Origin of the sequence: Ottowia sp. VDI28 (assembly GCF_049532675.1) — a bacterium.
Taxonomy (GTDB): Bacteria; Pseudomonadota; Gammaproteobacteria; order Burkholderiales; family Burkholderiaceae_C; genus Ottowia.
On record NZ_CP149820.1, the window covers coordinates 1,250,922 to 1,308,592 of the forward strand.

The 57,671-nt window shown below is 63.5% G+C and carries 46 protein-coding genes and 8 pseudogenes (2 of these 54 cut by a window edge); 26 read left to right on the forward strand and 28 right to left on the reverse strand.

The features are described 5' to 3' along the window. The 6 genes in view from WJU18_RS05820 to WJU18_RS05845 are tightly spaced (at most 53 nt apart) and all read right to left on the reverse strand, a layout consistent with a single transcriptional unit that may run on beyond the window. Positions 1–445, reverse strand: the 5' portion of a protein-coding gene (locus tag WJU18_RS05820) for an enoyl-CoA hydratase/isomerase family protein (RefSeq protein WP_423459176.1). It extends 332 nt beyond the left edge of the window; the window shows 445 of its 777 coding nt (coding positions 1–445); it begins with the start codon at positions 443–445; its stop codon lies beyond the left edge, outside the window. A 53-nt stretch (positions 446–498) separates the two neighbouring features. Further along, complete coding sequence (locus WJU18_RS05825; RefSeq protein ID WP_423459177.1) at positions 499–1,653, reverse strand: CaiB/BaiF CoA transferase family protein; 1,155 nt, start codon at positions 1,651–1,653, stop codon at positions 499–501. Positions 1,654–1,663: 10 nt separating this feature from the next. Further along, on the reverse strand, positions 1,664–2,635 hold the full coding sequence (locus WJU18_RS05830; protein WP_423459178.1) for a Bug family tripartite tricarboxylate transporter substrate binding protein: 972 nt from the start codon (positions 2,633–2,635) through the stop codon (positions 1,664–1,666). Positions 2,636–2,659: 24 nt separating this feature from the next. Beyond that, entirely contained in the window at positions 2,660–3,445 is a 786-nt protein-coding gene (locus WJU18_RS05835; RefSeq protein ID WP_423459179.1) for an SDR family NAD(P)-dependent oxidoreductase, read from the reverse strand. A 13-nt stretch (positions 3,446–3,458) separates the two neighbouring features. Then, a complete protein-coding gene (locus WJU18_RS05840) occupies positions 3,459–4,595 on the reverse strand; it encodes a thiolase family protein (protein WP_423459180.1) in 1,137 nt (378 codons plus the stop codon). Beyond that, positions 4,592–4,969 carry a Zn-ribbon domain-containing OB-fold protein gene (locus tag WJU18_RS05845; protein WP_423459181.1) on the reverse strand — a complete coding sequence of 126 codons (378 nt, stop codon included), beginning with the start codon at positions 4,967–4,969 and terminating at the stop codon, positions 4,592–4,594. Before WJU18_RS05845 ends, WJU18_RS05840 begins: the two co-directional genes overlap by 4 nt. A gap of 93 nt (positions 4,970–5,062) precedes the next feature. Between WJU18_RS05845 and WJU18_RS05850 the strand changes: the two genes are divergently transcribed. Further along, the gene (locus tag WJU18_RS05850) at positions 5,063–5,974 is read left to right on the forward strand and encodes a LysR substrate-binding domain-containing protein (RefSeq protein WP_423459182.1); all 912 of its coding nucleotides are present in this window, start codon (positions 5,063–5,065) and stop codon (positions 5,972–5,974) included. A 6-nt stretch (positions 5,975–5,980) separates the two neighbouring features. Here the strand turns inward: WJU18_RS05850 and WJU18_RS05855 are convergent, their stop codons facing one another. The 9 genes and pseudogenes from WJU18_RS05855 to WJU18_RS05895 all read right to left on the reverse strand — a co-directional run bounded on the left by WJU18_RS05855 (position 5,981) and on the right by WJU18_RS05895 (position 16,844). Further along, positions 5,981–7,219 (reverse strand): iron-containing alcohol dehydrogenase, encoded by a 1,239-nt coding sequence (locus tag WJU18_RS05855; RefSeq protein ID WP_423459183.1) that lies wholly within the window; start codon positions 7,217–7,219, stop codon positions 5,981–5,983. Between the two features lie 121 nt (positions 7,220–7,340). Then, positions 7,341–8,519: an acyl-CoA dehydrogenase family protein gene (locus tag WJU18_RS05860; RefSeq protein WP_423459184.1), complete on the reverse strand. Its 1,179-nt coding sequence runs from the start codon at positions 8,517–8,519 to the stop codon at positions 7,341–7,343. A 43-nt stretch (positions 8,520–8,562) separates the two neighbouring features. Beyond that, positions 8,563–9,381, reverse strand: a complete 819-nt coding sequence (asd, locus tag WJU18_RS05865; RefSeq protein WP_423459185.1) for an archaetidylserine decarboxylase — start codon at positions 9,379–9,381, stop codon at positions 8,563–8,565. Positions 9,382–9,709: 328 nt separating this feature from the next. Further along, on the reverse strand, positions 9,710–10,879 hold the full coding sequence (locus tag WJU18_RS05870) for an ABC transporter substrate-binding protein (protein WP_423459186.1): 1,170 nt from the start codon (positions 10,877–10,879) through the stop codon (positions 9,710–9,712). Between the two features lie 184 nt (positions 10,880–11,063). After that, positions 11,064–12,923 carry an AMP-dependent synthetase/ligase gene (locus WJU18_RS05875; RefSeq protein WP_423459187.1) on the reverse strand — a complete coding sequence of 620 codons (1,860 nt, stop codon included), beginning with the start codon at positions 12,921–12,923 and terminating at the stop codon, positions 11,064–11,066. A 10-nt stretch (positions 12,924–12,933) separates the two neighbouring features. Next, positions 12,934–13,706: pseudogene (locus WJU18_RS05880) on the reverse strand (ABC transporter ATP-binding protein). Then, positions 13,703–14,517 (reverse strand): annotated as a pseudogene (locus tag WJU18_RS05885) (ABC transporter ATP-binding protein). Before WJU18_RS05885 ends, WJU18_RS05880 begins: the two co-directional pseudogenes overlap by 4 nt. 214 nt (positions 14,518–14,731) lie before the next feature. Beyond that, entirely contained in the window at positions 14,732–15,808 is a 1,077-nt protein-coding gene (locus WJU18_RS05890; RefSeq protein ID WP_423459188.1) for a branched-chain amino acid ABC transporter permease, read from the reverse strand. A gap of 160 nt (positions 15,809–15,968) precedes the next feature. Next, on the reverse strand, positions 15,969–16,844 hold the full coding sequence (locus tag WJU18_RS05895) for a branched-chain amino acid ABC transporter permease (protein ID WP_423459189.1): 876 nt from the start codon (positions 16,842–16,844) through the stop codon (positions 15,969–15,971). 129 nt (positions 16,845–16,973) lie between these two features. Here WJU18_RS05895 and WJU18_RS05900 point away from each other — a divergent pair, with 129 nt between their 5' ends. Next, entirely contained in the window at positions 16,974–18,179 is a 1,206-nt protein-coding gene (locus WJU18_RS05900) for an acetyl-CoA C-acetyltransferase (RefSeq protein ID WP_423459190.1), read from the forward strand. 140 nt (positions 18,180–18,319) lie between these two features. Continuing rightward, positions 18,320–20,475: pseudogene (locus WJU18_RS05905) on the forward strand (3-hydroxyacyl-CoA dehydrogenase NAD-binding domain-containing protein). Positions 20,476–20,577: 102 nt separating this feature from the next. On the opposite strand, the gene WJU18_RS05910 reads toward WJU18_RS05905, so the two are convergent. The 3 genes from WJU18_RS05910 to WJU18_RS05920 are packed head-to-tail and all read right to left on the reverse strand — an operon-like array spanning position 20,578 to position 23,180. Continuing rightward, positions 20,578–21,561: a Bug family tripartite tricarboxylate transporter substrate binding protein gene (locus WJU18_RS05910; protein WP_423459191.1), complete on the reverse strand. Its 984-nt coding sequence runs from the start codon at positions 21,559–21,561 to the stop codon at positions 20,578–20,580. A 45-nt stretch (positions 21,562–21,606) separates the two neighbouring features. Continuing rightward, the gene (locus WJU18_RS05915) at positions 21,607–22,317 is read right to left on the reverse strand and encodes a class II aldolase/adducin family protein (protein WP_423459192.1); all 711 of its coding nucleotides are present in this window, start codon (positions 22,315–22,317) and stop codon (positions 21,607–21,609) included. Next, positions 22,317–23,180 carry a VOC family protein gene (locus tag WJU18_RS05920; RefSeq protein WP_423459193.1) on the reverse strand — a complete coding sequence of 288 codons (864 nt, stop codon included), beginning with the start codon at positions 23,178–23,180 and terminating at the stop codon, positions 22,317–22,319. Before WJU18_RS05920 ends, WJU18_RS05915 begins: the two co-directional genes overlap by 1 nt. Positions 23,181–23,293: 113 nt before the next feature. On the opposite strand from WJU18_RS05920, the gene WJU18_RS05925 reads away from it, so the two are divergent. The 6 genes from WJU18_RS05925 (at position 23,294) to WJU18_RS05950 (ending at position 30,469) form a co-directional block, all read left to right on the forward strand. Next, positions 23,294–24,220, forward strand: coding sequence for a LysR family transcriptional regulator (locus WJU18_RS05925; RefSeq protein ID WP_423459194.1), 927 nt, complete (start codon positions 23,294–23,296; stop codon positions 24,218–24,220). Between the two features lie 112 nt (positions 24,221–24,332). Then, positions 24,333–25,376 carry an SPFH domain-containing protein gene (locus WJU18_RS05930; RefSeq protein ID WP_423459195.1) on the forward strand — a complete coding sequence of 348 codons (1,044 nt, stop codon included), beginning with the start codon at positions 24,333–24,335 and terminating at the stop codon, positions 25,374–25,376. An 83-nt stretch (positions 25,377–25,459) separates the two neighbouring features. Next, entirely contained in the window at positions 25,460–26,986 is a 1,527-nt protein-coding gene (locus WJU18_RS05935) for a DUF4178 domain-containing protein (protein ID WP_423459196.1), read from the forward strand. Between the two features lie 28 nt (positions 26,987–27,014). After that, on the forward strand, positions 27,015–27,236 hold the full coding sequence (locus tag WJU18_RS05940) for a DUF350 domain-containing protein (RefSeq protein WP_423459197.1): 222 nt from the start codon (positions 27,015–27,017) through the stop codon (positions 27,234–27,236). A 15-nt stretch (positions 27,237–27,251) separates the two neighbouring features. Further along, positions 27,252–28,784, forward strand: coding sequence for a polyamine aminopropyltransferase (locus WJU18_RS05945; protein ID WP_423459198.1), 1,533 nt, complete (start codon positions 27,252–27,254; stop codon positions 28,782–28,784). Further along, the gene (locus WJU18_RS05950; RefSeq protein WP_423459199.1) at positions 28,781–30,469 is read left to right on the forward strand and encodes an NAD(P)-binding protein; all 1,689 of its coding nucleotides are present in this window, start codon (positions 28,781–28,783) and stop codon (positions 30,467–30,469) included. The genes WJU18_RS05945 and WJU18_RS05950 overlap by 4 nt, the downstream gene beginning before the upstream one ends. Before the next feature lie 1,255 nt (positions 30,470–31,724). On the opposite strand, the gene WJU18_RS05955 is transcribed toward WJU18_RS05950, so the two are convergent. The 6 genes and pseudogenes from WJU18_RS05955 to WJU18_RS05980 all read right to left on the reverse strand — a co-directional run bounded on the left by WJU18_RS05955 (position 31,725) and on the right by WJU18_RS05980 (position 36,298). Further along, positions 31,725–32,636, reverse strand: a complete 912-nt coding sequence (locus WJU18_RS05955) for a TRAP transporter substrate-binding protein (RefSeq protein ID WP_423460947.1) — start codon at positions 32,634–32,636, stop codon at positions 31,725–31,727. A gap of 168 nt (positions 32,637–32,804) precedes the next feature. After that, positions 32,805–34,098, reverse strand: a pseudogene (locus tag WJU18_RS05960) (TRAP transporter large permease). After that, positions 34,098–34,670, reverse strand: a complete 573-nt coding sequence (locus WJU18_RS05965) for a TRAP transporter small permease (RefSeq protein ID WP_423459200.1) — start codon at positions 34,668–34,670, stop codon at positions 34,098–34,100. The pseudogene WJU18_RS05960 and the gene WJU18_RS05965 overlap by 1 nt, the downstream one beginning before the upstream one ends. 54 nt (positions 34,671–34,724) lie before the next feature. Next, on the reverse strand, positions 34,725–35,078 hold the full coding sequence (locus WJU18_RS05970; RefSeq protein WP_423459201.1) for an NIPSNAP family protein: 354 nt from the start codon (positions 35,076–35,078) through the stop codon (positions 34,725–34,727). Between the two features lie 10 nt (positions 35,079–35,088). Continuing rightward, on the reverse strand, positions 35,089–35,880 hold the full coding sequence (locus WJU18_RS05975) for a hypothetical protein (protein WP_423459202.1): 792 nt from the start codon (positions 35,878–35,880) through the stop codon (positions 35,089–35,091). Positions 35,881–35,899: 19 nt separating this feature from the next. Next, positions 35,900–36,298 carry a cupin domain-containing protein gene (locus WJU18_RS05980; RefSeq protein ID WP_423459203.1) on the reverse strand — a complete coding sequence of 133 codons (399 nt, stop codon included), beginning with the start codon at positions 36,296–36,298 and terminating at the stop codon, positions 35,900–35,902. Between the two features lie 341 nt (positions 36,299–36,639). On the opposite strand from WJU18_RS05980, the pseudogene WJU18_RS05985 reads away from it, so the two are divergent. After that, positions 36,640–37,771 (forward strand): annotated as a pseudogene (locus tag WJU18_RS05985) (CaiB/BaiF CoA transferase family protein). Further along, positions 37,771–38,700 (forward strand): hydroxymethylglutaryl-CoA lyase, encoded by a 930-nt coding sequence (locus tag WJU18_RS05990; RefSeq protein ID WP_423459204.1) that lies wholly within the window; start codon positions 37,771–37,773, stop codon positions 38,698–38,700. The pseudogene WJU18_RS05985 and the gene WJU18_RS05990 overlap by 1 nt, the downstream one beginning before the upstream one ends. Positions 38,701–38,707: 7 nt before the next feature. Here the strand turns inward: WJU18_RS05990 and WJU18_RS05995 are convergent. Beyond that, a pseudogene (locus tag WJU18_RS05995) lies at positions 38,708–40,197 on the reverse strand (AMP nucleosidase). Positions 40,198–40,243: 46 nt separating this feature from the next. Between WJU18_RS05995 and WJU18_RS06000 the strand changes: the two are divergent. From WJU18_RS06000 to WJU18_RS06055, 12 genes are all read left to right on the forward strand, one after another. After that, positions 40,244–41,527: an MgtC/SapB family protein gene (locus tag WJU18_RS06000; protein WP_423459205.1), complete on the forward strand. Its 1,284-nt coding sequence runs from the start codon at positions 40,244–40,246 to the stop codon at positions 41,525–41,527. A gap of 103 nt (positions 41,528–41,630) precedes the next feature. After that, positions 41,631–42,002, forward strand: coding sequence for a YbaN family protein (locus tag WJU18_RS06005; protein ID WP_423459206.1), 372 nt, complete (start codon positions 41,631–41,633; stop codon positions 42,000–42,002). A gap of 21 nt (positions 42,003–42,023) precedes the next feature. Beyond that, a complete protein-coding gene (locus WJU18_RS06010; protein WP_423459207.1) occupies positions 42,024–42,800 on the forward strand; it encodes a crotonase/enoyl-CoA hydratase family protein in 777 nt (258 codons plus the stop codon). A 69-nt stretch (positions 42,801–42,869) separates the two neighbouring features. Beyond that, positions 42,870–43,337 (forward strand): CreA family protein, encoded by a 468-nt coding sequence (locus tag WJU18_RS06015; RefSeq protein WP_423459208.1) that lies wholly within the window; start codon positions 42,870–42,872, stop codon positions 43,335–43,337. 6 nt (positions 43,338–43,343) lie between these two features. Further along, positions 43,344–44,228 carry a LysR family transcriptional regulator gene (locus WJU18_RS06020; protein WP_423459209.1) on the forward strand — a complete coding sequence of 295 codons (885 nt, stop codon included), beginning with the start codon at positions 43,344–43,346 and terminating at the stop codon, positions 44,226–44,228. 95 nt (positions 44,229–44,323) lie between these two features. Continuing rightward, positions 44,324–45,889, forward strand: a complete 1,566-nt coding sequence (locus WJU18_RS06025) for a sulfatase family protein (RefSeq protein WP_423459210.1) — start codon at positions 44,324–44,326, stop codon at positions 45,887–45,889. A gap of 13 nt (positions 45,890–45,902) precedes the next feature. Continuing rightward, entirely contained in the window at positions 45,903–46,868 is a 966-nt protein-coding gene (locus WJU18_RS06030) for a Bug family tripartite tricarboxylate transporter substrate binding protein (RefSeq protein ID WP_423459211.1), read from the forward strand. Between the two features lie 123 nt (positions 46,869–46,991). Further along, positions 46,992–47,318 (forward strand): single-stranded DNA-binding protein, encoded by a 327-nt coding sequence (locus WJU18_RS06035; protein ID WP_423459212.1) that lies wholly within the window; start codon positions 46,992–46,994, stop codon positions 47,316–47,318. A gap of 11 nt (positions 47,319–47,329) precedes the next feature. Continuing rightward, positions 47,330–48,478: a nucleotidyltransferase family protein gene (locus WJU18_RS06040; protein WP_423459213.1), complete on the forward strand. Its 1,149-nt coding sequence runs from the start codon at positions 47,330–47,332 to the stop codon at positions 48,476–48,478. Further along, entirely contained in the window at positions 48,478–49,206 is a 729-nt protein-coding gene (locus tag WJU18_RS06045) for a glycosyltransferase family 2 protein (RefSeq protein WP_423459214.1), read from the forward strand. Before WJU18_RS06040 ends, WJU18_RS06045 begins: the two co-directional genes overlap by 1 nt. Before the next feature lie 285 nt (positions 49,207–49,491). After that, a complete protein-coding gene (locus WJU18_RS06050; RefSeq protein WP_423459215.1) occupies positions 49,492–51,279 on the forward strand; it encodes a glycosyltransferase family 2 protein in 1,788 nt (595 codons plus the stop codon). 21 nt (positions 51,280–51,300) lie between these two features. Continuing rightward, a complete protein-coding gene (locus tag WJU18_RS06055; protein WP_423459216.1) occupies positions 51,301–51,750 on the forward strand; it encodes a hypothetical protein in 450 nt (149 codons plus the stop codon). Positions 51,751–51,780: 30 nt separating this feature from the next. On the opposite strand, the gene ggt is transcribed toward WJU18_RS06055, so the two are convergent. After that, positions 51,781–53,571, reverse strand: a complete 1,791-nt coding sequence (gene ggt / locus WJU18_RS06060) for a gamma-glutamyltransferase (protein ID WP_423459217.1) — start codon at positions 53,569–53,571, stop codon at positions 51,781–51,783. A gap of 146 nt (positions 53,572–53,717) precedes the next feature. Next, positions 53,718–54,557, reverse strand: coding sequence for a PPK2 family polyphosphate kinase (locus WJU18_RS06065; RefSeq protein WP_423459218.1), 840 nt, complete (start codon positions 54,555–54,557; stop codon positions 53,718–53,720). Positions 54,558–54,642: 85 nt separating this feature from the next. Here WJU18_RS06065 and WJU18_RS06070 point away from each other — a divergent pair. Further along, positions 54,643–55,383, forward strand: a pseudogene (locus WJU18_RS06070) (MBL fold metallo-hydrolase); the annotation flags it as partial. A gap of 72 nt (positions 55,384–55,455) precedes the next feature. After that, positions 55,456–55,812, forward strand: a pseudogene (locus tag WJU18_RS06075) (rhodanese-like domain-containing protein); the annotation flags it as partial. 7 nt (positions 55,813–55,819) lie between these two features. On the opposite strand, the gene WJU18_RS06080 reads toward WJU18_RS06075, so the two are convergent. Further along, a complete protein-coding gene (locus WJU18_RS06080) occupies positions 55,820–56,737 on the reverse strand; it encodes a LysR family transcriptional regulator (RefSeq protein WP_423459219.1) in 918 nt (305 codons plus the stop codon). Positions 56,738–56,877: 140 nt separating this feature from the next. Here WJU18_RS06080 and WJU18_RS06085 point away from each other — a divergent pair, with 140 nt between their 5' ends. Further along, positions 56,878–57,671: the 5' portion of a Bug family tripartite tricarboxylate transporter substrate binding protein gene (locus tag WJU18_RS06085; protein ID WP_423459220.1), read on the forward strand. The gene runs 208 nt beyond the window's last position; the window shows 794 of its 1,002 coding nt (coding positions 1–794); the start codon lies at positions 56,878–56,880; its stop codon lies beyond the right edge, outside the window.

Sequence of the window (57,671 nt, forward strand, 5' to 3'; positions counted from 1 at the left end):
GCACGATACGCTGAGTGCCGCCTCCTGCGGGGATGCTGCCAATACCCACTTCAGGCAACCCGAACGTCGCCGTATCCGCGGCAATGCGGATATCGCAGAGCATGGCCAGTTCGAGGCCGCCGCCCAAGGCAAAGCCGTTGAGCGCCGCGATCATCGGTTTGGGCGTCTGCAGCGTTGACATCGGGGGGATTCCCGTCATGGGGCCGAAGTGAAGCTCGGCGAAACTCTCTGCCGGCGGCATGGTTTTCTTCAGATCGGCCCCAGCACAGAAAGCACGTTCTCCCGCCCCCGTGAGAATTCCGACACGCACATCTTCGCGCGTGGAGATAGCGCGCCAGGCCTCATGAAGCTGGGCCGCTGATTCCGGATCAAGGGCGTTCATCGCTTCGGGGCGGTTCAACGTGACGGTGGCGATGAAATCGCTGACTTCAATGGTGACGGGCATGATGTTGGGGTTCTTTCATGGGCAACAAGCGCAGACAGTTCCAGGTGCGCATTTCATGGCTCAAGGGAAATGCCGGCTTCCTGTATTACTTCCTGCGTGTGCTGGCCCGCGAGTGGGGCGGGCCGCCGCGCGGCGGGGATTTCTCCCACTGCACGCAGGGGCGTCCGGGCAATGGTAATCCTGCCCGCGATCGGGTGTTCTACGGTTTCGGTGATCAGGGCATCTGTGAATACCGGCGAGGCAACCAGTTCGGCGTAGTCGTTGATCGGTGCGCAGATGATGTCGGCAGCCTCGAAGCGTTGCAACCACTCATCCCGGGGACGTAGCGCCATGCGTTCCTCGAGCCGTTTCACCAGTGCGTCGCGATGGGCGATGCGGCCCGAGAGATCCGCGAAGCGCGGGTCGGAGAGCAGTTCCGGAGACTCCAGCACGTCGCACAATGCGCCCCAGCGCGAAGGGTGATAAGCGGCCAGCATGATCCAGCCATCCGCGCAGCGCACCGCTTCATTGGGCGCGGCATAGGGAGCAGCGCTGCCGATGCGCGTAGGCACCACGCCATCGGCAAAGTAGCCTGCAAGGTTCATTTGCTGCATGGCAACGGCCGAGGCGAACATGCTGGCATCGATCCACTGCCCGCTGCCGCCCTGTGCGCGTTTCGCCAACGCGCCGAGCACGCCGATGCAGGCGAGATAGCCAGTGACCATGTCTACGATTGGAACCTGTACCTTGCACGGCGGCGCATCGGGCAATCCGGTCACGCTCATGAGGCCTGAAACGGCTTGCAGCACGCCGTCGACGCCAGGCTTGTGCCTCCAGGCTCCTTCTTGTCCATAGGCCGAGATGGAGCAATACACCACCTTCGGGTTGCACCGGCTGACCTCCTCGTAGCCCAGGCCAAGCCGTTGCATTACACTGGGGCGAAAGCTCTCCACCACCACGTCGGCGCCGGCAGCCAGTTCAAGGGCTGCCGCGCATTGCCGGGGATCTTTGAGATCCAGAGCTACGCTGCGCTTGCTGCCGTTGAGGGCGAGAAATCCCACGCTCTGCCCTTCGACAAACGGAGCCAGCGCGCGGCACAGTTCACCCTGCGGGGCCTCGATCTTGATCACGTCGGCACCCAGGTCTGCCAGCAACTGCGTGCAGGCAGGTCCTGCGGCTACCTGGGTGAAATCGACGACGCGCACGCCGGCCAAGGAATCTGCAAGCATCTGGGCACCCTTACATGCCATGGATATGGTTGTCGCGAATGACCTTGGCCCACTTGGCGGTGTCGGCCTTCAAGGCTTTTTCGGCTTCGGCTTCAGGCAACTGCATGGGTTCGAAGCCGCTTTTGAGCAGCGACTCCCGCAGATCGGGCATGTCCAGCGCCTTGTTGATAGCGTGGCGCAATGTCTCGATGACCGGTTTCGGGGTTCCAGTGGGGACGGTCACGTGCCACCAATAGCCGGCGTCGAAACCCGGAACGCCCCCCTCGCTGATGGTGGGTACATCGGGCGCCAGCGCGGAGCGCTGCTTGCTCGCCACGCCAAGGATTTTCAGTTTGCCTTGCCGGGCAAACGAGAGCGCGGACGGAAGGCCCAGCATGGCCAGCGGGACGTGGCCGCCGATCAGATCGGTCGTGGCTTGCGACGTCCCCTTGTAGGGGACGTGCACGAGGGGGATACGGGCCATCTCTCCCAGGTAGATGCCTGCCAGATGATGGGGCGAGGCGATTCCTGGCGACGCATAGTCCATGGGCTTGGCACCCTTGGCGCGGCCAATGGCCAACAGCTCACCCATGGTCTTCGCGGGCAGGCTCGGTCCCGCTGCCAGCACGATCGGCACGGTGGCCAGCGTGGCAACGAACGTGAGATCAGCCGCCGGGTTGAAGGGGAGCTTTTCGTAGAGGAACGGCAGCAGCGGATCACTGCTTCCGCCTACGCCGACCGTATAGCCGTCCGGATGAGATCGGGCCAACTCCGCAAGGCCGATGCTCGTACCCGCGCCTGCCTTGTTGTCCACCACGAAGGGCTGCTTCGTGAGGGTGGCCACGCGCTCAAAAACAGCGCGCGCCACGGTGTCGGTACCGCCGCCTGGCGGGTAGGGCACGATGAGGCGCACAGGGCGCGAGGGATAGTCTGCCGCTTGCGCGGACATGGCTTGAGCGAATACGGCCGCGGCAGCGGCCAGTGAAAATTCCCTGCGTTTCATGTTTGTCTCCTTTTGCTTCCGGATTCAGACGGATGGACTGCTCAGGCTGCGCCCGCCGCATACATAGAGGACCTGGCCTGTGACGTAGCCCGAGGCTGGCGACGCAAAGAAACGCACGGCATTGGCGATATCTTCTGCCTGGCCGATACGCTGCACGGGGACCGTGTGCTTGAGGTCCTCCTGTACCTGGGGGGCGAGTGTGTCGAACAGCGGCGTTGCCACAATACCCGGCGCGATGGCATTGGCCGTGATGCCATTGCGGGCGAATTCCAATGCCAGGGTGCGCGTGAGGCTGACCACTCCGCCTTTCGAGGCCGAATAGCTGGCCTGTCCCCGGTTGCCGAGCCAGGCGCGCGATGAGATGTTGATGATGCGGCCGAACTGCTGCTCCATCATGGCCGGTATCACTGCCTTGCAGCAGATGAACTGCGAGGTCAGGTTGGTTTCGATCACGCGCTGCCAGAAATCCAGCGGCATCTTCGTCACCAGCTTGTCTCCGCCGATCCCGGCGTTGTTGACCAGAATGTCAAGGCGTCCGTAGCGAGCACGGATCTCGTCGGCAGCGGCCTGGACATCGTCCATCGACGTCACGCTGACCCGGTGGGTGGAGATCTGGGCCTTGGTCGCGCTCAGTTGCTCCGCGGCGCTTTCAAGCGCCGCAGCATCGACATCCCAGATCGAGACATGGCAGCCGGCTGCGGCCAGGCTGTGAGCGATGCCCAGACCGATGCCTTTGGCGCCTCCGGTCACGATGGCGCTCAGGCCGGCCAGTTCTGGAGAAGGCGAAGCAAGATGGTCAGTGGAGTTCATGGCGGCTCTTTCTTCAAGCAGTGAGAACATGGATGGCGCAGGCGGCGTGGTCCACACCCCAGATTCCGCCGCCGGTCACCTGGCTCAGTCCAATGCGCGCACCTTCGACCTGTCTGCGGCCTGCGCGGCCTTGCAGCTGCTCGCACAACTCGACGATCTGCGCTACCCCGGTGGCGCCCGGAGGGTGCCCCTTGGCGATCAGACCACCGCTTGGATTGACCGGAATGCGGCCGCCCAGTGCCGTGGCGCCGCTTGCAAGCAAATCTGCCGCCTCGCCCCGGCCGCACAACCCCAGCGCCTCGTAATACAGCAACTCCGAGATGGCAAAGGCATCGTGGACCTCGACAAGATGCAGGTCGCCGGGGCCCATACCCGCCTGGTCATAAGCCAGTCGCGCCGCGCGCCGGGTGATCTCGGCTTCCGTCATGTCCACCTGATGGGTTTCGAAGATTCCCGATTGCACTACCGAAGCCAGCACGTGAACGGGTTTGGCAGTCCCTTGTGAAGGACGTGTGCTCAGCACCAGCGCCGCCGCTCCGTCTACTACGCTCGGGCAGCATTCCAGCAAAGTGAGGGGGTCGGCCACCATCCTGGAGGAGAGCACCTCTTCACGGGTGACTTCGCGGCAGAACTTGGCGATCGGATTGAGCATGCCGTGGCGGCGGTTTTTCACGGACACATCCGCCAGCGCATTGGCGCCAATGCCATGGTCGTGCATGTAGCGCTTGGCGCGCATGGCATACAGGGCCGGCATGATCATGCCGCGCCGATTGTTCCAATCACGCTCATTCAGCGGTAGCGCGCCGCCCCCCAGCCCGCTCAGGTGATCCATGCCGAAAACGATCACAGTCTCGTACTGGCCGGCGCGCAGCGCCTGCAAGGCCAGGTTCAAGGCCGTGGCGCCGCTGGAGCACGCGTTGTCAACGTTGTAGACGGCTTCACCGCCGGTTCTCAACTCGCGCAGGGCCCTCTGGCCTGGCAAATGGCCTCCGAGCGCGTTGCCGCAGTAGAACGCCTGCACATCGCCGATGCTCAGGCCAGCGTCTTTCAGCGCGGCCAGAATGGCAACCTGGGCCAGAACTTCCTCAGTGAGATCGGGGAAGCGGCCGAAGTCGGAGATGCCCACCCCCGTGATCATGGGTTCCTTCATGCTGCGGCTCCTTTCCATGGCGCGAAGGCGTAGTCCGGCGTGCCATCCGGCAGCGTGAAAGCAACGGCATGCACCGCATCCCCGATGGCGGGTTCGGACCCCTCCGGCCACGCCAGGCGGCCGAAGACCCGCAGGCCGTTGCCGAAATCGACCATGCCCAAGGTGTAGGCGGGTGCTTTTCCTGGATGGACGGTGGTAAAGGTATAGAGACAACCGCTGGGGCCCATGGAAACCGGTTCCGCGGTTTGTCCTGCGTGGAGAAATTCAGGCGGCGGAAAGCACAACTCGCCGGTTTCGGGGATTCGCGTGCCCAGCAGCACCATGCCATGAGCCTCGTTCCTGAAGTGTGCTTGCGGATACTTCATAATTTCCATGAATGGCCTCCACGTGTTAGATTGACTGTGTTGGAGTGTAGGCAGCGCTCCTCTATGTAAACAAGGCATTTATTCTTTCGGGAACATTTAGCTGTGCTAAAACAAATAAGCCGCAATCGCCTACCCTTGCTAGGCTTGCGGGTCTTCGAGGCGGTGGCTCGGCACCAAAGCGTTTCGAACGCCGCGGCGGAGTTGTGCGTGACGCCGGGGGCGGTCAGCCAACAGGTGAAATTGCTTGAGGAATTGGTGGGTGTGCCGCTGCTCAGGCGCAAAGGCCGCTCGGTCGAACTCACGGATGCCGGCCAGGTGCTGCGCCCGGTTCTGGCGCAGGCATTCCAGTCCATGGAGCTCACTCTGGGTGCTATTGCACGCGGCCCGCGCCATGACACCTTGAAGCTTTGCCTGCTGCCAACGCTGGCTGAAAAATGGCTGGTTCCGAGGCTGTCTCGCTTTCACGGTGCGCACCCCGATCTGGACATCCAGATCATGACCAGCTTCCGCGACATCCGCTTCGAAGAAGAGGACGTGGACATGGCGTCTTTCGTTGGCAATGAGGTGCCAGCGGGCATGGGTGGCATGCGCCTTTTCGACGACGCTTTCCAGCCCGTGTGCAGTCCGGCCTATCTGCGCGATACCTGCACGATGACCACTCCCGGTGACCTGTCGGGTGCCACGCTATTGCACTCGGTGCGCCGGATGGATGACTGGCGGCGCTGGCTCGATCTTGCGGGCTTGCCTGCCCTGAAACCGCAACGCAGCCTGTCTTTCGAGAACTCGTCATTGGCGATCCAGGCAGCCATTGACGGACTGGGTATGGCCATGGTTCAGCAGGCCTACGTGGGAGAGCTGCTGAAGGTCGGTGCTCTCACGGCGCCTTTCGATCTGATAGGCCGCAGCGACAATGGCTACTATCTGGTCTGGTCCTCCAGCCGCACTGCGACGCCGGCTTTCCAGTCATTTCTGGAGTGGGTCCGGCAGGATCTGGCTCGCGGCGCTGCGCTTTAAGGCCGTCTATGGCGCCAGGACTTGCGTGATGGCCGCGAGCATGGCTTCACGATGCTGGTCGAGCATACGGTCGTGATTGGCGTTGAAGTTGCGCAAGGCCAGCTCCAACAGCAAAGGGGCGTCGCTCGCGGGAATGCCGCAATCATGCAAATCGGTGCGCCAGCCTTGAGCCAGGAAGTCGCGCTCCACCAGCGCTGCCACTTGCTCCGCCAGAAAGGCGTCGTCCATCGGTTCGGCCAACTCCATGCCCAGCGCCTGGCCCAAGGCGCGCGCCACAGCCGGAGCGCGTGTGCCCAGCGCGCGAATCATGGCCGGTGCAAAGGCCGCATAGCCGCGCGATTGCGTCACTGCCTCGTAATGGTTGAAGACCCCAACGGCTGAAGCATAGGCGGCCCGCGCCAGCAAGTGGCAAGACCAGGGGCGGCCACCGTCTTCCTCATCCCGGTTTTGCAGCAGGGCAGCGGCGCAGAGGTCGATCAACGCAGTGGCATGGTTCTCTGAGCCCAGGCCGGGGTAGGCCCGGCGGGCGAGGTGCCACGCGTGATAGCGGCTGGCTTGGACGAGAGGATTGGCCGAGCCGGCGCTTCCCATGCACATGAGGCTCCACCAGTAGATTTCGAAGCTCGTGGACCGTGCGAGAGAAAGTGGTGCCGTGGCCAGCGCATCGTTATCCCAGAACACAGCTTGAGGGCGCGTCTTGGGATCGAAAAATTCGAGGTGATGCGCCGAACCTCGATAGCGTACCGCTGAGCCGCCGCGGTTCTGGGCAGAAGAGGGCGAGGTCAGTACGTTGAAGATGGGCATCTTCGGCGCATTCAGCCGTTGACTCAGCGGGGGCATGCCTTGCCGATGGACCGTGGCCATTTCCTGCAGCGGCTGGTTTTCACCGAGGAGCATGGCGACGACGCGAGCACCCTTGATCACGCTGCCGGCGCCCACCGCGATGAGCGCATCGGCCCTTAGCGCACGCGCGTGGGCGGCGGCGTCTTCGATGCATTCTGCTGGAGCGCCTTCGGAAATGCCGGAAAAGATGCCGGTGATCCGCTCGCCCGCCAGTTTCTGCATTGTCTGCGTCAGTCCGGTTCGCTCCCGCACGCTTTTTCCACACAGGATCAGCGCGCGGGAGATGTTGAGGCGCTGCAACTCGCGGGGCAACTCTGTCAGGGCGTTCGCTCCCGCGTGAATTCTCAGCGGGTAGTTGCGTGTATGAAAGTCGTGGGTAGAGCGGGATTCGGCACGGAGCATCTGAAGGTTTGGGCGGATGAGTTTGGTCGCCCTAGGCTAGGAGATGGCGCGCCGCGCCACAATGCATTTTCTTTGGCCGTTCTTTTGAGTTTGGCTAAGATATTGAAAGCACTTTCCAGGCTCAGTTGGCAGGCCGCTTGGCCATCCCCATCGTCTTGGCGATGATGCCCATCATCACCTCATCGGCCCCACCGCCGATGGACGCCAGGCGCCCGTCCCGGTACAGGCGGGAGATGCGGTTTTCCCAGGTGAAGCCCATGCCGCCCCAGAACTGCAGGCAGGTGTCGGCCACTTCGCGTGTGAGCCGGCCCGCCTTGAGCTTGGCCATGCTGGCCAGTTGCAGCACATCCTGCCCCGCCACGTAGAACTCGCCCGCGCGCCAGGTCAGCGCGCGCAGGGCTTCCACTTCGGTCTGCAGCTCGGTCAGCTTGAACTGCACCCATTGCTGATCGATCAGCGAGGCACCGAACATGCGACGCTGCTGGGCCCATTCAATGGTTTCCCGGATGCAGTCATCCAGTGTGACCAGGCTGTTGGCCGCCGCCCAGAGGCGCTCTTCCTGGAACTGCTGCATCTGGTAGATGAAGCCCTGGCCTTCCTGCCCGATCAGGTGGCGCTGAGGTACGCGCACGTTGTCGAAATAGAGAAGGCCGGTATCCGAGGAATTCATGCCGATCTTGCGGATCTTCTGCGCGACCTCGATGCCCTTGGTCAATTTTCCGCCCGGGCCATCGCGCATGGGCACCATGATCAGCGATTTGTTCTTGTGCACCGAGCCTTCTCCGGTGTTCACCAGCATGCACATCCAATCGGCCTGCAGGCTGTTGGTGATCCACATTTTCTGGCCGCTGATGAGGTAATCATCGCCGTCCTTGCGTGCCGAGCTTCGGATGCCGGATACGTCGCTGCCCGCGCCGGGCTCGCTCACGCCGATGCAGCCCACCATGTCGCCCGCGATCGCGGGGGCGAGAAATTCCCGCTTGAGTTCATCACTGCCGAAGCGCGCCAGCGCGGGCGTGCACATATCGGTCTGTACACCGATCGCCATGGGCACGCCGCCGCAGCGGATATGGCCCAGGGTTTCCGCCATCACCATGCTGTAGGAGTAGTCCAGCCCCGCGCCGCCGTACTCCACCGGCTTGGTCAGGCCCAGCAGGCCCAGATCGCCCAGGCCCTTGAATACCTGATGGGCAGGAAAGATCTCGGCCGCTTCCCATTCATCCACATGGGGGTTGATGTGTTCGTCTATGTAGCGCTTGAGCGTCTTGCGGACTTCCTCGTGCTCATGGGTCAGCTGCATGCGGTGTCTCCTTTGCGCTGTTGTCTTGCTTGTGGCCTGTATTTCAGGGTGAGGACATGGCTTCGCCCATCCGGATGGCTTTGCCAGGACCCCATTCGGAGTTGAACTTCAGCGTGTTCTGGGGCCAGAGCATCACCACGGTAGAGCCCAGCAGGAAGCGCCCCATTTCTTCGCCCTGGCGGAGCGCCACTTCCTGCCCTGAATAGTCCCAGCGCCGAATCTCGCCCAACCGGGGCGGGTTCACCACCCCATGCCACACGGTGGCCATGCTGCCCACGATGGTGGCACCCACTAGGACCAGCACGAAGGGGCCACGGGCGGTATCGAACAGGCACACCACGCGCTCATTGCGTGCGAAGAGCCCCGGCACGCCTCTGGCCGTGGTCGGGTTGACCGAGAACAGATCGCCCGGCACGTACACCATGGATCGCAGCCGGCCCTCACACGGCATATGGATGCGGTGGTAGTCCCGAGGGCTCAGGTACAGCGTCGCGAACTGGCCATGTTCGAACTTCGCCGCCAGCGCCGCATCGCCTGCCAGCAGGGCTGTCGCGCTGTAGTGATGGCCCTTGGCCTGGAAAATCTGGCCTTTCTCGATGGTGCCGAACTGGCTGATCGCGCCATCCACAGGACACACATAGGCGGCCTCGGCCAGCGGCCGGGCGTCTGGATTCAGCGCGCGCGTGAAAAAGTCGTTGAAGCTGCTGTAGCTTGCGATATCTGGATTGGCCGCCTCGGCCATGTTCACGTCGTAGCGATTGACAAACCGCCGGATCGTGGCACGGGTCAGGCCACCCAGCCGAGCGCGCGCATAGACGCCGCCCACCTGGGTCAGTATTTTCTTGGGCAGCAGATACTGCAAGCAAATTGAAGAATTGAAAGTGAGCAAAAAGAGGCACCAAAACTAAAGCCAACAGCCCGGATTTTCACAAAAACGCTGCCGACCAAAAAAATAACCCCGAATGCCTCTCCGCCCACGGCTGCCAAGGACCATAGGTTCGGACACCAATCCCAATCAGAAGGCCGCGGAGCAGGCCATCCGCATGGCACCGCGGAGCTGGCTTTGCCAGGCCGCTGGTGGTGTCCCCTTGAGGGGATGGCACGTAGTGCCTCAGGGGGAGCCAAGGTCCAGCTTTGCCAGGCCGCTGGGTGCGTCCCCCTTGGGGGAAGGCGCGCAAGCGACTCAGGGGTTATTTCAAGTAATCAGACACCACTTTCCACTTGCCGTCCTGAATCTGCGACAAGCGGGCCGAGTCGTTGCCCAGCCGCTTGGTGGCGCTGAAGGTCATCTCGGCGGAGCCGAACATGTCAGGCGGGATGGTCATGCTGTCCATCGCCTTGATGAAGCTGTCGGTGGTGAGATTCGGGCCGGCTTTCTGGGCGCCCTTGATGAACGCATCGGTCAGGATGTAACCATAAACGGCAAAAACCGTGGGGTCTTCGTTGAACTTGGTCTTGAACTTGTTGGCCCAGAAGCGGATGGGTTGGGAGGCTTCATCCAGGTAAGGGTTCTGCACCGTCATGGCGGCATAGATGCCGTCCATGGCCTTGCCGCCCAGTTTGTGGATCAGGTCGGTGTAGGCCGCGCTGGAGCCCAGGAACGTGGGGCTGAATCCAGTCTTGCGGGCTTCACCCACGGTGCCGATGGTCTCGCGGATGATGGTGCCCAGGACCACGAAATCGCAGTTGGCGGCCTTCATGCGGGCCACCTGGGAGGAAAAGTCCGTGGCTGCGCGCTTGTAGCTGGTCTTTTCGGCGAGTTCGACGCCAATGGTTTTCAAGCCCGCTTCAGCGCCGCGCAGCACCTCCAGGCCGAATTCATCGTCCTGGTAGATGGCGCAGGCCTTCTTGGCGTTCTTTTCCTTGAACAGCTTGGGTGCGGCCAGGCGCATCTGATCAAAGTAGGTGGCGGCGAAGGAGTACTTGAGCCGGTTCAGGGGCTCGTACATCTCGCGGGCGGCGGTCACCGGGAAGAAGTTGATCACGTTTTTCTCGAACAGCACCGGGAAGGTGGCCACGTTCTGCGCCGTGCCGATGTGGCCGATCACCGCAAACACCTTGTCCTGGTTCACGAGTTTCTGGGCCGCCAGAACGGCGCGTTTCGGGTCGTAGCCGGAATCTTCCACCTTCAGGTTGAGCTTGCGGCCGTTGACGCCACCCTGCTCGTTGATCTCATCCACCCGCAGCATCATGCCCAGGCGCACCTGCTTGCCGAATCCGGCGAGCGGCCCCGACAGATCCTGAATGGAGCCGAGGTTGATCTGATCCTTGGCCACGCCCTGGGCCTGCTGGGCCAGGGCGGGCCCGGCGGCCAAGGCCGCCAGGACGGCCAAGGCGGTAAACGCGTGCTTCAATGGCATGGATGTCTCCTTTGGGGTGGTTGAATCTGGTGGCTTACTCCCTCCCCCGCTGGGGGAGGGTAGGGGTGGGGGCTTTCACGGCGGTTGATCTGAATGGGCTTCTGCTGTGCGGATCCTTCAGTGAAAGCCCCCACCCCAGCCCTCCCCCAAAAGGGGAGGGAGTCAAGACGGCGAAGTTGGTTGTTCATGGCGCGTACATGTGCTCTATTTGCGGCGCATACTTGGCTTGCACGAGCTTGCGCTTGAGCTTCATGGTGGGCGTAAGTTCTTCGTCTTCGGCCGTCAACTGCGTGTCCAGCAGGAAGAATTTCTTGATCTGCTCCACGCGGGCAAACTTCTTGTTCAGCTCGTCGATCACGCCCTGGATAAGCCCCTGCACCTCCGGTGCGCGCGTGAGGCTGGCATAGTTGGAGAAGGGCACATCGTTGTCCTGCGCATACTTTTCCACGTTTTCCTGGTCGATCATGATGATCACGGTGAGGTAAGGCCGCTTGTCGCCGATCACCACCGCATCGGTGATGTAGGGGCTGAACTTGAGTTCGTTCTCCAGCTCGCTCGGCGTGATGTTCTTGCCCCCAGCCGTGATGATGATGTCTTTCATGCGATCGGTGATGCGGAAGAACCCTTCCTCATCCACGGTGCCCACATCGCCCGTGTGCAACCAGCCCTCGGCATCGATCACCTCGGCGGTTTTTTCGGGCAGGTTCAGGTAGCCGGCGAAGACATTGCGCCCGCGCACCAGGATCTCGTTCGTTCCGGGGTCGAGCCGCACTTCGTTGAACTGCGCGGCGGGGCCGATCGAGCCGGGCTTGATCTGATTCACCGGCATGCCGGTGGAGGCGCCGCAGGTCTCGGTCATGCCCCAGACTTCGAGCATCGGCACGCCGAGCGCCAGATACCATTTCACGAGTTCCGGCGAAATCGGCGCTGCGCCCGTGACGAGAAAGCGTGCGCGATGGATGCCGATCAGCTTGCGCACATTGTCCAGCGCGAGCCAGCGCGCCACGGTGAACTGGGCCTTCAAGCCGGATGGCACCGGCTTGCCCGCCATGACGAGCTCGGCGATGCGGTGGCCGACCTTGATGCCCCATCCATAAACGACCTGCTGCAGCCGGGTGCCTTCCTTGAGCGCGATCATCACGCCGGAGTAGAGCTTTTCCCAGACGCGCGGCACGGCGGTGAATACTGTGGGGGCGATTTCCCGCACGTTCTCGGGCACGGTGTCGGGGTTCTCCACGAAGTTGAGCTTGGCGCCGGTGTAGAGCGAGAAGTACTCGCCCCCCATGCGCTCGGCGATATGGCACAGCGGCAGGAAGCACATGCATTCGTCTGACGAATCCCGCGCGATGAGCGTGTTGTAGCCGCGCACGGTATAGACCAGGCCTCCATGCGTGTGCATGGCCCCTTTCGGCTTTCCGGTCGTGCCCGAGGTATAGACCAGGATCGCCAGGTCGTCGGGGCGGCAGGCGGCCACACGTTCCCGCACGGCGTCCGGGCGGGCTGTGTTGTAGGCGCGGCCCAGTTCGCGCAGCGCTTGCAGGCTCATGACGCCAGGATCGTCCAGATCGCGCAGGCCCTTCATGTCGAAGACGATGATCTTGCCCAGCAGCGGCAGCTGTTCGCGCACGCTGAGGGCCTTGTCAAGCTGTTCGTCGTCTTCGACGAAGAGCACCCGGGTGCGGGAGTCTTCGCAGAGGTAGTGCACCTGGGAGGGTGCATCGGTAGGGTAGATGCCGTTGGAGACGCCGCCGCAGCTCAGCACGGCCAGATCGGTCAGCACCCATTCGACCACGGTGTTGGAGAGTATGGAGGCGGTGTCCCCGGCCGAGAAGCCCAGGCTCATGAGGCCGCCGGCGATTTCGCGCACCGCATCGCCCGCCTGCGTCCAGTTCCAGCTTTGCCAGATACCCAGCACTTTTTCCCGCAGCCAGGTGTCGGGGCCGCGCCGTTCCACTGCGTTCCAGAACATGGCCGAGAGCGTGTCGCCCGCCAGGGTGTTTTCGCTGCTGGGCTGAATGTGATTGAGATCCCAGAGATTGGACATGGCTGCTTCCTTACCTCCAGGTTTTCTTTTTCTTCCAGCGCCGCTCGCCGCGCACGCCCGCATCCTTCATGCCGAGGTAGAACTCCTTGATGTCCTCCTTCTCGCGCAGGTTGGCGCAGGTGTCTTCCATGACGATGCGTCCGTTTTCCAGCACGTAGCCGTAGTCGGCGGCGTTCAGGGCCATGTTGGCGTTCTGCTCGACGAGCAGGATGGTGGTGCCGCGCTCGCGGTTGATGCGCACCACGATCTCGAAGATTTCCTTGGTGAGCCGGGGGAGAGGCCCAGGCTGGGCTCATCGAGCAGGATGAGATCGGGCGCGGCCATCAGCGCCCGGCTGATGGCCAGCATCTGCTGCTGCCCGCCAGAGAGCAGGCCGGCATCCTGGGCGGAGCGCTCCTGCAGGATGGGGAAATAGGCATACACCTGGGCCATGTCGCGCGCCACGCCGTCGCGGTCCTTGCGTGTATAGGCGCCCATCAGCAGGTTGTCGTGCACCGAGAGCAGCGGAAACACCTCGCGCCCTTCGGGCACATGGGACAAGCCTTGCTGCACCACGAAAGCGGGGTCCTTGGCGGTGATGTCCTGGCCCTTGAATTCGATGGAGCCCTTGCGAGGATCGAGAATGCCAGAGATGGTTTTCAGGATCGTGCTCTTGCCCGCGCCGTTGCTGCCCAAAACGGTCGCAATTTCGCCCTTGCGTACCTGCAGGCTGACTCCGCGAATGGCCTTGATGGGGCCGTAGGCGCTCTCGACGTTGAGCAGTTTCAACATGGTTTCGCTCATGCTGCGACTCTCCTGAGAGACGACACATCGTCGATCGAACCCAGATAAGCCTCGATCACTGCGGGGTCGCTCTGCACTTCGCCTGGCGTGCCCATGGCCAGCACCTGGCCCTGGTTCATGGCCACCACGCGGTCGGACACCTTGGAGACCAGCGTCATGTCATGCTCGACCATCAGCACCGTGATACCCAGCTCGTGCACGATGTCCTGGATCCAGAAGGCCATGTCCTCTGTTTCCTCCACGTTCAGGCCCGAGGAGGGTTCATCCAGCAGCAGCAACCGGGGCTCCGCGCACAGCGCGCGCGCCAGCTCGACCACCTTGCGTACCCCATAAGGCAGGCCTGCCACCATGGAGTCGCGGTGGTGCTGCAGATCCAGCAGATCGATCACCCGTTCCACATGTTCGCGCGCCTCGATCTCGGCGGCGCGCGTGGCGGGCGTGAAGAAGATCTCGCTCCAGAAGCCCGTGCGCCGGTGTGTGTGGCGCCCGATCAGCAGGTTGTGCAGCACGGTGGCGTGCTCGAAAAGCTCGATGTTCTGGAAAGTGCGGGCAATGCCCAGCGAAGCCACTTGATAGGGCGGGCGCGCCGTGAGCTCAAGCATGCCGCCAGGGCCGGCGTAATCGATCTTGCCGCTGGTGGGGGTGTAGATGCGGCTGATGAGATTGAATACCGTCGTCTTGCCGGCGCCATTGGGGCCGATCAGCGTGAATACCTCGCCGCGCCGCACGTCGAAGCTGACATCGTTCACGGCCAACACCCCCCGAAGCGCACGCTCAGGTTCTTGGCGGAAAGAAGAATCTCATCCATCATGAACGCACTTTCCGGCCAAAGGCACCGTGAGTGATCAGAAGGCCGCGGAGCAGGCCATACGCATGCCACCGCGGAGCTGGCTTTGCCAGGCCGCTGGTGGTGTCCCCTTGAGGGGATGGCACGTAGTGCCTCAGGGGGGAGCCAAGGTCCAGCTTTGCCAGGCCGCTGGTGGTGTCCCCTTGGGGGGAAGGCGCAAAGCGACTCAGGGGGGATCTCATTTCAAGCGGTCCGATTTCTGAAACGATTTCTGCCGCTTGAACATGCCCTGGCGGTAGAACGGGAACATCTGGATCCAGGTGCGGATCTTCAGCCAGCGGCCATACAGGCCCAGCGGTTCGAACAGCACGAACGCGATCAGCACCGCGCCATAGACCACCGACTGCAGGCCCGGCGCCTGGCCGATGGCATCGGGCAGGTAATCCTTGACCAGCGAAATGATCTGCGGCATGGCGATCAGGAAGATGGCGCCCAGGAAAGCGCCATGCACGGAGCCCAGCCCGCCGATCACCACCATCAGCAGCAGGTCGATCGATTGCAGGATGCTGAACTGATCGGGCGAGAGAAAGCGCATCTTGTGCGCATACAGGGCGCCGCCCACGCCCGCCAGAGCGGCGGAAAGAGCGAACGACAGGGTCTTGTAGCGCGCCAGATGGATACCCATGCTCTGGGCGGAGATTTCCGAATCCCGGATGGCGACGAACGCCCGGCCGGTGGCGCTGCGCAGCAGGTTCAGGATCGCCAGCGTGGCCAGGATGGCCGTGATCAGGCATATGAAATAAAAGCCTTCGCCTGATTCGATGTGCCAGCCGAAGATCGCCGGCGCCTTCACATGCATGCCGGCGTTGCCGCCGGTGACGGATTCCCAGCGGGCGAAACCTTCTTCCACGATGAACCCGAAGGCGAGGGTGGCGATGCCCAGGTAGATGCCCTTGAGCCGCAGGGCAGGCACGCCGACCACAATGCCTACCAGCGCCGCGATGAACGCCGCGCACACCATGGCCAGCGGAAAGGGCATGCCGGCATTGGTCAGCACGGCCTGTGCATAGGCGCCCACACCCACGAAAGCCGCATGCCCGAGCGAGAACTGCCCGGTGAAGCCCGCCAGCAGCATCAGCCCCAGGCCGATGACGGCATAGATCAGCACAAAGGTCAGCTGAGCCAGCCAGTATTCCGGCAAAAGCCAAGGCGCCGCCACTGTGAACAGCACCAGGGCCGAGTACCAGAACACGTGCCCGCCATGCTTGGCCAGGCGGATGTCCTGGTCGTAACTTGTCTTGAAGATGAAACGCATGTGGCCGGCTATCTATGAATCCCTCTCCCGCAAGTGGGAGAGGGGGTGAATATCCAAAGGCCGCGGAGCAGGCCATACATAGGCACCCGCGGAGCTGGCTTTGCCAGGCCGCCGGGTGCGTCCCTCCTCGGGGGGAAGGCGCGTAAGCGACTCAGGGGGGTCATACCTTCTTCCGGAGTTTTTCGCCAAACAAACCGTTGGGCTTGACCATCAGCATGATCAGCACCACGATGTAAGGCGCAATATCCTTGAAGCCTTCCGGCAGGTAAAAGCCCGCGAGCGACTCCACGATGCCGATGACCAGGCCCCCCACGATGGCGCCGGGCAGGCTGCCGAAGCCGCCGACCACCGCGGCCGGAAAAGCCTTCAACCCGATGAAGCCCATATTGGCGTGCACGAAGGTAATGGGCGCGAGCAGCAGCCCCGCAATGGCGGCCACCGCCGAGGCCAGCCCCCACACCAGCCCGTTCAGGCGCTTGACGGGGATGCCCATGTAATACGCGGCCAATTGGTTCTGCGAGGCCGCCTGCATGGCGATGCCGAGCTTGCTGTACTTGAACATGGCGTAAAGCCCCGCGCACAGCAGCGCCGTGACACCGATCACCACCAGCTGCACGGCGTTGAGCACCAGCGAACCCATGTTCCACACCTGATCCTGGTAGGGCACCGCCAGCGTGTGTGTTTCCGTGCCGATGCCGGGCAGCATCGTGATCAGGCCGCGCGCCACGTAGCCGATGCCGATGGTCAGCATCACGATCGAGAAAGCGGGCTGCCCCAGAATGGGGCGGATCACGATGCGTTCGAGCAAGATGCCGAACAGCGCCATGGCCCCGATGGCCGACAGCACCGCCAGCCAGAAGGGAAAGCCCAGCATCGTCATGCAGGCCAGGCCGCAGAAGGCGCCCAGCATCATTAGATCGCCCTGGGCGAAGCTGACGGTTTCGGTGGCCTTGTAGATCAATACAAAACCCAGCGCGATCAAGCCATAGATACAGCCTTGAGCAATACCACTGATCACTAGTTGCACAAACTGCAAGTTGTCTCCCAAAATGGTTTGGCTTTGCGGATTCGCCACTCTAGCCAGCATGCGTCCTATTTCAGCCTCTGAAAAACCCTAGGTATATTTAGATCACAGAACTCAACCCATCCTCATGGAGACACCCGAATGACCGAAGCCTATGTTTTCGACGCCATCCGCACCCCGCGCGGCAAGGGCAAAAAAGATGGCAGCCTGCACGAGGTCAAGCCCATCGATCTGCTGGCCGGCACGCTGGAGGCGCTGCGCCGCCGGCACGATCTGGATACCGCGGCTGTCGATGACGTCGTGATGGGGGTGGTTTCGCCTCATGGCGAGCAGGGCTCGGTCATCGCCAAGGTGGCGGCGCTCAAGGCCGGTTGGGATTGGCGTTGCGCCGGCGTGCAGCTCAACCGCTTCTGCGCCTCCGGGCTGGAGGCGGTGAACATGGCGGCGCAGAAGGTGCGCTCGGGCTGGGAGGATCTGGTGGTGGCCGGCGGGGTGGAAAGCATGAGCCGGGTGCCGATCGGCTCGGACGGCGGCGCCTGGGCGCAGGATCCGCAGACCAACGCCGAGACCGATTTCGTGCCGCAGGGGGTGGGTGCCGATCTGATCGCCACGCTGTCCGGCTTCACGCGCGAGGATGTGGATGGCTTCGCCGTTGAATCCCAGCGGCGGGCAGCCCGGGCACGCGAAGCGGGCTTTTTTGCCGGCTCGCTGGTCCCGGTGACCGACATGCTCGGCCAGACCATCCTGGCGCAGGACGAGTTCATCAAGCCGAATTCAACTGTGGAGGGGCTGGGAGCGCTCAAACCTTCCTTCGAACAACTGGGCGCCATGGGCTTCGATCAGGTCGCCATCGGGCGCTATCCGCAAGTAGAGCGCATTGTGCATGTGCATCATGCCGGCAACTCCAGCGGCATCGTCGATGGGGCGGCGGCAGTGCTGATCGGCAGTGAGGCGGCCGCCAAGGCGCACGGTTTCAAGCCCCGTGCGCGGATTGTCGCCACCGCCCTTTCCGGAGCTGATCCGACCATCATGCTCACCGGCCCCATGCCCGCCACGCGCAAGGCGTTGGCCAAGGCAGGCCTCACCATCAAGGATATCGATCTCTTCGAAGTGAACGAAGCCTTCGCCGCCGTGCCCATGAAGTTCATGCAGGAGTTCGAGGTGCCGCACGAGAAGGTAAACGTGAACGGCGGTGCCATTGCCATGGGGCACCCCCTGGGCGCCACGGGCGCCATGATCCTTGGCACGTTGATTGATGAGCTGCACCGGCGGCAACTGCGCTATGGCCTCGCCACCCTATGCGTAGGCGGCGGCATGGGCATTGCCACCGTTATAGAAAGGATGTGACACCCCCTGAGTCGCTTACGCGCCTTCCCCCTCTCTCTACGGGAGGGGGACAACGCCAGTGTCCGGCGCAGGTCCGTCCACGGCGTCCCCCGCGCGGCCTGCTCCGCGGCCTTTGGAATCTATCTATAAAAGACTTGACCATGAACACCATCCGCACCGAAAACCAGAACGGCATCGTCATCGTTACCTTCGATGAACCCAATTCCCCCGTCAATACGATGGGTGAGGCTTGGCAGGCCGACATGGATGCCCTGGCCGCGCAACTGGCTGCCGAGAAGGACCAGATCCGCGGCATCGTGCTGGCATCGGCCAAGAGCACCTTCTTTGCCGGCGCTGATCTGAAAGGCGTGATGCGCATGGACGCGCAGGAAGCGCCGCGGCGCTTTTTCGCTGAGATCGAGCGCATCAAGCGCAACTTCCGCACCATCGAAACCCTGGGCAAGCCCATCGTCACCTGCCTGAACGGCGCGGCGCTGGGCGGCGGCTGGGAGGTGGCGCTGCTGGGCCACTACCGCGTCGCCGTCGATGATGCCAAGATCCGGCTCGGCTTGCCGGAGGTGGGCATCGGCCTGCTGCCGGGTGGCGGTGGCATCACCAAGATGACGCGCCTGCTCGGCTTGATGGCGGCCCAGCCTTATCTGCTCGAAAGCAAGCTGTTCAGCCCGGCCGAGGGGCACCAACTTGGCCTGGTGCATGAGCTTGTCGGCAGTGCCGAGCAGTTGCTGCCGAGCGCCAAAGCCTGGATCGAGTCCGTGCAGGGGCAACCCGAAGCGGCCCTGCACCCCTGGGAGCGCAAGGACTACCGCATGCCTGGCGGCACGCCCACCAGCCCCAAGATCGCGGCCGCGCTACCCGTGGTGCCGGCCATGCTCAAGCAGAAGACGCGCGGCCTTTTCCCGGCGCCGCAGGCCACCTTGTCGGCCATGGTCGAAGGGGCGATGGTGGATTTCGATACCGCCATGCGCATCGAAAGCCGTTATCTGGCCAGCCTGCTGACCAGCCCGGTGACGAAGAACATGATCAATACGTTCTTCTTCAACCTGAACGCCATCAAGAGCGGGCAGGCACGCCCCAAGAGCGTGCCGAAGTACAAGCCGCGGAAAGTGGGCATTCTGGGCGCCGGCATGATGGGCGCGGGCATTGCCTGGGCGCAGGCGAGCCGAGGTATCGCCACCGTACTGAAAGATGTGTCGAGCGAGAAGGCAGAGCAGGGCAAGGCCTACTCCCAGCGGCTGGCGGACAAGCGGGTGGGGAAGGGGCGCATGAGCGAAGAAGCCCGGCAGGCGCTGCTGGGCCTGATCTCGCCCACCGGGCAGGCTGGCGATCTGCAGGGCTGCGATCTGATCATCGAGGCGGTGTTCGAGCAGCGTGATCTGAAAGCCAAGGTCACGCAAGAAGCCGAACCCATGCTGGCGGAAGGCGGCTTTTTTGCCAGCAACACCAGTACGCTGCCGATCAGCGGATTGGCGCGGGCCAGCGCGCGCCCTGAGAAGTTCATCGGCATCCACTTTTTCAGCCCGGTAGACAAGATGCAACTGGTCGAGATCATCCGCGGCCAGAAGACCGACGATGAGACTGTGGCACGCGCCTACGACTACGTGCTGGCGCTGGGCAAGCTGCCGATCGTGGTCAATGATTCACGGGGCTTTTACACGAGCCGTACCTTCGGGACCTACGTGATGGAAGGCGCGGCCATGCTGGGCGAGGGTGTTCCCGCTGCCGCGATCGAGAACGCCGCGGTGCAGGCGGGCATGCCTGTGGGGCCGTTGGCGGTGCTGGATGAAACCGCGCTTTCGCTTTCGGTCCACGTGCTCGACCAGACGCGCGCCGATCTGGCGGCCGAGGGCAAGCCCTACGAGACCACACCGGGCGAGTTGCTGGTCGAGCGCATGGTGAAGGAACTGAAGCGCCCTGGCCGCGCCGGCGGTGGCGGTTTCTATGAATACCCCCAGGGCGGCCGGAAGCACCTGTGGCCTAGGTTGAAGCCCTTGTTCGAGAAACCTGACGCCGAGTGGAGCGCGCAGGAGATCAAGGACCGGCTGCTTTACCGCCAATCCGTGGAAACGGCGCGCTGCCTCGCGGAGGGCGTGCTGACCAGTGTGCACGAGGCCAACGTCGGCAGCATCTTTGGTATTGGCTTTCCTGGCTGGACGGGGGTGCCATGCAGTTCATCTACGGGCAAGGCATCGAGGCGTTCGAGCGGCGCTGCGCCGAATTGGCGGCCAGGCATGGCGTTGGCTTCAGCCTGAGCGAGGAGGTGAAGGCGGCGATCCGGCGCTTCGAGCCGCGCTGGTAGGCAGGTCCATCAGCGCTTCCTGGGACCGCCAAGCTCCAGCTTGGCAGCAGTGTCTCCTGCATGCGCAGCCTGCCAAGCTGGAGCTTGGCGGTCCCAGGGAGATCAATCGAGCTTCAGGCCTGCCTCCTGAATGACTTTCTTCCAGACCGCGTCGTCGGCGCGGATGCGTTCGGCGAACTGATCCGGTCCGAGATCCATCACGTCGTAGCCCAGCGTTCGATAGCGGTCCTGCACGGCTTTGGCGGCCAGCGCTTCGCGTACGTCGGCGCTGATTTTTTCCTTGATCGCCTTGGGCGTGCCTGGCGGCGCGAACAGGCCGACCCAGGCAGTGTTCTCGTAGCCTATGGTGGCGGGAGATTCGTCGGTGGAAGGTACTTCCGGGTAGATGCTGGAGCGTTTTTTCGCCCCCAGGCCGATGAACTTGATCTTGCCAGCTTTTTCCATCGGCCCGGCGCTTGCGGCGCTGCCCAGGGCCCAGTCCACCTCCTTGTTCGACACGCCCACATAGAGCTGCGGCATTTCCTTGTAGGGAATATGCGTCATCTTGATGCCCGTCTGCGACTCGAGCCGCAGGGCGCCCAGGTGTCCGGGGGAGCCGACAAACCAGGAGCCGTAAGTGAGCTTGCCGGGTTGCGCCTTGGCGGCGGCCACGATGTCGGCCAGGCTGTTGTAGGGGCTGTCCTTGGCCACGGTGATGTAGAAGTCCGTGATCAGGATCGGCCGGATCGGTTCGAAATCCTTCCGCGGGTCGTAGGGCAGCTTGTGGAAGGTATGCGCGTGCGTGACGATCTGGCTGCTGTCCGGCGCGATCAGCTCGTGGCCGTCCGGACGTCCCTGCTTGAAGCCCGCGATGGCGATGAACCCGTTGCCGCCCGGCTTGTTGTCGATGATGACGGGTTGCCCCCATTTCTTGCCGAGCAGCTCGGCCAGCGTCCGGAGCGCCGCATCGAGGCCGCTGCCAGCCGAAGAAGGGGTAATGATCCTGACGGGCCGGCTTGGAAAGGCTTCGGCTTGTGCCTGCGGACTGCCCAGGCTGAGCATCGCCGCGGCAGCGAATATCGAAACAGTGCGAATGCGAGGGTTCATGCTTGTCTCCGTGATCGGGTGTTGTGTAAAAGGCTGCTATGAAAATCAACTGGCCTGGCCAGGAGAGGATTCAGGGTCTCCGGCGGTCAGGTAATCCCACATGCGCTCGAAGATCAGGCCGGAAGAGGTCGCGCGTTGATCGCACTCGGCCTTGCTCAGCACCACGGATTCCTGCTCCAGTCCGGCGGAGAGGATTTCCAGCTCCATCCGGGCGGCATCTTCCAGATACCAGGTCAGCACCACGGCATGTATCAGGGACTCGGCTGCGACGACGGCACCGTTGCCCCGCATCACCAGGGCATGGCGTGCGCCCAATTGCTCCGCCAAAGCCTCGGCGGCGGCGTCGCCGCGTATCAGTTGCGGGTCGTCCCAAAGCGTGATGCCTGCACTGAAGTAGCTGCCGAAGCCATGGCGCGGCTGCGGCACGCGGCGCGCAGTGCCCAGCGTCATGACGTGGCGGGGCATGGTGCGCGCCACGGCCTGTGCCTCGGGCCGCCTCTGGTAGATCTGTTGGTGGATGCGGACTTCACCCAGCACACTTTCCGGCAGCGGGCCGTTCACCTTTACCACGGTGCCGGGCTCGCCTGTGCCGATCAGCCCCATGGGGCGTGCGGCGCAAACGAGGAAGTGCCCGGCATCCAGACGGACGCTGCAATGCCCGTAGGCGTGTACCAGGCCATGCCGGCCTAGCGCGCGTGCGGCCAATCTCAACTGGCGCTGGATGGCTTCCGGCGCGGATAGGGTCGGCGCGGCCATCAGACTTTGAACTCCGCAATGTCGGGCTTGCTGCCCCACATGCAAAAGGAGCTGTCGGCCATCGGGAACTGGCGTGGCAGGTAGCCCGGCTCCTGTTCGGGCGTGATCAGGCGCACGCCGCTCGAGTATTCATACACCATGCCGTCCGGCCCCTCGAAGTAGAGGAACATGGCGCCTGAAGTCGGATGCCGGCCTGGCCCGAAGACGATGCGCACGCCGGCTTTCTGCAGGCGATACCAGGCACGCATGATGTCGTCGACTGATTCCACCTGGTGGTTGATGTGCTGGACCCCCACCCGCTGGGAGGGAAACAGCGCGATCTTGTGATGCACTTCATCAATGCGCAGAAGCGGGGCAGTGCCGATGCGGTCACTCACCTTGGCGCCGAGGGTTTGCGTCCAGAAGGTTTCGTCGCGTACCGGGTTGGCGCTGCACAGGCCGATATGGCTGAAGCCGGTGATGCCGGCATCATGCGACGGCCAATGCCGCGTGCCGCCGTGGTGCGGCCGCACCACCAGATCGATCGAGCTTCCGTTGGGATCGCGGAAGTTGACATAGGCACCCACGGCCCTGCGCGCGCATTCGTCAGCAGTGCCGGCGCGCACCTCGATATGGGCGGCGTCGAGGGCGCTGGCCGCCGCCTGCAGCTCTTCCATGCTGCGCAACTCGAACCCTATCGTGTGGTCCTGCGGATCGCCTTCGAAATAGACCAGCGTATGGTCGCGGTCGTCAGAGCGGAAATAGGCCGCCTTGCCTTCGCGCCGGCCGAGTTCCAGCCCCACCACATCGCATGCATAACGCGTCGCCGCTTCCACGTCGGGCGTACCCAGGCGCACGTAGCGGATGTCCCAGAGGTTGATCAAGTGATGTCTCCTGTTATGAGCCGTGGTCGATGGGAGGTGAATTTAAGAGAAAGCTTGCGATAGATCCAATGAAAAAATATGCTCTCTGTTATTCATGAAATTGATGACAAGAGATGATCACGAGAACCCGCCCGCTCACACGCCAGCTTGATCTGAATCTGCTGGAGCTGTTCGACGTGGTCTGGCGCACGCGCAATCTCACCGCGGCGGGCGAGCAACTCGGCCTGTCACAGCCTGCGATCAGCCACGGGCTGGCCAAGCTGCGGCGGGCTTACGGCGATGCGCTGTTCGTGCGGATGCAACGGGGCGTGGAGCCCACGCCGTTCGCCGGACAGATCGCGCCCACTGTGGCCGAGGCGCTGCGAGTGGTACGGGGCACGCTGGCCAAGCCCAGCTTTGAGGCAGCCAGCACAAGGCGGCATTTCCGGATAGCCATGAGCGATATTGGCGAGCGGTTCTTCATGCCGCGCTTGTGGTTGCGTCTGGCCCGGAGCGCGCCGGGTGTGACCTGCGAGTGCCTTTCACCGGGACACGACGAGTTGCAGCACGGTCTGGCCAGTGGCGAGATCGATCTGGCCGTGGGTTTCGTGCCAGGGTTGGGTGCGCAGGTGCTTCACCAGGCGCTCTTTCGGGAGCAATTTGTCTACCTTGCCCGGCAGGGCCACCCGCTCCTGGCAAGGGGAAGCGACAGGGGCGAACTGCTGAGGACTTCCCACGTACTGGCCAGTCCGCCTGGTACGAGTCATCTGACGGCGGTGGAGCGGGTGCTCATGCGCCGCGACGTGCGTGCACCGGTGGCACTGCGGGTACGCAGTTTTTTATGCATTGGTCCCATCGTCGCCGAAACCGACCTGGTGTCGCCCGTGCCTTCCAATCTGGCCGAATTGATCTCGGATCATCTGGCACTTCGCTTGATCCCGCCCCCGATCAAGCTGCCCTCATTCGATTTGAAGATGTATTGGCACCGGCGGTTTGACGACGATCCCGCGCTTGGTTGGCTCCGGGCATTGATGCTGGAGATGTTCGGGGCGCCCGGCTAGGGACGCCCGGTTAGGGGCGCCCGGCCAGGGAAGCCAGAAGCAGGCGGCGCACCGGGGAAGCCGCTGCTATGATGACCGCCTTCCATTTCCCCCTTCCCGCCGGAGCATTTGAATGGCACTCATGGACTTCATCAAGAAGCAGTTCATCGACATCATCCAGTGGACGGAGGAGGGTGATGGCACCCTTTCGTGGCGGTTTCCCATGCAGGACATGGAAATCCAGAACGGCGCCGCGCTGGTGGTGCGCGCGTCCCAGATGGCCGTGTTCGTCAACGAGGGGCAGGTGGCCGATGTGTTCGGCCCTGGGACCTACAAGCTCACCACGCAGACACTGCCGGTGCTGACCTACCTGAAGAACTGGGACAAGCTGTTCGAGTCTCCGTTCAAGAGCGACGTGTATTTCTTCAGCACGCGCCAGCAAGTGGACCAGAAATGGGGTACGCCCCAGCCCATCACCATTCGCGACAAGGATTTCGGTGCCGTGCGCCTGCGGGCCTTCGGCAACTACGCCTACCGCGTGGCCGATCCCAAGCTGTTCCATACCGAGATAGCGGGCACGCGGGAGTCCTACCCCGCAGCCGACCTTGACGGCCAACTGCGCGGGATGGTGCTGCAGAACATCAGCAATGCCATCGCGGGCAGCGGTGTGCCGTTCCTGGATTTGGCGGCCAACCAGGTCATGTTCGCCGACGCGTTGCGCAGGGAGCTGGCGCCCGCGTTCGAGAAAATCGGGTTGGCGCTCGACAGCATGACAGTACAGAACGTCTCGCTGCCCGAGGAGCTGCAGAAGATCCTGGACCAGCGGATCGGCATGAGCATGGTGGGCAACGACATGGGCAAGTTCATGCAGTACCAGACTGCCCAGGCCATTCCGAAGTTTGCCGAGGGCGCAGGCCAGGGCGGCGGCGTGGCGGGCGATGCCATGGGCCTGGGGGCTGGCGTGGCGCTGGGCCAGGTGTTGGCACAGAATCTCCAGCAGGGCCTGCAGGGCGGCGCCCAGGCCACACCTGCTGCGGCCGCGGCGGCCCCCGTGGGAGTGAAGCCCGAGGACGTCATGGCGACGCTGGAAAAACTGGCCGATCTGAAGGCCAAGGGCATCCTCACGCAGGACGAATTCGACGCCAAGAAAGCAGAGTTGCTCAAGAAGCTCGTCTGATCATTTCTGGAGCAACCGGCTCCGGCGCCTGGAGAGAGGAAGGGCGCCGGGGAACCAAGAAAAATAAATGAGCGCCTGATCCTATGGCCGAGAACACCCCTCAGCCTCCTTCGCAACGCCAGTACCGTGCGCCTTGCCCCGGTTGCGGCGCGCCGGTGGAGTTCACCAGCGCGCAATCCACGCACGCGGTCTGTGGCTATTGCCGCAGCACCGTGGTGCGCCATGGCGACGTGCTGGAGCGCCTGGGCGAGATGGCGGAGGTGTTCGACGACCATAGTCCCCTGCAGCTCATGGCTAGCGGGCGCGTCGGTCTCGACGGCCGGGAGCTGTCCTTTACCCTGATCGGGCGCTTGCAATACGAGGGTGAGACGGGCGGCTGGACGGAATGGGTGGCTTACCTGGAGGATGGCAGTACCGCCACGCTGGGTGAGGACAACGGCGCCTACGTCTTTACCCGCCCGGACACCCTCGGACGTGAGTTGCCCGAGGCCGAGCACTTTCGCTTGGGGATGACGACCGCCGTCGGCGGCAAATCCTACAGCGTGACCTCCAACCTCCAGGCGCACCTGCGGAGCGCGCAGGGCGAGCTGCCTCGGCTGCCGCCGCTTCGCCAGCCGTTCGCCATGGTGGAGCTGCGCAGCGACGATGGCGAGGTGCTCTCCATCGACTACGGCGTCGCTCCAGGGCGTGTGGAGCGGGGCTGCGCCGTGCGCCTGGAGGATCTGAAACTCCAGGGCCTCAAGGAGGATTCCGTCAAGGAAGAGAAGGGCAGGCAATTCAGCTGCCCCAACTGTGGCGCACCCGTGCAGGTGCAACTGGACAGCACCAAGAGCTGTACCTGTCCCGCATGCAACAGCGTCATCGATCTGAGCAGCGGCATCGGCGGCGAACTGCGCCACGCTGCCCAGAGCGCCATCGCGCAACTGCTCATCCCGCTGGGCAGCACCGGCCAGTTCGAGGGCGCGCCATGGCAGGTGGTGGGTTTCCAGCGACGCACGGGCGTCATACCGGCCCAGGATGAAGACGAGGAAGACGAAGAAGAGTTCGAGTGGGATGAATACCTGCTCTACAACGTCACGCGCGGCTTCATTTTTCTGCTGGACACCAGCGAAGGCTGGAGCCTGGTGCGCTCCACTACCGGTGCGCCGAAATACCGGCGCGGCGCGCAGACCGCCACCTACCTGGGCCGCCAGTACAGCCTGGAGTCCAGCTACACCGCCACCACCAGCTATGTGGCGGGAGAGTTCTACTGGCCCGTGTCCCGGGGTCAGAAGACCGACAACAACGACTTCAACGCGGCCGACGGCAAGGGCACGCTCTCGCGCGAGGAGTCGGCGGGTGAGGTGACCTGGTCGCACGGCCAGCCGATCGACAGCAACACCGTGGCCCAGGCGTTCCGGCTGGGCGACCAAGCCGGGCTATTCCGGCGCCAGGATTCCGGGCCGGTCGTCGGCGGCTCGAGCATCGGTTGCGGCACCTTGATCGTCATTGCCATCGTGCTGCTGGTCCTGCTGATGCTCATCAGCAACTGCTCCGGCTCATCGGGCGGCAGCGCCCGCAGCTCGGGCGGCTCGTGGGGCGGCTACACCTCGGGTGGCAGCCACAAGTGAATACGCATCTTTCTCAAGGAGAACACACATGATGGGAATCGAATGGCTCCGCCCCGAGGTCTTCCTCGGCTCCATCCTCTACGCGGTGATCGGTGTCGTCATCTTCTGGCTGTGTTTTCTCATCATCGACAAGCTCACGCCGGTCGATCTATGGGCCGAGATCGTCGAGAAGCAGAACCGCGCGCTGGCGCTGGTGGTCGCGGCCATGTGCCTGGGCATCAGCATCATCGTGGCGGCGGCGATTCATTGAATCCGGAAGCGGTAGTTGAACCCATCCGCGGCTACTGCCGCTCCTCGCCCCATCGACATCGCGCTGCTCACCAGCGTGTTCATCATTGCCGCCTGCGGCCTGCTGTACGAGCTGGCGGCGGGGGCCCTGGCTTCGTATCTGCTGGGCGATTCGGTGCTGCAGTTCAGCACCGTGATCGGCACCTATCTTTTCGCCATGGGGGTGGGCTCCTGGCTGTCGCGCTATTTCGACAGGCAACTGCCCGCCCATTTCCTGCGCATCGAGCTGCTTGTGGCGCTGGTCGGGGGCGCCTTGCCGGCTGTTCTGTTCCTGGCCAATGCCTACGTGCCCAGCGCCTTCCGGGTTCTGCTCTATGGCATGGTGCTGCTCGTGGGGACGCTGGTGGGGCTGGAGATTCCGCTGGTCATGCGCATCCTCAAGCGCAACGTCCGGTTCAAGGAGGTAGTGTCCCAGGTGCTCACCTTCGATTACCTGGGCGCGCTGGCGGTGTCGATGGCGTTCCCGCTGCTGCTGGTGCCGCACCTGGGGCTGGTGCGCACGGGGCTGCTGTTCGGTTTCATGAACGCGGCCGTGGCCGTGTGGGCGCTGTGGCTGTTCCGGCATGAGCTGCGGCGCCTGCGGGCGCACGCGCTGGCCTGCGTGGCGGTGATGCTGGTGCTGCTGGCCGGCGTGTGGGGCGCGGAGCACATCACCCGGTTCGCGGAAGACAAGTTCTATCAGGACAGCATCGTGATCAGCAGCGCTTCGCCCTACCAGCGCATCGTGGTGACGAGCGGGCGGGCGGGACACCGGCTGTATCTCAACGGCAATCTGCAATTCGCCGAGCACGATGAGTACCGTTACCACGAGGCGCTGGTTCACCCCGCCATGGCCGCGCACGGCAACCCGAAGCGCGTGGCTGTGCTGGGCGGCGGCGACGGCATGGCGGTGCGCGAGATCCTTAAATACCCGGGGGTTGAATCGGTCACGCTGGTCGAGCTGGATCCCGCCATGACGCGCCTGTTCAGCGAGAACCCGATACTTCGGCGCCTCAATGGCGATGCGCTTACCAACCCCAAGGTACGCATCGTCAATACCGATGCCTTCCAGTGGCTGCAGGAAGGCCAGGACACGTTCGATGTGATCGTGGTTGATTTTCCCGATCCCACCAACTTCGCGATCGGCAAGCTCTACACCAGCAGCTTCTATGCGCTGCTGGACCAGCGCCTGGCGGCCAGCGGCTACGCGGTGGTCCAGACGACTTCTCCGCTGGTGGCGCGCAAGAGTTTCTGGACGGTGGTGAACACCATCAAATCCGTGGGCCTCACGGCGCGGCCTTATCACGCGCATGTGCCAAGCTTTGGCGAATGGGGCTTCGTCATCGCCAGCCGCCGCCCCTGGCGCCTGCCCGATGCGTTGCCGCCGGGGCTGCGCTTTCTGGATGCGGCTTCGCTGCCGCTGCTGTTTGATTTTCCGCGCGACATGGCCCGGGTGGATACCGAAGTCAACCGCCTCTCCAACCAAGTGCTCGTCCATACCTACGAGCGGGAGTGGGGTGTAGTCCATTGAGTCTTACCCGCCGCGGCTTCCTGGCAGCCCCCCTGGTGCTCTCGGCCTGCCATCAGGCACCATCGGAGCTGCAAGGGGACTTCACCGGCATCGGCATGGCGCGCGGCCATGCCTTGCGTGAGCGTACGGCGCGGAGTGGTGGCCAGCTTGCGCCGAGCGTGGTGCGCCGTACCCAGGTGGTGATCGCTGGCGGCGGGGTAGCGGGCCTCGCGGCGGCGAGGGCGCTGCGTCTGGCAGGCGTACAGGATTTCCAGTGCTTCGAGCTGGAGGACGAGGCAGGCGGCAACAGCCGCGCAGGCAGTGTGGGCGGCATTGCTTGCCCGTTGGGCGCGCACTACCTTCCTGTGCCTGGCGAGTATGCGGGGGAGGTACAGGATCTGCTGGAAGAGCTGGGCTTGCGCCAGCGTGTGTCGGGGCGCTGGCAGTACGACGAGCGCTACCTGTGCCACAGTCCGCAGGAGCGCCTTTATTTTCAAGGCCATTGGCAGGAAGGCCTGCTGCCTGTGGCGGGCGTGGGCGCGGCTACGCAGTCTGCCTACCGCCGCTTTGCGCAGCGCGTGTCTGAGCTCTCCCGCGCCGGGCGCTTCACCATGCCTGTGCTCAAGAGTTGGGTGCCGGGCCAGCCTTTGGCGCCTCTTCATCAAGCCTTGGATGCGATCAGCTTCGATGCGTGGCTGGCGCAGGAGGGGTTGGATGACGCGTACCTGCGCTGGTACCTGGACTATTGCTGCCGCGACGATTATGGCGCCGGCAGTGCGCGCGTGTCCGCTTGGGCGGGTATCCACTACTTCGCCAGCCGGCATGGTTTCAGCGCGCCGGGGGAGAGCGATGACGGTGAACACGAGGCGGTGTTGACATGGCCTGAGGGCAATGGATGGCTCACCCAGCGGTTGGCTGAGCCGCTGAATAAGGCCGGCCAACTGCGGACCGGTGCCAGCGTGCTGCGTATCTCGGAAGGGCGAGCAGGTGTGGAGGTCGACGTCTATCTGCACGCCAGCGACCGCGTGGAGCGTTGGCAAGCCGCTCGGTGCGTCGTAGCGTTACCGGCGTTCGTGGCCGCGCGCGTGGTGCAGCCTGCGCCCGACTTTCTGGCCGAAGCGGCGCGGCGCCTGCAATGGGCTCCGTGGCTGGTAGCCAATATCCATATCGATGCACCGCTGACCGACCGTGTGGGGGCAGCGCCTGCCTGGGACAACGTGCTCTACGCCGATCCCAACCCGGGCGGTTTGGGTTATGTCGATGCGGGCCATCAACGGCTGGGGCCTGGGGCGCTGCTCGCGGGGCCCACTGTGCTCAGTTATTACCAGGCATTGGGCGACGTGCCAGGCGCCCGCCAGACCCTGGCCGAGCGGCCCTGGACGCATTGGCGCGACGCTATTCTGGCCACGCTGGCTGTGCCGCATCCGGATCTGGCCTCGCGCGCCCGGCGTATGGAGATCACGCGCTATGGTCACGCGATGTCGATTCCGGTGCCGGGGACGCAGGCGTTTTTGAGTTCTCTTGGTTGGGTGCGTGAAGCCGGTGGGCGCCATGGGAGGGCAAATGGGGAGAAGGTGTCTTTCCTGCCTACGCCTGGGACTTCGCGGGTGATGTTTGCGCACGCGGATTGGTCGGGGTATTCGGTGTTTGAGGAGGCGTTTACTCGGGGGCATGCGGCGGGGCTTGCTGCTGCTTTGGTTGATTGATCTGAATGGCCTTCTGCTTCCTAATGATCTTCTGCTGTTTGATCCAAGGTCGGAGGCCGGGATTGCCCCCGGCGGTGCAGTCACCTTCTTTTGCGTCGCCAAAAGAAGGTAACCCAAGAAAAGGCGACCCCACTGGACGTGTCCCTCCGCTACGCTCCGGGCAACCTGTGGTGCTCGATCGAGGGGCCGGCCATCCGGGGGTGGTGCTGCAGAACTCGCTTTGTTCACTTCGTTCACGCCGCTCAAACAGCTGCAGCAAGTCAGAGCACGAAGCAAGGGCATCTTGCAAGTGCCCTTGCCCACCCCACGCTCTGCGCTCCTCGGCACGGCCAGAGGGGACCCGTGGGTCGGGCCATTGCTTCGCTCGGCCTGCGAATCAATAGACCTCGCTCTGCTCGGTGGTCTTGTTCCCTCCCTTTGGAGGAGGGGTAGGGCGGGGGTTTTCACGGCAGTTGATCTGAATGGTCTTCTGTTGTGCAGGTCGTTCGGTGAAAGCGCCCATCTCAGCCTTCCCCAACAAGGCGTAGGTGTCTACGCATTTTGAGATTTCATCACCGTCATTCCCGCGTAGGCGGGAATCCAGGGAAAAGAAGCGCGGATACCCAACACGGTTTGTAGTGGGATTGGCAGAATGGGAATGCAAAGGGAATGCAAAGGGAGTGCTTTTGCTGGCGTAGCGCCACGTAATCCTGGATTCCCGCCTGCGCGGGAATGACGGGAAAAGATGTGTAGTGACCTTGCACAGAAGGGGGAGGAGTAAGTACTGCGAAGCCTGATCATTCGAGGGCCGAGCGCAGCGATGGCCCGACTCAGGCTCCCCGCCCCTCTGGACGTGCCGAGGAGCGCAGAGCGAGGGGTGGGCAGGAGCACTGCAAGATGCTCCTGCTTCGTGCTCTAGCTTGCTGCAGCTGTTTGAGCGGCGTGAACGAAGTGAACAAAGCGAGTTCTGCAGCACCACCCCGGATGGCCGGCCCCTCGATCGAGCACCGCAGGTGGCCCGCAGCGAAGCGAAGGGACACGTCCAGTGGGGTCGCCTTTTCTTGGGTTACCTTCTTTTGGCGACGCAAAAGAAGGTGACTGCACCGCCGGGGGCAATCCCGGCCTCCGACCTCAAATCAAACAGCAGAGGAGCATTAAAAAGCGCTGCGAACGAACAACAGCCGCAGCCCCCTCACCAGATGGCCAACCGCCCATCCCCGCCAACGTGAAGGGCGAGAACACCACCAAACTCCAACCACAACAGCGAACAAAACGCTCAATTAACCTTAGCCGTCAAATTGACAGCCTTCCCCACCGAAGCATTCCAATCCTTCACACACTGCGCCCCGCAACGCGCCGCCCACCGCGGCAGCACATGCTCCAACAGCGCCTTGCGCCGAAGTTCCAGATCCGCGGCCGAGGGCTCCACAAGAATCATCTTGGCGGCAGGCCCTTCAGGACATTGTCCGCCTGTGTTGCAAGCCAATCCCATATCGTTCTCGCGCACGTTCTGCTCATACACCGCCTTCTCAAGCCGGCCAAACTCCTGCAGCACCGTCTTCTGCGTCGCGGCATCGAGCTTGTTCCAGGTTTTCTGGTTCATGGCCGTCAGGCTGGCCGCCCAGTTGATCGGCAGGGCGTAGAGGTATTTGGCGCCGTCATACCACTTGGCCTTGTAGCCCCCCAACGTGCCCGTGATCGCGCAATCCAGCACGCCGTTCTGCAGCGCCTGTTGCACTTCACCGAAAGCCATGTTGACGCCCGTTCCGCCAAAGTAGCCGACAAAATCGGCTTGCGAAGCGCCCGAGGTACGGACCTTGCGCCCCTTCAGATCCGCCAGGCTCTTGATCTCGCTGCGGCAATACAGCACCTGGGCCTGAAACGACAGCATGCCCAGCGGCTTGACCTTCACCTTTTCCTCATAATAGCGATACAGGTGCGGACGGAAAGCGTCAGTGACTTGATGGAAGGTCTGAATGGTGGGGGAGACGCCGGCCAGGTCGGTGGCGTCGTTAATGGCGTTGTCGCCCGCCACGAAACCAAGCTGCGTGTTGCCGACATCGAAAACGCCCTGGCTCAGCAAGCGGAATACTTCAGGGCCTTTCAAGCCCATCTCGTTCCAGGGCTTGATGCTGGCGCTGATGGCGCTCTTCGTGGCGGCTGGCAGCTCCTTGGTCCAGAACGGCATTTCCAGCTCTTTGTACTGGGTGGTAATGCCGAGGTTGCCCACCACCTGCAGGTTGACCTTGGTTTGCGCCTGAGCGGCCTGGCCAATACCGAGGCCCAGCACCAGCACACCCAGCAAGCATTGATTCGCACGTTTCATTGCATTGTCCTCCGTTGAAAAATCCAGAAATCAGGTGCGGCTGGCGGCGAAAAGCGATGGCAGCCAGGTGGCGGTGGGGGTAGACGATCAGCAGAATGATCAGCAGGAACATCAGGCCGACGAACGGCAGCGAGCCCAGCACGACGTCGCGGAAGGCACCGTTCTTGCGGACTGACTGCACCACGAACAGGTTCATGCCGATGGGCGGCGTGATGAGCGCGGTTTCGATCAGAATGACAAACACCACGCCAAACCACACGGGGTCATAGCCCAGTTGCTTGATGATGGGCACGACGACGGGAGTCGTGGCGACCATCAGCGTCAGTGTCTCGACGAAGCAGCCCAGGAAGATATAGAGCACGATGATCGCCAGCAGCACGGCGGTCGGGCTCCAGCCCAATTGGCCGACCCATTGCACCGCGGCATCGGTCAGGCCCAGCGTGGACAGCACGAAATTCAGGAAGTACGCCGCCAGCACGATGGCCATGACCATGGCCGTGGTGCGTACGGTGCCTTCGAAAGCCCCCAGCAGCATGGAAACCGACAGGCGTCCCCGCAGGATCACGAGCAGCAGCGCCCCCATCACGCCGAGCGCCGAAGCTTCGGTGGCCGTGGCCAGGCCGGCATAGATCGAGCCGACTACCAACAGGAAGAGAAACAGCGGCGGTAGCAGGTGCTTCAGCGCGGCGGCCCTCAGTGGCCAGGTGGCCCGCCCGGTGGCTGGAGCCAGAGAAGGGTTGATGACGCAGCGTAAGTAGACGTACGCGGAAAACATCACGGCAAGGAGCACGCCGGGAATGAGTGCCGCGAGATAGAGATCGGACACCGCGGTTTCGGACATGGCCCCGTAGAGCACCATGTTGATGCTGGGCGGGATCAGAATGCCCAGCGTGCCGCCGGCCGCGATGGAGCCCAGAAACAACCCTGGGTGATAGCCGTGCTTGTCCATGTTGGGAATGGACACCGTGCCGATGGTGGCCGAAGTGGCGATGCTCGAACCCGAGGTGGCCGCGAAAACCGCCGAGGCTGCGACGTTGGTGTGCATGAGCCCGCCTGGAATGTGCCCGACCCAGCGGTCCAGGGCGTCATACATCGCATCGGTGACACCCGAGCGCAGCAGCAGCTCGCCCATCAGGATGAACATGGGAATGGCGACCAGCACGAAGTCCGCGCTCGAACTCCAGGCGACCTCGCCCAGTCCGCGGATGAGGGGGAAGCTCGAGAACATCTCGCCAAGCGAGAAGCCGAGGATGCCCAGGGTGGCGGCCACGAAAAGGCTGCTCCCGGCCAAGGCCAGCAGCAGTAAAAAGGTGAACGCGAGCACTATGTCTTCTCCTTGCCCAGGCCAGCTTCGATTTCTTCTTGCAGGGTGGCCATGCCCAGCTTCCTGCCTGCTTCCTTGGAGCGGCCGGTGAGCACCTTGATCAGCCCGAAGAGGGCGTACAGGGTGGACACCACCGCCAGCCAGCTCAATCCCAGCAGCCACAGCCCTTGAGGGACGGCCAGGGGAATCGCAAGGGAGGTGTTTGAACGGGCGCCGGTATCAAGGTTGCCCATGACAGTCTGGGCGCACCAGTACACCAGCGCGAGGCTCACGACCGCCAGGCCCAGATAAGACCAGACATCGAGCCAGGCACGCCATGGGGGCGGCAGCTTGACGTAGAGCAGCTCGATGCGGATGTGGGCCTTGCTCACCAGCGCATAGGACATCCCCATGGCCGTGGCAATGGCGAAGGCATAGGTCGAGAGCTCAAAGCTCTCGAAATAGTTGGTTTTCCAGATGGCGCGGAAGATGACATCGAGCGAGATCAGCGCGGCGCTCAGCAACAGCGCCAAGCCGCCGAACCAGGCCAGCCAGCGGGAGCAGGAGGTGCACCATTTCAGGAGGGCATTCATATGCTTCTCCCTCGCCCTGGTTCATTCCCTGCCCATGGGGAAAAGGGTGTCTGCTCAGATGGGGCCCGCATCGTTCAGGCCTTTCCAGTCGAGGGTTTCAACAGCGGCGAATGGCGCCGGATTGAGCAACTGGTTGCGCATGTCATGGATCATGGGCAAGACCTTGGGCAGGAAGGCGGTCCATTGCGGGCTGGCAGCCAGGCGGGTGCGGCGGGCCTGGCGGTCTTCGAAGCTCTCATAGCCCCACAGATGGATCACCTGGTTCTGGGGGCCGATCTCGCTGGTGTAGAACCCCAGAAGACGTCCGAGGATCGGGCGTTCGATCTTCATGCCTTCTTCGCCCATCAGGCGGATGAATTCCGCCTGCCTGCCGGCGTGGAGCACATACGTGCGCATTTCGACGATCATGAGATCCCCTTCAGGCCCAGAGTGCGAGGTGCCCGTCAGGCATCCGGCCCACGAAGGAACCGATGGAAACGCGGCTGCCGCCGGGTTTGGCGACGCCGCTCGCGATCTCGTGCGGATTGCGGGTGTTGAAGATCACAACGTCCCCCGCGGAGGCGCGATAGGTGAACATGGGCGCGTTCTCGACCAGGCTGCGGTCCAGGCCGTAGCTCTTCGGTATTTCTCCCGGCGTGATCTCGGGGTTCCAGGGGCTGTTGTACACATTGGTGTGCCCCCCCGATTCCAGCTCTTCCGCGAAAAAGTTCCAGCCGAGCTGGCCATTGATGGCGCCGATCGCGTAGTCGGGCGAGTTCACAGGCGCCCAGTCCACATGAAGATCGATCTTGTCGCTGGTGGAGCGGATGATCCCGGCGAAATAAGGCCGCCCGTTCTCGTTCGCGAAATCCACGGGCTCAGCCCATACCGAGCGCAGGCGTTCCATCAGGCGCTGCAGGGGGTCGAAAGACCCGGCGAAGACCGCGGCGACGTCGGCCTGGGCTTTGGGGACATCGGCCAGGAACTCCTCCTTGGTCTTGGTCCAGCGGTACTGGTACTGGGCCATGCCGATGTAGCCGATGCGGTCTGCCACGTTGTAGTACTGCATGTTGCCGCGCTTGGCGGCCTCGGCGAAGGCGCGGCACTCGTCCGCCGTGGCGAAGCCGCGGATACGGATGGCCGGGATCTTGTTGTCCAAGAGCAGCTTCAGGCTGTCCTGACTGAGCTCGTGCTCGGTACGATCTAGCCAGGTGGGAGGAGATGCGGTCATGAGGGACTCCTGGGCATGCTTACTCAGGCAGGGTCACCCAGGTCTTGCGGGGAGGAGATTTGATCTCGAGCTGCTCACAGTCCTCCAGGGCTTCGCTGAAGTGCTCGACGCCACGGGGGTGGATCCAGGAGGTGCCGGGCTCCGCGATGGACTCCTTGCCGCCAATGACGAGCCGGAGGCGGCCTTTGATCAGGTAGGCAACGGTTTCATGGTCGTCGTGCTTGTGCACGGGATCGATCAAGCCCTTTTCGCGCCAGACATGGAGCATGAGGATTTCGTTGCCGACCATGGCGCGCCGGACCACGACCTTGCCTTTGGGCTGTACACCTTCGACGGCGCCGAGCCGCTCCGGGGTAATGGATGCAAGTGTCGTAAAAAACTCTTTCGTGGGTTCGATATATCTGTTGTCGATAGCCATGGGTGCTCCTGGTATTCACTAGCCGCCCAATGCCGCGCGGGGCCATTTCAAGTGCCGTCCCCTGCGTTTGGTCGTGGGACGGAAGATAGCACTGTTTTTCTTGAATGTCGACAATGAAGTTTGAGATTTATGCATTCACCTAGGCGAAATACTCACATTGAATTGAAATAACAGATTGAATGTATACAATTGAGCGGTAGTGCCTGGCTTGAAAAGGCTCCATGGCATCAGCAGGTGATCGAATCACCTATCCGAGTACGAAGCAATCCGACCCACTTATGGCACTCGAACACATCACGGTCATCGACCTCACTCACATGCTTTCCGGCCCTTACGGGACCATGTTGCTGGCCGACCTGGGCGCGCGCACCATCAAGGTGGAGCCGCCCGAAACGGGGGAAGGAACCCGGCGCCTGCTGGAGCACGATCCTGACTATTCGCGCGACGGCATGGGGGCCTACTACCTGACGCTCAACCGCAACAAGCAGAGCGTGTGCATCAACCTGAAGACCGACGCCGGGCGCGCTGTGTTCCTGGACTTGGTGCGCCATGCTGATGTGGTGTTCGACAATTTCAGCGTGGGCGTGCCCAAGCGCCTGGGTATCGGCCATGAGGCGTTGGCGGCCGTGAACCCCCGCATCATCACCTGCTCGGTCACAGGCTTCGGCGAAACCGGGCCTGAGATCCAGCGGCCCGCTTTTGACCAGGTGGTGCAGGCCATGGGCGGTGGCATGTCGATCACCGGTACGCCGGAGACGGGGCCCACCCGCAGCGGCATTCCGATTGGCGATCTGGGGGGGAATCTTCGGGGCGATGGGGGTGCTGGCGGCCCTGGCGGAGCGCGAGAAGACAGGCGTTGGCCAGCACGTGGATGTGTCCATGCTCGATGTGCAGATCTCGATGCTGAATTACATGGCAACCATGCACCTGATGTCCGGCATCGTGCCCGAGGGTATAGGCAACGGGCATTTCGTTCATGTGCCTTACAACAGCTATCCCACCTCGGACGGCCACATCATCGTGGCCTGCATCGGCGACCCTTTCTTCGAGCGCTTTGCAGAGTTTGCCGGTATCCCCGAGTTGATGGATCCGGAGCTGCGCAAGCAGCCCAGGCGCCTTGCTGAAAAAGCACGCATTGATGCGCTTGTGGCCGAAAAATTCCGCACCCGCCCCACGGCCTACTGGCAGGCGGAACTGCAGAAGGCGCGGATTCCGTGCGGGCCGGTGAACGATTTCAAGGAAGCATTGAACGACACCCAGGTGCGTGCCAGGGACATGGTGAAGCCCGTGACACTGCACACCGGAGAAGTGGTCGAAGTGCCAGGCAACCCGATCAAGCTTTCCAACGCCAAGGACCAGCCATTTGGTTCGCCGCCCTGCCTGGGCCAGGACACCCTGCGGGTGCTGACCGACACGCTTGGCTACAGCGCAGAGCAGATCGGCCGGCTCAAGGACAACGGAGCCATCGCGTGATGTCCGCCAGCACGACCACTGAGGTGATCCACATCACCGACGTTGCGCCGCGGGATGGGCTTCAGAACCAGCAGGTGCGGACCGATACGGCCTTCAAGCTGAAGCTTATCCAGATGCTGGCCGAGGCCGGCGTGGGCAGTGTCGAGATCGGCGCCTTCGTCTCGCCCAAGGCGGTGCCCCAGATGGCGGATACGGCAGAGGTCGTGAAAAGCATCAATGACCTGCTGCCGGACGTGCGCACATCGGTGCTGGTGCCCAACCTCAAGGGCCTGGAGCTGGCACGGAATGCCGGCGCCCGGGAGATCGCGGTGGTGCTCTCGGCAACCGAGACCATGAACCGGAAAAACATCAACATGAGCCTGCAGCAGGCGCTGGAAGCCAGTGTGGCGACGCTGCAAGCGGCTTCGGCTGGCGGCATGCGTACGCGCGCCTATGTGGCGGTGGCGTTCGACTGCCCGTTCGAGGGGGAGACCCCGACCGATACGGTGGTGGCTCTGGCGCGCCAGATGAAGGAGGCTGGCGCGCAGGAGGTCGTGATCGCCGACACGATCGGTTCGGCTTCCCCCGGCATGGTCAAGGAGCGGCTGAAGGCCCTTGCGCAGGCCGTGCCTCTGGCGGAGCTAGCCGTGCATTTCCACGACACGCGCGGCATGGGCGCGGCCAATGCCTGGGCCGCGCTGGAGGCGGGTGTGCGGCGGTTCGATGCCAGCGTGGGTGGCATAGGCGGCTGCCCATTTGCACCCGGTGCGGCGGGCAACCTGGCCACCGAAGACCTGGTGCTGATGGCCGAGCGAAGCGGCTTTCGCACGGGTATTCAGCTGGACAAGCTGCTCAGCGCCATCGACGTGGCCGAGGCCGCGCTTCAGCGGCCTTTGGGCGGCCGGTCGATTGCATGGCTGCGCCGACAGAGGGAGCGTACTCCAGCCTAGCCTCAGCTTACTGAAACGCCACTTCGGCGAAGCTGCGCAGCTTGCGGCTGTGCAGGCGGTCGAGCCCGTTTTCCCGCAGGCGATCGATGGCGCGCAGCCCGATCAGCAAGTGCTGGTTCACACGTTCCCGGTAGAAGTGGTTGGCCATGCCTGGCAGCTTGATCTCGCCATGCAGGGGCTTGTCAGACACGCACAGCAGGGTGCCATAGGGCACGCGGAAGCGGAAGCCGTTGGCGGCGATGGTGGCGCTTTCCATGTCGAGCGCCACCGCCCGCGATTGGGAAAAGCGTTGCTGCGGCGCATTGTGGCCCTGCAGCTCCCAGTTCCGGTTGTCTGTCGTGGCCACCGTGCCGGTGCGCATGACCCGCTTGAGTTCCCGGCCCTGCAGCTGGGTCACGTCGGCCACGGCGGTTTCGAGCGCGATCTGCACCTCGGCCAGGGCAGGCACGGGAATCCATAGAGGCAGGTCTTCGTCGAGCACGTGGTCCTCACGCACGTAGCCGTGGGCCAGCACGTAGTCGCCCAACTGCTGGCTGTTGCGCAGGCCCGCGCAGTGGCCGAGCATGATCCAGGCGTGCGGGCGCAGCACGGCGATGTGGTCGGTGATCGTCTTGGCGTTGCTGGGGCCGACACCGATGTTGACGAAGGTGATGCCCGAGCGGTCTTCGCGCAGCAGGTGGTAGGCCGGCATCTGCGGCATGCGCGGGGTGGAATGCCCTTGTCGTCATGGGGCTGTGCCGCCAGGCCGGCGCGCCGCGTGATGACGTTGCCCGGCTGCACGAAGCCGCTGTAGCCGCTGCCGGGGTTCTGCATTTCGGCCTGCCCCAGGGCGATGAACTCGTCGATGTAGAACTGGTAGTTGGTGAACAGCACGAAGTTCTGGAAATGCTCGGGCGAGGTGCCGGTGTAATGGCGCAGGCGATGGAGCGAATAGTCCACGCGCGGAGCGGTGAACAGGGCCAGGGGCTCGGGGTCGCCGGGTTGCGGGCGGTGCGTGCCGTTGGCGATGCCGTCGTCCATGGCAGCAAGATCCGGCAGATCGAACACCTCGGGCAGGCGCTGGCGCTGCAGCGCGCTCATGCCGCCTTCGAAGTGCTCATCGTCCGCGAAGCTGAAGGGCAGGGGGATCGGCTGGTTGCTGGTGCCGACCTCCAGCGTGGCGCCATGGTTTTCCAGCAGCAGGCGGAATTGCTCCAGATAGTAGCCGTCGAAAAGATCGGGCCGCGTCAGCGTGGTTTCATAGTGGCCGGCATGCGAGACGAAACCATAGGACAGGCGAGTGTCCGGGTGCCGGCTGTGCGTGGTGGTCAGGCGCACGAAAGGGTAGCAGGCGCGTACGCGCGCGGGCGGCGCGCCCTCGTCGCCCTGCGCCACGTAGGCGTGCAGCGCGGCGCGCAGGTGCGCGAGGCCGGCTTCATAGATGCGCTGGGCCTGCGCCAGGGCGGCAGCGGCATCGGTGAAGGGCGCGGGGGGGACGAATGGAGGAAGGGAGATCATGGGTTATTGTCGCCAAGCACAATGACACTGGTGAAAAATTCTATTCATGATGGCTGACCTGCTTGATCAGGATCTGTGGCACGCGGCCACGCAGCTCGCGGCAGCGCTCGGCTGCGGGTTGCTGGTGGGGGTCGAGCGCGAGCGGCGCAAGGGGCGGGGCCCGGGGCGCGCCCTGGCCGGCATGCGTAGCTTCGCAGTGACTTCCGTGCTGGGCTGCGCCTGCATGCTGGCGGGAGGGCTGGCGCTCACCGTCGTCGGGGCGGCCCTGGTGGCCGGCCTGAGCGTGGCTGCCTACTGGCGCAGCCGTTCACGCGATCCGGGCGTGACGACCGAGATCGCGCTGATGCTGACTTTCGTCATCGGGGCGCTCTGCGTGCGGGCGTTGCCGCTGGCGGCCGCCCTGGCGGTCGGCCTGACGGTGCTGCTGGCCGCGCGCCGGCCGATGCATCGTTTCGCCAGGCACTGGCTGTCGGCGGGTGAAATGCGCGACGGCCTGCTGCTGGGCGCGCTGGCCTTGCTGGCTCTACCCTTGATGCCCGACCGGCCGCTCTGGGGCCCCGCGCTCAACCCCTATGTCATCACCCGGCTTCTGGTGCTGCTCTTGGGTATCCAGGCGCTGGCCCATCTTGCCGGACGGCTGCTGCTGACGCGGCACGCGATGGCGCTGTCGGCGTTTGCCTCGGGTTTTGTCTCCAGCACGGCGACCATTGCCAGCCTGGGGATGAAAGTGCGGCAGGCGGGCGCTCCCGCGAAGGCGAGCGCCGGGGCTGCATTGCTGTCCTGCGTGGCCACGCTGGCGCAGGCCTTGGTGGTGGCCGCGAGCATCAGCGGGGTCTGGCTCAAGCTGCTCTGGCTTCCGGCATCGGCCGGCGCGCTGGTGGCCTTGCTGTGGGGCGGCTGGCTGATCCGGTCGGGCTCAGCAGGCGAGATGGACGGCCCGGACGTTGAAGGCAAGAGGCCACCGCCGGCCGAGCGCATGTTCAGCCTGCGCGAGGCCTTGACGATCGCGGCGCTGCTGACCGGTATTCAGGCCGCTGTGTATGGGCTGGGTCTGTGGCTTGGCGATGCGGGGCTGCTAGCCGGCACACTGCTTGCTTCCTTGTTCGAGGTGCATGCCGCGCTGGCGGCGCTCTTCGTGCAGGGGCCGCCCGACGGCGCGGGCGGGGCGGCGCTGGTGCGGGCCGTGGCGCTGGGGCTGACGGTGCACGCGTTGGCCAAAAGCGTCAATGCGGGCCTGAGCGGCGGAGCGGCTTATGCGCGCGCCTTCATTCCTGGACAATGGCTGCATACGGCAGTGTGTGTCACCCTGTTGATGTTCCTATCGCCATGACATGATGTCCTTTCTCCTCGTATCTCGCGCGCAACGGGATTGATTTTTCGCTATCGATATGTCAGAGCCAGAGCGAGTTGTTCCCGATGAAAGGCGTGTGCTTATGCATAAACGCTTCGCCATGCTGCTGTGGCGCGCACTGGCTATCGCCGCGGTGGGCCTGGCGATCGTGGGGACGGTGCTGCCGGTACTGCCCACGGTGCCGTTCTTGCTCGTGGCTGCATGGGCGGCGGGCAAGGGGTGGCCCGCGTTTGAGCGTTGGCTGCTTGATCATGCGCACTTCGGCCCGCCTATCCGGCGTTGGCGGGAAAACGGCGCCGTTCCCCGCCGCGCCAAGTGGGCCAGTACTTTGATGATGGCTGGCAGTGCCATCGGTCTGCAGTTCTTTGCCCATATTCCGCTGTGGACGCGTATCGGTGTTCCTGTGGTGATGGGGTGCGTGGCGGTCTGGCTGTGGATGCGGCCCGAAGAGTGAACACGCCCTAATCTTCTGGAGATGAGATTGAAAGAGATACTGTTTGAGAACGATGGTCCGGTCTGCACCATCACCATCAACCGGCCGGAGCGGCGCAATGCCGTGGACGGACCTACCGCGCTGCGCCTGCGCGAGGCCATGCTGAAATTCGATGCCGATGATTCGCTGCGCGTGGCGATTCTCACGGGCGCTGGAGGCAGCTTCTGCTCTGGCGCTGATCTGGCGGCGGTGAGCGATCCAGCATTGCGCCACGATCTCGATGAAAACGGCCTGGGCCCCATGGGGCCCAGCCGCATGGCCCTGTCGAAGCCGCTCATCGCCGCCGTGAGCGGCCACGCGGTGGCCGGAGGGCTGGAGCTGGCCCTCCTGGCCGATATCCGGGTCGCGGAGGAAGAGGCCATCTTCGGCGTTTTCTGCCGGCGCTGGGGCGTGCCGCTGATCGATGGGGGCACGGTGCGCCTGCCGCGCATTGTCGGCATGGGGCGGGCGATGGACATGATCCTGACAGGGCGTCCCGTCAATGCCGCGGAGGCGCTCACGATGGGCCTGGCGAACTATGTCGTCCCGAAGGGCGAGGGGCTGGCATGTGCCGTACGCCTTGCGCGCCAGCTGGCGCAATTTCCCCAGCAATGCATGTTGGCCGATCGGCGTTCTGCCTATGAGCAATGGGATCTTCCCCTGGCGGAGGCGCTGGTGCAGGAAGGGCGGCGCGGTGCACCCATCGTTGCGGCGGAAGGCCTGGCGGGTGCCGGGCGCTTCGTGGCAGGAGACGGCCGGCACGGCAGTTTCACGGGTTGAAAGATTCTGGCGGCAGCCATTCCTGGCGTACAGTTATCAGTTGCCTCAGAAAAGCCCCTGAAAGAACCCATGCGCCGCTTCATCTTTTCCAGCCTCCTGCTGCTCGCCGCTTCGTTTTCTCACGCTGAAGAAATCGGCGCGGTCGACACGGTGTTCAAATTCATCGGGCCTGATCACAAGATCGTGGTCGAGGCCTACGACGACCCCGGGGTGAGTGGTGTCACCTGCTATATATCGCGCGCGAAAACCGGTGGCATCAAGGGCGCGTTCGGGGTGGCGGAAGACAAATCCGAAGCCTCGATTGCCTGCCAGCAGGTCGGCCCCATCGCCATTGCCAAGCCCCTGAAGGCCCAGGAGGAGATCTTCAGCGAGCGGACCAGCCTCGTTTTCAAGCGGCTTCGCATCGTGCGCATGGTGGATGTCAAGCGGCATTCGCTGGTCTACCTTACGTATTCCGATCGCGTGATCGAGGGCTCGCCGCAGAACTCGGTGGCCGTGGTGTCGGTGGACCATGCCACGCCGATTCCGATGAAGTAAGCGCTCATGGACGTTCGCCAGCTCAGGTATTTTGTCGGTATCGCTGAGTCGCGTTCACTGACGGAAGCATCGCGGCGGTTGCACATTGTCCAGCCGGCGCTGAGCCAGCGGCTCAGCGATCTGGAAAAAAGCCTGGAGGTCCAACTCGTGGTACGTGGCCATGGGGGGGCGGCGCTTACGCCTGCGGGTGCCGAGCTGTACGAACACGCCAAGCGCATCCTCAAGCAGATCGACTATGCCACCGCCGCGGTGAAGGAGAAGGCCGGGGTCATGGAAGGTGTTCTGAGCATAGGCCTATTGCGCAGTCTGTCGCCTGTCCTGAGTGTGAGGCTGTTCGGCGAGTTGCGCAAAGCGATGCCGGGCGTGCAACCGCAGATCCGCGTGGGTTACTCAGCCGAGCTGGAACTCATGCTGAATCAGGGCATGCTGGATCTTGCGACGCTGGTCTCGGAGCCCGGACAAGGCGGAGCGCGCACGATGGCTTTTTCCGATCATCTGTGTCTTGTGGGATCCGAGGTGATGCTGGCGTCTGTGCCCCGGCGGCCGCGGTTGAAACACGTGGTGGGCATGCCGCTGCTCCTCTCGCCCATGCAACCGGCTCACCAGCTGGTGATGGACGCGGCCGAGCAGCAACAGCTCAAGCTCGACGTCGTGGGCGGTATCGAGGACGTGGCGTCGATCCTGGCACTCTGCAAGGCAGGGTGGGGCGTGACCATTCTCGCTTCCTTTGTGGCTGCGCGCTGCGGCATGGCCGTGAAGCCCATTTCGGAACGCGGGCTGGAACGCCACCTGCGCATCGCCCTGCAGCATGACGCCCATCGCTCCGCCGCCGTCCTGGTGAGCGAATCGATCCTTGACCGCGTGTTGCGCGAAGTACTGCGCCAAGGCTGAGCCCCTGGCCGCGCGCAGGACCATTGTGAAACGCAATGACCGCATCGCCACAACGTATTGGCGTGCGCGAAGGATCGGCGGCATAGTGCCGTTTCATGCGCCGTCCCAATTTTCTGATCATCGTCACGGACCAGCACCGTGCGGACTATCTTGGCTGCTATGGACATCCCGTCCTGCGCACGCCGCATATCGATGCGCTGGCCGCACGCGGCACGCGCTTTGAACGCTTTCACGTCGCCAGCCCGGTTTGCATGCCGAACAGGGCGTCTCTGCTGACGGGACGCTATCCGTCTGCGCATGGGCTGCGCCTCAACGGTGGCGTGTTGCCAGCACGTGCGTCAACCTTCGTCGAATTGCTGCGCCAGGAGGGATATCGTACGGCCAGCTTAGGCAAGAGCCACGTACAGCCCATGACGAACAAGCCCGCTGAAAACCGCGAGAGGCCGGACATGGCGAAGCTGGACGCATGGAAAGACGACGGCGCTGACTACACACGGGAGCAGCCGCACCACTACCAGGGCATCGAACGGCACGCGTTTCCCACCCCGTACTATGGGTATGACGAGGTGGATATGGTCACTTTCCATGGCGACCAAGCTGGAGGGCACTACCTGCAATGGCTGCGCGCGCAAAGACCGGACGCGGATCAACTGCGTGACCCCGCGCATCAGTTACCGCACGGCTACACCTGCCCTCAGGCACGTCGAACGCCCATTCCGGAAGAGCTCTACTCCACCAGCTACATCCGGAACCGCGCGGTGGATTTCCTTCAGCGCGCACGCGGCGCGGAGCAGCCTTTCTTCGCCTTTGTTTCGTTTCCGGATCCGCACCATCCGTTCACTCCGCCGGGGCGCTACTGGAGTCTCTACGATCCAGCGGATTTTTCGGTGAAGCTGCCTTATGAGGCGCATCACAATCCGCCTCCACCCATGCGCTGGTGCCGTGAGCAACTGTTGCGGGGGGCGCGCCATCTCCAAGGGCCGCACGACGGCTTCTTCGCTACCGAACAGGAGTTGCGCGAGGCTATGGCGCTGACTTGCGGAATGATCTCCATGATCGACGATGCGGTGGGAGACATCATGCGAGCGTTGGATGACAACGGCTTGCGTGAGGATACAGTGGTCGTCTTTACCTCTGATCATGGCGATTACTTGGGCGAGTTCAACCTGGTGCTCAAGGGAGCCCTGGCATCGCAGGCCATCACGCGCGTTCCTTTCATCTGGTCGGATCCTCAGAAACCCGGGCTGGCACCTGTGACGAGCAGCGCGCTGGCTTCCACCATCGACATCGCGCCCACGATCCTGGCACGTTGCGGGATCGTGCCTTACCACGGCATGCAAGGGCGATCGTTGCTGCCCTGCCTGGATGGCCAAGCATCAGTGCAGGATGACTTGCTGGTTGAGTACCAGGACAACCGCGCACGCCAGGGCTTCGCACAGGCGGCCTGTGTGCGCACTCTCGTGACCGAGCGCCACCGTTTGTCGGTTTACAAGGGGGAGGCTTGGGGCGAGCTGTATGACCACCAGGAAGATCCCCAGGAAACACGCAATCTCTGGGATTCACCGTCATACCATGCTTTGCAGTCAGGATTGACTCAGCAGTTGCTGCACAAGATGCTGGAGGCGGTGGATCCTAGTCCGCGGACGCGCTACAACGCATGAAGGAGACATGACTATGCAACGCCGACAACTCATTGTGAGCGCAGGCCTGAGTTTGGGCCTCGGCAGGCTGGCCTGGGGGAACGGGTGGCCTGCTCATCCGATCCGGGTGATCGTGCCCGGCGGTCCGGGCTCGCCGGCCGACGTCGCCATACGCGCCATGCAAGATGTGCTGCCCAAGTATCTGGGGCAACCCGTGGTGGTCGAAAACAAGGCCGGCGGCCAAGGCATCATCGGTGTTGACGCTACAGCCAAGGCATCAGCCGATGGGTATACGCTGGGCTTGATCAACCTGCAGACAGCGGTGGCGCCCGCCTTGCGGGCAAGGACGCCGTTTGATCTGCAGCGTGATCTGATTCCCGTGACCCAGTTGACATCCGAATCGCCGGTGCTGCTGGCGCGCCAAGGGCTTGGCGTGCAAACCTTGGCCGAGCTTGTAGCGCTGGCCAGAAAACAACCTGGCCAACTGACGTTCGGCAGCTCCGGATCGGGCACGCCCTCACATCTGGGGATGGCCTTGCTGCAGCGGGCCGCAGGCATCGAAATGAGGCACGTGCCCTACCGTACCGTGGCTTCTGCGGTCACGGATCTGGCCGGCGGCACCGTGGACGTGGTGCTGGCCGGGTCCGCCGCGGCGCTGCAGGGGCTCAACGGCGGACGCGTGGTGGCATTGGCTATTTCGGCGCCCCAGCGCAAGAAAAGCTTTGCCAACGTACCCACTTTGACGGAGGCGGGCTATCCTGGCATTGACCTGCGAGGGTGGACGGGTATCGTGGTGCCTGCGGGCGTGCCGCCGGCCGTGACCGCGAAGCTGGCGAAAGCTTTCTCGGCAGCCCTGACGCAGTCCGAAGTCATCGCACGCATCGATACTTCAGGTGCCGAGGTCAGCGGTGTGACTGGGAGTGAGTTCCAAGCCTTCGTACAATCCGAGGTTCAGCGCTGGCGCAAGGTGGTGGCGGAGGCGAAGATCACGGCAGAGTAGCCGAATCAGTTGCGGCAATCTTGGTTGAATGACCGATACTCACACTATTGCCGCAAACGTTCACTAATGGAACGGCCGGCTCCGAGGCGCCTGCATGGTTGTGCGCAGCGGCAAGGAGCTTCGATGATCGACGGATTGATTGCAGGGCGCCTCATGGGCGAAGCCTCACGGCGGGTAGACAAGGCGGGGCGCGGCTATATCGTGGCGCGCGTGCTGGCTCGCAACCGTGTGGATGAGGAATTCATCGTCAATGTCATCGCCTTCGATGACGTCCCCTGCGCCGCGTTGCTGGCGCTGCGCGATGGCGAGTCGCTCACGCTGTCCGGCGGGCTGACGCCCAAGGTATGGACAGACAAGCAGGGCATCGTCCGCCCGAGCCTGGATATGGTGGCTACTCACGTGCTGACGGCCCACCAGGCCAGCGGCCATGAGATGAAAGCGGACTTCTAGTTTTATCGCTTATGTCTGCATCGCAGATCAGCACCGCCCAGCTCAGCCTGCTCAAGGCCTGTCTGGTGCCTGCGGAGGAGGTTGAACCGCACTGGCGCGATTGGCGCGGGCGCATCGACCTCGAACACCTCGACGAGGGGTCGAACCGTTTGCTGCCACTGCTGTACCGGCGGCTGGAAGCAGCGGGCCTCCATGATCCCGAGATGGCGCGGCTTCGAGGCATCTACCGCTACCACTGGTGCCGCAATCAACTGCTGCTGGCCGAGCTGCGCCGGCTGCTGGCGGCACTGCACGATCTGGGCGTTGAGGTGCTGCTGCTCAAGGGCGCCGCGCTGATCCACCGCTACTACCATGATCCCGGCATCCGGCCGATGAGCGATCTTGACATCATGGTTCGTCCGGCGGACATGAAGGCAGTGTTCAAGCTGCTGCGCGAGCGTGGCTGGCAAGCCAGGGTACAGGCCGATCTGGACCAGATGCAGACGCGCCGGTTGATCCACGCCGTCGATTTCCGGCGCGACTGGAACGGCCGCGGGCTTGAAATCGACGTGCACTGGACCCCCTTGCACCGGTCGACCTGGCCCGGCGCCGAAGAGGCGTTCTGGGTGCGTTCGCTGGCCACCAGCGTGGACGGCCTCCCCTGCCGTGTGCTGGAGCCGACCGATCAGTTGCTGCACACCTGTCTGCATGGCGGCGCGTGGAACGCGATGCCGCCCCTGCGCTGGGTGACCGATGCCTGCTGCATTCTCCGCGGCGATGCCGAGGCCATCGATTGGGAGCGCTTGATCGAGGACGCGCACCGGCACCATGGCTTTCTCATGCTGCGCGCGGCCTTGGGCTATCTGCACGAGGCATTCGCCGCACCGGTGCCCGAGGCGCCGATGCGCCAGTTGGCCATGAACCGGCCCAGCCGCGCGGAGCGCCTGGAGCATCAGTTGCAGACGCACCAGATCGCCGCGGCCCGGCTGGACCAGTTGCTGCTGCTGGAGTGGTTCAATCACTCCAGGGCTTACCAGCGTGCCGGCATGCTGGCTCGGTTGGCCGACTTTCCGGCCTATCTCAAGCTGAGCTGGAAACTCGACCACTGGCACCAGGTGCCCGGTTTCGTGATCCGCCGGCTGGCCGCAAGGCTGACCGGCAAAGCCTATTCTTCCCGTTGATGACCATCGCTACTAGCCAGCCTAGCCCGCTTCTTGTCAGCGTCATCGTGACCTGCTACAACCGTCAAGCCTATCTGGCCGAGGCGCTCGACAGCATTCTTGCGCAGCGGTTTACCGGCTACGAGATCGTGCTGGTGGACGACGGCTCCACCGATGATTCGGCACGCATTGCCGCCGAATACGCCGAGCGCCACCGCGGCTGCCTGCGCTATCACCATCAACCCAACCAGGGCGCGGCGGCTGCCAAGAACAGCGGCGTTCAACTGGCCGCCGGCCGCTATCTGGCCTTCCTCGATTCTGACGATATCTGGACGCCGGAGAAGCTGGAGACCCAGATGCGCGATGCCGGCAGCCGGCCGGATATACGCATCCGCTACGCCCACGGCCGCCAGTTCCTCAGCCCCGAGCTGGCGCCCGATCAGCGGGCACGCCTGCATTGCCCGGAGCAGCCGATGCCGGCGCCGACCACCGGCACCCTGCTGATCGAACGCGCCGACTTCCTGCGCATCGGCGGTTTCCGGAGCGACTTGCGGGTGGGCATCGATATCGAATGGCACCTGCGCGCGCGCGCATCCGGCATGGCCATGGCCACGCTGCCCGAGGTGCTGCTGCTGCGCCGGGTTCACCCCGGCAACTCCGGTTTTACGGAGCGCGATGCACGCAAGCAGCACTCGGCCATCCTCAAGGAGCACCTGGATCGCATACGCGCACGCGCTCCATCACGTTAGGTTACTAGGGCGTGTCATTAATTAAAACCCCCACGCGCTGGCTCGCCCTGAGGATGGATACGCGAAGGCAGGCGCAGGCCGTAGTGGTCTACGGTCAAGCCTGGCGACAAAGTAGACGCCGCAGGGCGAGCCAGCCCGTAGGGTTGCCAAGCCAGGGGGCGCCATGCTTTGTTGCGGCTCGCTTGTGTACAGTAGTACACGGCGCTCACCACGCCTAGCCTGACACCCCCTGGCTTGGCAACGCGTGGGGGTTTTAATTAATAACACGCCCTACACTCGCCAGCCATGTCCGATTTCTACCAAGACGAGAACCTGCAGCATGCCTTCGCCGAAGGTATGGCGGCGAGCTACACCGCTGCTGCTGAGCGCCGCGAGGAGCGGGTGGGCGTGATGCTGGCAGGTATCCCTATCGAGCTGCGCTTTGCCAGCCCGGCGCTGAGCGCCATCCTGCTGCCAGCGCTGCGCCATCTGCCGCCCATCCCCGAAGGCCAAACGCCGGGGCTGACGATTTCAGCGTGGGACCGAGCGGGCAGTGGCATCGCCGCGCCGCCACCGCCTTTCGACAAAAAGCGCATCACTGATCGTGGCGATATCTGGGGCTTTGCCAGCCGGCGCTATCGGCTGGCTTTTCATTACAGCGAATTTTCCGTGAGCCTGTTCGACCGCGAGCACGGAAACGGCTATTTCTGGATAGACGATGCAGCGGGCCTGCCTTACTGGAGCGCCGCCGCGCCCTTGCGTACCTTGCTGCATTGGTGCATGGAAGCCAGCGGGCACCAATTGCTGCATGCCGCCGCTGTCGGCACGGTGCATGGCGGCCTGCTTCTGACCGGGCGGGGCGGCCTTGGCAAATCCTCCACCGCGCTGACGGGCCTGCTGAACGGTATGGATTTCGCTGGCGATGACTATGTGGCCGTGGTGCTGGAGCCAAAGCCCCGGGTCTATCCGCTGTACAGCTCGGCCAAGGTCAACCGCGACCAGATAGGGCGCTTTGCGGCTTTGGCCGCGCACCTGCGCAATCCCGGCGGCGGCGACGACGAAAAAGCCATCTTTGACCTGCTGCCCGCGTACCGGGCGCAGATTCCGGACGAAGGCATGCCGATCCGCGCCATCCTGGTGCCGGGGGTGGCCGATCAGGAAGAATCCGTGATCGATGCCGAGATCGGACTGGATGCGGTGCGCCATGCCGCTGCTTTTTCCACGGTGGAGCAGTTGCCTTATGCGGGCAAAGGCACTTATGACTTCATCAATGCGCTGACCCAGCGTGTGCCGGCCTTCCGCCTGCGCTTGGGCCGCGACCAGGCCGCGCTGGCGGCAAGCCTGAAGCACTTGCTGGCCCATCCGCTGCCTGCCGGCGCGCGCGCCCATGCGCCCTCGGCCGATTGGCCGCTGGTCAGCGTGGTGGTGCCCGTCTACAACCGCGAGCGCATGCTGCCGGAGGTGCTGGCCAACATCCGCAGCCAAGGCTATCCGCAGTTGGAGATCATCGTCGTCGATGACGGCTCCACCGACCGCACAGCCGACGTGGCGCGCACGCAGCCGGATGTCCGCCTGTTCGAGCAGCCCAACGGCGGCCCGGCGCAAGCCCGCAACCGCGCCATCATCAACGCGCGCGGTGAATTCGTCGCCTGCCTGGACAGCGACGACCTGTGGCCTGAGGGCATGCTCGTGCACCTGGTCGATGCCCTGCGCCGCGATCCGCAAGCCGACGTGGCCTACGGTTGGGCGCAAATGGCCCGAGTGGGCGCGAACGGTGATACCGAGTTCGAAAGCAACCCGCTCGAAGGCTTTCCTTTCTACCTCTCCGGCACCGTGTTTCGCCGCCGGGCGTTCGATCAGGTCGGCCTGCTCGATCCGGAACTGCGCTTCGGCGAAGATGTCGACTGGTTCAACCGCGCGCGCGAACGCGGCACCAAGGTGCTGCGTTTGGATTGCGCCTCTGTGATCGTGCGCCGGCATGGCGGCAACATGACCTACGGCAAGAATCTGGTGCAGCTCAATGTGCTGCGTGTTGCCAAGAAAGTGCTGGACCGCCGCCGCGCCGCTGCGCTCCCCAGTTCAAGCCAACCCTGAGAAATCACAAGAAAGCTCAACATGTCTCTCAGTTTGCTCAAACTGCCCCACGGCGACATCGTGTTCGAGAACTACGAAGACGAGATGGTTCTGCTCAACCTGCCCGAAGGGATCTACTTCACGCTCGATCGTGTCAATGCCGATGGTTTGCTCTGGCTGCTCAGCGCTCCGAGCGGGGAGGCTGCGCTCGAAGCCGTCTGCGCACGCCATGCCGGCGAGGCAGGCGAGATCGAGACAGGCCTCACCCAATTGATGGAGTTGCTGACCAGCGCCGGCCTGGCGCTCCCGCGAGCCGAAGGCGAACCGGGCCTCACGCTGGACATCGGCCCGGCCCAGCCAGGATCACGTTATGCGCCGCCGCGGCTCGAGCGCTACGACGACATCGAAGACATTCTCAAGTTTGATCCAGTGCATGAAGTCACCGAAGCCGGATGGCCTACGGTGCGTGCCGATGCGACTGGGCAAGGTTGAACGCGGAGCAAGCCCGCGTCGAGAGGACTGCTAGTACCCCAGCGTTTTTCCATCCGGATTGCGCGGATCGGAATACCCCCAGAACTCGTTACCCTGGATCTGGATGGTCTGGGTGCGGCCCATGGAAGCCTTGACGGCGACGTTCTGCCCGCGCTGTTTCAAGAGGGCGATGGTGTCGGGCGAGAAGCCTTTTTCCAGACGCAGCTCGTCAGGCGTCCACTGATGGTGGAAGCGCAGGGCGGAAGCCGCTTCGGCGGGGTTCATGCCGAAATCGATGCCATTGACCACTTGCTGCAGCACGGTGGTGATGATGCGCGCGCCACCCGGGCTGCCGGTGACGAGCCAGGGTTTGCCGTCCTTGAGCACGAAGGTGGGTGTCATCGACGACAGGGGGCGCTTCTTCGGGCCCACGGCGTTGGCATCGCCACCCACCAGCCCATAGGCATTGGGCACGCCGGGCTTGGCGGAGAAGTCATCCATCTCATTGTTCAGCATGATGCCAGTGCCGGGCGCCACGATGCCTGAGCCGAAGTTGGTGTTGAGCGTGTAGGTCACAGCGACGATGTTGCCCGCCTTGTCCATCACCGAGTAGTGCGTGGTCTGATCGCTCTCATAGGGCTGAGGCTTGCCGGGCTTGATGTCCTTGGCGGAGCGGGCCTTGTTGGCATCGATGGCCTTGACCAGTTCGTCCGAATATTTCTTGGAGGTCAGCCCCTTCAGCGGGATCTTCACGAAATCAGGATCGCCCAGGTATTCGCTGCGGTCGGCATAGGCCAGCTTCATGGCTTCGGCCATGTGGTGCACGGTCTGGGCGCTGTTGTGGCCCCAGTCCTTGATGGGCCAGTGCTCCATCATGTTGAGAATCTGCACCAGGTGCGCGCCGCCGGAGGAGGGGGGCGGCATGGTCACGATCTGGTAGCCGCGGTAGTTACCGCGCACCGGTTCGCGTTCGACCACCTTGTATTCGCGCAGATCCTGCGCGGTGATCGGGCCTTTGTTCTTGGCCATGTCGGCAACGATCTTCCTGGCGATGTCGCCTTCATAGAAGGCCTTGGCGCCATCGCGCGCGATCAGGCGCATGGATTGGGCCAGGTCTTTGTTCACCAGCAGATCGCCGGGCTTCAAAGGGGCGCCGTTCTTCCAGTAGATGGCTTTGGTGGCTTCCCATTTGCCCATGTTCTTGGTTTCCTGGCTCAGCACCTTGGCCAGAGTTTCGCTGACGGGGAAGCCCTTATCAGCCAGGTCAATGGATGGCTGGATCAGCTTGGCGAGAGGCTGAGTGCCCCATTTTTGCGCGGCATGGGCCATGCCCGCCACGGTGCCGGGGACGCCGATGGCCGAATGCGTGTAGAGCGATTTGCCGTCGATCACGTTGCCCTTGTCATCAAGGTACATGTTGCGCGTGGCGGCGATGGGCGCTATTTCGCGGAAGTCGAGCGCGATGTCCTTGCCGCTCTTGGCATCGTGCACCATCATGAAGCCGCCCCCGCCCAGGTTGCCGGCGTTGGGCAGCGCCACGGCCAGCGCGAAGCCCATGGCCACGGCGGCATCGATGGCATTGCCACCGGATTTGAGTACGTCCAGGCCGATGCGCGAAGCCAGTTCCTGCTCACTGGCGACCATGCCATTGCGTCCCACCACAGGGTGGAACACGTCCATGTCGAAGTCATAGGCGGCGGCTGCGGCCTGTGTGGCGGCGGTAGCGGCCTGCGGCGCGGGCTGGGCGACCGGCGCGGTGGCGGTGCCGCAGGCCGTGAGCACGGCGAGGGCGATGCTGCCTATCAGGAGGCGATAGGGTTTGTCTTTCTTCTCTGCGAGCATGAGAGTCTCCTTGTCTCAGGTTGATCGGACTGTGCACGGCCTTGGCATCGCGCGATCACATGAACTTCTCTACCAATCCTCTTGCTGATTCCAGGCAGGGAAGGCGAGGCCGCGCGCCCAGTATAGGCCGTGCGATTGCGCAAGCGTCACTCCACGATCAAGCCTTTCAACTCAGGATCGTCGGGCGGATAGCGCAGATCGAGCGATTTCAGCCGGTCGCGCACCATGGTGGCGATCATCAGGTTGCGGTGCGTCTTGCTGTCCGCTGGCACCACGGTCCAGGGGGCCCACTTGCTGGAAGTGGCATTCAGCAGGGCGTCGTAGGCTTGCTGGTATTCCTTCCATTGCTTGCGTACTTCCAGATCGCCCATGGAGAACTTCCAGCGCTTGGTTGGGTCGTCCAGACGTTCCTGCAGGCGCCGTCCCTGCTCCTCGAAGCTGACGTGCAGCATGAACTTCATGACGATGGTGCCGGTCTCCACCAGCAGCCGCTCGAAATCATTGATGTGCGCGTAACGCTGCCGGGCGCCCTTTTTATCGATCCAGCCGTTGACCACCGGCACCAGCACGTCTTCGTAGTGGCTGCGGTTGAATACCATGAGTTCACCGCTTCTGGGCATCTGTTGATGGATGCGCCACAGGTAGTCGTGGGCACGCTCTTCCTCGTTGGGGGCCTTCCAGCCGACGGCATGCACGCCCAGGGGGCTGGTTTCCTTGAATACGGCGCGTATGGTGCCGTCCTTGCCGGCCGTATCGGTGCCCTGCAGGACCACCAGCAGCTTGTACCGCCGGTCCGCATAGAACAGATCCTGCAAGGCGTCGATCTCGGTGGCCAGTTCCATCACGGTGGCGCGGTCAGCGGCCTTGCTACCGCTGGAAAACGGCTTGGCGGCCGGGTCGCAGTGCTTGAGGTCGAAGGATTCTCGCGCGCCAGGCTGCCAATCCGCCAAGCGTGCGAAGCCGTTGTTCTTCTTTCTTGTTGCCATGCCGGGGTTCCCACCTTAAATTCAACGAATACGCTCAGATTTCTGAAGCGAGCCCTCTTTGTACAACAGCCGCCACAATATTCCTATGAACCCCACCCAGCTCTTTGATCCCGCATCCTCTACATACACTTACATTCTTTACGATGAGCGCTCCCGGGAGGCGATCATCATCGATCCAGTGGACGAGCAGATCGACCGCGATATGAGCTTGCTGGCACAGCTCGGCCTCACATTGCGCTGGACGGTGGAAACCCACGCCCACGCCGATCACGTGACCAGCGCTGCGCGGCTGGCCGAGTTGACGGGCGCGCGCATGGCGGCGCCGGCGGGGTGCGACGTGGGTACCGCGGCCACCCAGCTCAAGGATGGCGATGAGCTGGCTTTCGGCGGCGAGCGGGTGCGTGTGTTGCATACCCCGGGGCATACGGCGGGAAGTGTCTGCTTCTACTGGGAGCGCCAGGCCACGGGTGAGCGCGATGAAAAGCTGAAAGGCCCTGGCGCCCGCCACGATCTCCGCCATGTCTTTACCGGCGATACGCTGCTGATCGGGGGATGCGGCCGCACGGACTTCCAGTCTGGCGACGCCGCGCAGCTCTACCGCAGCATCACCGAAGTACTCTTCAAGCTGCCCGACACCACCGTCGTCTGGCCGGGCCACGACTACAAGGAGCGTACGCAATCGACCATTGCGCTCGAGAAAACGACCAACCCGCGCGTGACGGGCAAGACGCAGGAGGAATTCGTGACCTTGATGAACAACCTCAACCTGCCGCGCCCCAAGCGCATGGACGAAGCTGTGCCCGCCAACCAGCGCTCCGGCTTGCGCCAGGAAGCCGGCAGCGGCAGCGCGGAGCCCAATCCGGCTGAAGGGTATGCGGGCGACATCACGCCGCAAACCGCCTATGAATGGATGAGCACGGGCGAAGCCGTGCTGGTGGATGTGCGCACCGATGCCGAGCGCGAGTGGGTGGGCTTTGTGCCCGGTGCCGTGCCCGCGGCCTGGAAGCAATGGCCGGGGATGGCGCTCAATCCTGATTTCGACAGCACCGTCAAGGCGGCGGCCGAAGGGGGCAAGACGCTGGCGCTGCTGTGCCGCAGCGGGGTGCGCTCCGTGGCGGCCGCCAAGCGCGCGACTGAGTTGGGCCTGACCGCCTACAACATCCTTGGCGGCTTTGAAGGCGATCCCGATGAGCATGCGCATCGAGGGCGCAAGAACGGCTGGCGCCTGGCGGGACTGCCCTGGCGCCAGAATTGAACGACCGTCACGCCCGCGCAGCCCACTCCTTCAGGTAGCGCACGACTGCTTCCGCAGCGTCAAACTTGAGCGGCATGCGATGGAGCAGGCCGATCGCGTCCGGGGCGCCTGGTACAGGCAGCGGGAGCCGCTTCAACTGCCCGGAGTCCACGAAGCATCCCAGGTGGCTTTCCAGCCCGACATAGAGCAGTTGCAGGCGGCACACAAGAGCCACGCTGACGGCCAAGGTCCGGGTGCCCACACGGGCGAGCTTGGGCGGATTGTCCATCTGGCTGCACAGCTCAAGGAAGGCACGATGCGGCGGTGATCCGGCGGGAGGCAGCAACCATGTTGCGTCGGAAGCGGCGCTTATGCTCAGTGCGCGGTGTTTTGTGAGCGGGTGGTCGCTCGCGCAGTACACCCCGAGGCCATCATCCTGGAGGGGAGTGAATACATACCCGTCCTGAATCTCCACCGAAGCCCGGCACAGAACCATGTCTACTCCATCGTCCTGGCATAGGGCCGCGATTTCGGCGGCTTCGATCTCCCTGTAGTCAATCCAGACGTCTGGATGGAAGGCGCATAACCCGGGCAACGCCGGTGCGATGATGGACGAGCTTGCCGCGGAGATTCCCGCGATTCTGACTACACCGTTGGCCCCTTGTCCGATGTGCGCCGCATCGCTTGCCAGCATCTCGATGGAAGCGAGAGTGCGCTTCAGCGCAGGAAGCAAGTGCGCGCCTTCGCGCGTCAAGCGTACGCCTCGCGCATGACGGTCGAACAGCGCAAGGCCGAGCAACTCCTCGATGCGATTGAGCGCCTCCGTCGCTGAGGGCTGGCTCATGCCAAGGTGGGCGGCTGCTTTCTGGATGGCGCCGAGCTCCGCCATGCGCACGATCAGCTGCAACTGCCGAGGGCGGACATAGTGAAGCAGGCGTCTGGTCAAGGACGCTGAAACGTCCGCTTGAGGAATAGGCATGGCATCAAGATATAGGTGAATCCTATTGCTTGGTGGAATTTGTACATTGTCACCTGGACAGTGGTCCCTAAGAATCGAGCGCCAATCGATTCACCCACGGAGACATCATGCGCCACGCGTTCGATCTGACAAGCCATGCTCGGAGAGCCTTTCTCTTTCTGATAGGGGGCACGGCATGCGCGCTGGCAGGCTGGCCGGCCGTCCAGGCACAAACCTATCCTTCGAAGCCGGTCACCCTGGTCGTGCCTTTTCCGGCCGGAGGCGCCACGGACACGGCCACTCGCCTGGTGGCTACTCATCTCGGTCAAGTCCTGGGGCAGACCGTGGTGGTGGAGAACGCTGCCGGGGCATCTGGGGCCATAGCGGCGCAGAAAGTGGTCCGAGCCAATCCTGACGGGTACACCCTCCTGGCTGGAACGATCAACGAGGTGGTGCTCGTACCTATTGCCAATCCGGGGACGCCCTACAAATACAAGGACTTGGCTCCCATCGGTGAGATCGGGGTCACGTCCTTTGCCTTGGTCGCCAACCCGAAAGTCGCGGCCAATGACATAGACGAACTGCTGGCCCTGGTGCGCAAGAAGCCCGGATCCGTCAACATCGGCATTCCTGGCGTGGGAACACTTCAGCACGTGGCTGCGGCGATGCTGGCACAGCAGGCCAAGGTGAACTGGGTCACGGTTCCCTACAAGGGTGCTGCGCCCTTGAACGCTGACTTGCTTGGGGGCCAGATCGATCTGGCTGTGATCACCCTTCCGTCGGCAATTGGCTATATCCAGGAGGGCAAGCTGAAGTCGCTTGGCCTCATGAGCCTGAAGCGTGATGAGCGTTCAGGGGATTTGCCGACCATCAATGAAGGGCATGAGATCAAAGGCTTCACGACGGATGCGTGGCTTGGTTT

Bases quoted from the DNA above. Each gene is read 5' to 3' on its own strand.
- WJU18_RS05825 (WP_423459177.1), bottom strand. From the start codon at position 1,653: ATGCTTGCAGATTCCTTGGCCGGCGTGCGCGTCGTCGATTTCACCCAG.
- WJU18_RS05830 (WP_423459178.1), bottom strand. From the start codon at position 2,635: ATGAAACGCAGGGAATTTTCACTGGCCGCTGCCGCGGCCGTATTCGCT.
- WJU18_RS05835 (WP_423459179.1), bottom strand. From the start codon at position 3,445: ATGAACTCCACTGACCATCTTGCTTCGCCTTCTCCAGAACTGGCCGGC.
- WJU18_RS05840 (WP_423459180.1), bottom strand. From the start codon at position 4,595: ATGAAGGAACCCATGATCACGGGGGTGGGCATCTCCGACTTCGGCCGC.
- WJU18_RS05845 (WP_423459181.1), bottom strand. From the start codon at position 4,969: ATGGAAATTATGAAGTATCCGCAAGCACACTTCAGGAACGAGGCTCAT.
- WJU18_RS05855 (WP_423459183.1), bottom strand. From the start codon at position 7,219: ATGCTCCGTGCCGAATCCCGCTCTACCCACGACTTTCATACACGCAAC.
- WJU18_RS05860 (WP_423459184.1), bottom strand. From the start codon at position 8,519: ATGCAGCTGACCCATGAGCACGAGGAAGTCCGCAAGACGCTCAAGCGC.
- WJU18_RS05870 (WP_423459186.1), bottom strand. From the start codon at position 10,879: ATGCCATTGAAGCACGCGTTTACCGCCTTGGCCGTCCTGGCGGCCTTG.
- WJU18_RS05875 (WP_423459187.1), bottom strand. From the start codon at position 12,923: ATGTCCAATCTCTGGGATCTCAATCACATTCAGCCCAGCAGCGAAAAC.
- WJU18_RS05890 (WP_423459188.1), bottom strand. From the start codon at position 15,808: ATGCGTTTCATCTTCAAGACAAGTTACGACCAGGACATCCGCCTGGCC.
- WJU18_RS05900 (WP_423459190.1), top strand. From the start codon at position 16,974: ATGACCGAAGCCTATGTTTTCGACGCCATCCGCACCCCGCGCGGCAAG.
- WJU18_RS05910 (WP_423459191.1), bottom strand. From the start codon at position 21,561: ATGAACCCTCGCATTCGCACTGTTTCGATATTCGCTGCCGCGGCGATG.
- WJU18_RS05915 (WP_423459192.1), bottom strand. From the start codon at position 22,317: ATGGCCGCGCCGACCCTATCCGCGCCGGAAGCCATCCAGCGCCAGTTG.
- WJU18_RS05925 (WP_423459194.1), top strand. From the start codon at position 23,294: ATGATCACGAGAACCCGCCCGCTCACACGCCAGCTTGATCTGAATCTG.
- WJU18_RS05930 (WP_423459195.1), top strand. From the start codon at position 24,333: ATGGCACTCATGGACTTCATCAAGAAGCAGTTCATCGACATCATCCAG.
- WJU18_RS05935 (WP_423459196.1), top strand. From the start codon at position 25,460: ATGGCCGAGAACACCCCTCAGCCTCCTTCGCAACGCCAGTACCGTGCG.
- WJU18_RS05940 (WP_423459197.1), top strand. From the start codon at position 27,015: ATGATGGGAATCGAATGGCTCCGCCCCGAGGTCTTCCTCGGCTCCATC.
- WJU18_RS05955 (WP_423460947.1), bottom strand. From the start codon at position 32,636: ATGCCGTTCTGGACCAAGGAGCTGCCAGCCGCCACGAAGAGCGCCATC.
- WJU18_RS05965 (WP_423459200.1), bottom strand. From the start codon at position 34,670: ATGAATGCCCTCCTGAAATGGTGCACCTCCTGCTCCCGCTGGCTGGCC.
- WJU18_RS05970 (WP_423459201.1), bottom strand. From the start codon at position 35,078: ATGATCGTCGAAATGCGCACGTATGTGCTCCACGCCGGCAGGCAGGCG.
- WJU18_RS05975 (WP_423459202.1), bottom strand. From the start codon at position 35,880: ATGACCGCATCTCCTCCCACCTGGCTAGATCGTACCGAGCACGAGCTC.
- WJU18_RS05980 (WP_423459203.1), bottom strand. From the start codon at position 36,298: ATGGCTATCGACAACAGATATATCGAACCCACGAAAGAGTTTTTTACG.
- WJU18_RS05990 (WP_423459204.1), top strand. From the start codon at position 37,771: ATGTCCGCCAGCACGACCACTGAGGTGATCCACATCACCGACGTTGCG.
- WJU18_RS06000 (WP_423459205.1), top strand. From the start codon at position 40,244: ATGATGGCTGACCTGCTTGATCAGGATCTGTGGCACGCGGCCACGCAG.
- WJU18_RS06005 (WP_423459206.1), top strand. From the start codon at position 41,631: ATGCATAAACGCTTCGCCATGCTGCTGTGGCGCGCACTGGCTATCGCC.
- WJU18_RS06010 (WP_423459207.1), top strand. From the start codon at position 42,024: ATGAGATTGAAAGAGATACTGTTTGAGAACGATGGTCCGGTCTGCACC.
- WJU18_RS06015 (WP_423459208.1), top strand. From the start codon at position 42,870: ATGCGCCGCTTCATCTTTTCCAGCCTCCTGCTGCTCGCCGCTTCGTTT.
- WJU18_RS06020 (WP_423459209.1), top strand. From the start codon at position 43,344: ATGGACGTTCGCCAGCTCAGGTATTTTGTCGGTATCGCTGAGTCGCGT.
- WJU18_RS06025 (WP_423459210.1), top strand. From the start codon at position 44,324: ATGCGCCGTCCCAATTTTCTGATCATCGTCACGGACCAGCACCGTGCG.
- WJU18_RS06030 (WP_423459211.1), top strand. From the start codon at position 45,903: ATGCAACGCCGACAACTCATTGTGAGCGCAGGCCTGAGTTTGGGCCTC.
- WJU18_RS06035 (WP_423459212.1), top strand. From the start codon at position 46,992: ATGATCGACGGATTGATTGCAGGGCGCCTCATGGGCGAAGCCTCACGG.
- WJU18_RS06040 (WP_423459213.1), top strand. From the start codon at position 47,330: ATGTCTGCATCGCAGATCAGCACCGCCCAGCTCAGCCTGCTCAAGGCC.
- WJU18_RS06045 (WP_423459214.1), top strand. From the start codon at position 48,478: ATGACCATCGCTACTAGCCAGCCTAGCCCGCTTCTTGTCAGCGTCATC.
- WJU18_RS06050 (WP_423459215.1), top strand. From the start codon at position 49,492: ATGTCCGATTTCTACCAAGACGAGAACCTGCAGCATGCCTTCGCCGAA.
- WJU18_RS06055 (WP_423459216.1), top strand. From the start codon at position 51,301: ATGTCTCTCAGTTTGCTCAAACTGCCCCACGGCGACATCGTGTTCGAG.
- ggt (WP_423459217.1), bottom strand. From the start codon at position 53,571: ATGCTCGCAGAGAAGAAAGACAAACCCTATCGCCTCCTGATAGGCAGC.
- WJU18_RS06065 (WP_423459218.1), bottom strand. From the start codon at position 54,557: ATGGCAACAAGAAAGAAGAACAACGGCTTCGCACGCTTGGCGGATTGG.